Source organism: Laspinema palackyanum D2c (assembly GCF_025370875.1).
Lineage (GTDB): Bacteria > Cyanobacteriota > Cyanobacteriia > Cyanobacteriales > Laspinemataceae > Laspinema > Laspinema palackyanum.
The window spans coordinates 10,149-54,748 of sequence record NZ_JAMXFD010000035.1 but is presented as its reverse complement, the minus strand read 5'-3'; the positions used below and the strand labels follow the sequence as shown (position 1 = coordinate 54,748).

The 44,600-nt window shown below is 47.9% G+C and carries 40 protein-coding genes and 2 tRNA genes; 23 read left to right on the top strand and 19 right to left on the bottom strand.

What is annotated here, in order from left to right; all coding sequences use genetic code 11:
- The first annotated feature begins 346 nt into the window (after nucleotides 1-346).
- From NG795_RS25685 to lysS, 4 genes are all read left to right on the top strand, one after another.
- Nucleotides 347-1,387, top strand: a complete 1,041-nt coding sequence (locus NG795_RS25685) for a PstS family phosphate ABC transporter substrate-binding protein (RefSeq protein ID WP_367291444.1) — start codon at nucleotides 347-349, stop codon at nucleotides 1,385-1,387.
- Nucleotides 1,388-1,490: 103 nt separating this feature from the next.
- Complete coding sequence (gene pstA / locus NG795_RS25680; RefSeq protein WP_367291443.1) at nucleotides 1,491-3,419, top strand: phosphate ABC transporter permease PstA; 1,929 nt, start codon at nucleotides 1,491-1,493, stop codon at nucleotides 3,417-3,419.
- Between the two features lie 54 nt (nucleotides 3,420-3,473).
- Complete coding sequence (gene pstB / locus NG795_RS25675) at nucleotides 3,474-4,274, top strand: phosphate ABC transporter ATP-binding protein PstB (RefSeq protein ID WP_367291442.1); 801 nt, start codon at nucleotides 3,474-3,476, stop codon at nucleotides 4,272-4,274.
- A gap of 243 nt (nucleotides 4,275-4,517) precedes the next feature.
- The gene (lysS, locus tag NG795_RS25670; protein WP_367291441.1) at nucleotides 4,518-6,113 is read left to right on the top strand and encodes a lysine--tRNA ligase; all 1,596 of its coding nucleotides are present in this window, start codon (nucleotides 4,518-4,520) and stop codon (nucleotides 6,111-6,113) included.
- A gap of 271 nt (nucleotides 6,114-6,384) precedes the next feature.
- Here lysS and NG795_RS25665 read toward each other — a convergent pair whose 3' ends face one another.
- Both NG795_RS25665 and NG795_RS25660 read right to left on the bottom strand, forming a co-directional pair.
- Nucleotides 6,385-7,341 carry a 3'(2'),5'-bisphosphate nucleotidase gene (locus NG795_RS25665; protein ID WP_367291440.1) on the bottom strand — a complete coding sequence of 319 codons (957 nt, stop codon included), beginning with the start codon at nucleotides 7,339-7,341 and terminating at the stop codon, nucleotides 6,385-6,387.
- An 82-nt stretch (nucleotides 7,342-7,423) separates the two neighbouring features.
- Nucleotides 7,424-9,139, bottom strand: coding sequence for a zinc metalloprotease HtpX (locus NG795_RS25660; protein ID WP_367291439.1), 1,716 nt, complete (start codon nucleotides 9,137-9,139; stop codon nucleotides 7,424-7,426).
- Nucleotides 9,140-9,507: 368 nt separating this feature from the next.
- Between NG795_RS25660 and NG795_RS25655 the strand changes: the two genes are divergently transcribed.
- Complete coding sequence (locus tag NG795_RS25655) at nucleotides 9,508-10,839, top strand: glutamate-5-semialdehyde dehydrogenase (protein ID WP_367291438.1); 1,332 nt, start codon at nucleotides 9,508-9,510, stop codon at nucleotides 10,837-10,839.
- Nucleotides 10,840-10,970: 131 nt separating this feature from the next.
- Here NG795_RS25655 and NG795_RS25650 read toward each other — a convergent pair whose 3' ends face one another.
- Nucleotides 10,971-11,426, bottom strand: a complete 456-nt coding sequence (locus NG795_RS25650) for a DUF4864 domain-containing protein (protein WP_367291437.1) — start codon at nucleotides 11,424-11,426, stop codon at nucleotides 10,971-10,973.
- A gap of 382 nt (nucleotides 11,427-11,808) precedes the next feature.
- On the opposite strand from NG795_RS25650, the gene NG795_RS25645 reads away from it, so the two are divergent.
- Nucleotides 11,809-12,813 carry a CBASS cGAMP-activated phospholipase gene (locus NG795_RS25645; protein ID WP_367291436.1) on the top strand — a complete coding sequence of 335 codons (1,005 nt, stop codon included), beginning with the start codon at nucleotides 11,809-11,811 and terminating at the stop codon, nucleotides 12,811-12,813.
- 396 nt (nucleotides 12,814-13,209) lie between these two features.
- Here NG795_RS25645 and pstB (NG795_RS25640) read toward each other — a convergent pair whose 3' ends face one another.
- From pstB (NG795_RS25640) to NG795_RS25605, 8 genes are all read right to left on the bottom strand, one after another.
- Entirely contained in the window at nucleotides 13,210-14,037 is an 828-nt protein-coding gene (gene pstB / locus NG795_RS25640) for a phosphate ABC transporter ATP-binding protein PstB (protein WP_367291435.1), read from the bottom strand.
- Nucleotides 14,038-14,383: 346 nt separating this feature from the next.
- Entirely contained in the window at nucleotides 14,384-15,223 is an 840-nt protein-coding gene (gene pstA, locus NG795_RS25635; RefSeq protein ID WP_367291434.1) for a phosphate ABC transporter permease PstA, read from the bottom strand.
- Nucleotides 15,224-15,340: 117 nt separating this feature from the next.
- The gene (pstC, locus tag NG795_RS25630; RefSeq protein WP_367291433.1) at nucleotides 15,341-16,303 is read right to left on the bottom strand and encodes a phosphate ABC transporter permease subunit PstC; all 963 of its coding nucleotides are present in this window, start codon (nucleotides 16,301-16,303) and stop codon (nucleotides 15,341-15,343) included.
- A gap of 119 nt (nucleotides 16,304-16,422) precedes the next feature.
- Nucleotides 16,423-17,583: a phosphate ABC transporter substrate-binding protein PstS gene (gene pstS, locus NG795_RS25625; RefSeq protein ID WP_436836090.1), complete on the bottom strand. Its 1,161-nt coding sequence runs from the start codon at nucleotides 17,581-17,583 to the stop codon at nucleotides 16,423-16,425.
- A gap of 303 nt (nucleotides 17,584-17,886) precedes the next feature.
- Nucleotides 17,887-18,297: an arsenate reductase, glutathione/glutaredoxin type gene (gene arsC / locus NG795_RS25620; RefSeq protein ID WP_367291431.1), complete on the bottom strand. Its 411-nt coding sequence runs from the start codon at nucleotides 18,295-18,297 to the stop codon at nucleotides 17,887-17,889.
- 60 nt (nucleotides 18,298-18,357) lie between these two features.
- Nucleotides 18,358-19,509 carry an ACR3 family arsenite efflux transporter gene (gene arsB / locus NG795_RS25615; RefSeq protein WP_367291430.1) on the bottom strand — a complete coding sequence of 384 codons (1,152 nt, stop codon included), beginning with the start codon at nucleotides 19,507-19,509 and terminating at the stop codon, nucleotides 18,358-18,360.
- 122 nt (nucleotides 19,510-19,631) lie between these two features.
- Entirely contained in the window at nucleotides 19,632-20,660 is a 1,029-nt protein-coding gene (locus tag NG795_RS25610) for a PstS family phosphate ABC transporter substrate-binding protein (RefSeq protein WP_367291429.1), read from the bottom strand.
- A 90-nt stretch (nucleotides 20,661-20,750) separates the two neighbouring features.
- The gene (locus NG795_RS25605) at nucleotides 20,751-21,080 is read right to left on the bottom strand and encodes an ArsR/SmtB family transcription factor (RefSeq protein ID WP_367291428.1); all 330 of its coding nucleotides are present in this window, start codon (nucleotides 21,078-21,080) and stop codon (nucleotides 20,751-20,753) included.
- 36 nt (nucleotides 21,081-21,116) lie between these two features.
- Between NG795_RS25605 and NG795_RS25600 the strand changes: the two genes are divergently transcribed.
- Nucleotides 21,117-21,335, top strand: coding sequence for a hypothetical protein (locus tag NG795_RS25600; RefSeq protein ID WP_367291427.1), 219 nt, complete (start codon nucleotides 21,117-21,119; stop codon nucleotides 21,333-21,335).
- A 50-nt stretch (nucleotides 21,336-21,385) separates the two neighbouring features.
- Here NG795_RS25600 and mazG read toward each other — a convergent pair whose 3' ends face one another.
- A complete protein-coding gene (gene mazG / locus NG795_RS25595) occupies nucleotides 21,386-22,234 on the bottom strand; it encodes a nucleoside triphosphate pyrophosphohydrolase (RefSeq protein ID WP_367291426.1) in 849 nt (282 codons plus the stop codon).
- A gap of 167 nt (nucleotides 22,235-22,401) precedes the next feature.
- Entirely contained in the window at nucleotides 22,402-23,028 is a 627-nt protein-coding gene (locus tag NG795_RS25590; RefSeq protein ID WP_367291425.1) for a metal-binding protein, read from the bottom strand.
- A 45-nt stretch (nucleotides 23,029-23,073) separates the two neighbouring features.
- Here NG795_RS25590 and NG795_RS25585 point away from each other — a divergent pair.
- The 5 genes from NG795_RS25585 to NG795_RS25565 all read left to right on the top strand — a co-directional run bounded on the left by NG795_RS25585 (nucleotide 23,074) and on the right by NG795_RS25565 (nucleotide 25,908).
- Nucleotides 23,074-23,145 (top strand) — tRNA-Val (locus NG795_RS25585).
- A gap of 101 nt (nucleotides 23,146-23,246) precedes the next feature.
- Nucleotides 23,247-23,978: a RadC family protein gene (gene radC / locus NG795_RS25580; protein ID WP_367291424.1), complete on the top strand. Its 732-nt coding sequence runs from the start codon at nucleotides 23,247-23,249 to the stop codon at nucleotides 23,976-23,978.
- 77 nt (nucleotides 23,979-24,055) lie between these two features.
- A tRNA-Val gene (locus NG795_RS25575) sits at nucleotides 24,056-24,127 on the top strand.
- A 547-nt stretch (nucleotides 24,128-24,674) separates the two neighbouring features.
- Complete coding sequence (locus tag NG795_RS25570) at nucleotides 24,675-24,929, top strand: hypothetical protein (protein ID WP_367291423.1); 255 nt, start codon at nucleotides 24,675-24,677, stop codon at nucleotides 24,927-24,929.
- A 154-nt stretch (nucleotides 24,930-25,083) separates the two neighbouring features.
- The gene (locus tag NG795_RS25565) at nucleotides 25,084-25,908 is read left to right on the top strand and encodes a prepilin peptidase (RefSeq protein ID WP_367291447.1); all 825 of its coding nucleotides are present in this window, start codon (nucleotides 25,084-25,086) and stop codon (nucleotides 25,906-25,908) included.
- 60 nt (nucleotides 25,909-25,968) lie between these two features.
- Here the strand turns inward: NG795_RS25565 and NG795_RS25560 are convergent, their stop codons facing one another.
- The 3 genes from NG795_RS25560 to NG795_RS25550 all read right to left on the bottom strand — a co-directional run bounded on the left by NG795_RS25560 (nucleotide 25,969) and on the right by NG795_RS25550 (nucleotide 28,131).
- Nucleotides 25,969-27,096 (bottom strand): hypothetical protein, encoded by a 1,128-nt coding sequence (locus tag NG795_RS25560; protein WP_367291422.1) that lies wholly within the window; start codon nucleotides 27,094-27,096, stop codon nucleotides 25,969-25,971.
- Between the two features lie 115 nt (nucleotides 27,097-27,211).
- The gene (gene gatC / locus NG795_RS25555; RefSeq protein ID WP_367291421.1) at nucleotides 27,212-27,493 is read right to left on the bottom strand and encodes an Asp-tRNA(Asn)/Glu-tRNA(Gln) amidotransferase subunit GatC; all 282 of its coding nucleotides are present in this window, start codon (nucleotides 27,491-27,493) and stop codon (nucleotides 27,212-27,214) included.
- A 116-nt stretch (nucleotides 27,494-27,609) separates the two neighbouring features.
- Nucleotides 27,610-28,131, bottom strand: a complete 522-nt coding sequence (locus NG795_RS25550) for a photosystem I assembly protein Ycf3 (protein ID WP_367291420.1) — start codon at nucleotides 28,129-28,131, stop codon at nucleotides 27,610-27,612.
- A 262-nt stretch (nucleotides 28,132-28,393) separates the two neighbouring features.
- On the opposite strand from NG795_RS25550, the gene NG795_RS25545 reads away from it, so the two are divergent.
- The 7 genes from NG795_RS25545 (at nucleotide 28,394) to psbV2 (ending at nucleotide 31,911) form a co-directional block, all read left to right on the top strand.
- Nucleotides 28,394-28,618 carry a putative signal transducing protein gene (locus tag NG795_RS25545; RefSeq protein WP_367291419.1) on the top strand — a complete coding sequence of 75 codons (225 nt, stop codon included), beginning with the start codon at nucleotides 28,394-28,396 and terminating at the stop codon, nucleotides 28,616-28,618.
- 117 nt (nucleotides 28,619-28,735) lie between these two features.
- Complete coding sequence (accD, locus tag NG795_RS25540) at nucleotides 28,736-29,659, top strand: acetyl-CoA carboxylase, carboxyltransferase subunit beta (protein ID WP_367291418.1); 924 nt, start codon at nucleotides 28,736-28,738, stop codon at nucleotides 29,657-29,659.
- 339 nt (nucleotides 29,660-29,998) lie between these two features.
- Nucleotides 29,999-30,292 carry a hypothetical protein gene (locus NG795_RS25535; protein WP_367291417.1) on the top strand — a complete coding sequence of 98 codons (294 nt, stop codon included), beginning with the start codon at nucleotides 29,999-30,001 and terminating at the stop codon, nucleotides 30,290-30,292.
- Between the two features lie 13 nt (nucleotides 30,293-30,305).
- Nucleotides 30,306-30,431 carry a hypothetical protein gene (locus tag NG795_RS25530; RefSeq protein ID WP_367291416.1) on the top strand — a complete coding sequence of 42 codons (126 nt, stop codon included), beginning with the start codon at nucleotides 30,306-30,308 and terminating at the stop codon, nucleotides 30,429-30,431.
- Between the two features lie 151 nt (nucleotides 30,432-30,582).
- Nucleotides 30,583-31,074, top strand: coding sequence for a photosystem II cytochrome c-550 (gene psbV / locus NG795_RS25525; protein ID WP_254567898.1), 492 nt, complete (start codon nucleotides 30,583-30,585; stop codon nucleotides 31,072-31,074).
- A 71-nt stretch (nucleotides 31,075-31,145) separates the two neighbouring features.
- Nucleotides 31,146-31,310 (top strand): hypothetical protein, encoded by a 165-nt coding sequence (locus tag NG795_RS25520; protein ID WP_367291415.1) that lies wholly within the window; start codon nucleotides 31,146-31,148, stop codon nucleotides 31,308-31,310.
- A gap of 100 nt (nucleotides 31,311-31,410) precedes the next feature.
- Complete coding sequence (gene psbV2 / locus NG795_RS25515) at nucleotides 31,411-31,911, top strand: photosystem II cytochrome PsbV2 (protein ID WP_367291446.1); 501 nt, start codon at nucleotides 31,411-31,413, stop codon at nucleotides 31,909-31,911.
- A gap of 5 nt (nucleotides 31,912-31,916) precedes the next feature.
- Here the strand turns inward: psbV2 and NG795_RS25510 are convergent, their stop codons facing one another.
- Nucleotides 31,917-33,482, bottom strand: coding sequence for a diguanylate cyclase (locus tag NG795_RS25510; RefSeq protein ID WP_367291414.1), 1,566 nt, complete (start codon nucleotides 33,480-33,482; stop codon nucleotides 31,917-31,919).
- A gap of 348 nt (nucleotides 33,483-33,830) precedes the next feature.
- Between NG795_RS25510 and petJ the strand changes: the two genes are divergently transcribed.
- The 4 genes from petJ (at nucleotide 33,831) to NG795_RS25490 (ending at nucleotide 41,627) form a co-directional block, all read left to right on the top strand.
- Nucleotides 33,831-34,163, top strand: a complete 333-nt coding sequence (gene petJ, locus NG795_RS25505; RefSeq protein WP_367291413.1) for a cytochrome c6 PetJ — start codon at nucleotides 33,831-33,833, stop codon at nucleotides 34,161-34,163.
- 215 nt (nucleotides 34,164-34,378) lie between these two features.
- Complete coding sequence (locus tag NG795_RS25500) at nucleotides 34,379-35,086, top strand: rhomboid family intramembrane serine protease (protein WP_367291412.1); 708 nt, start codon at nucleotides 34,379-34,381, stop codon at nucleotides 35,084-35,086.
- Between the two features lie 279 nt (nucleotides 35,087-35,365).
- Nucleotides 35,366-36,316, top strand: a complete 951-nt coding sequence (locus NG795_RS25495; protein ID WP_367291411.1) for a class I SAM-dependent methyltransferase — start codon at nucleotides 35,366-35,368, stop codon at nucleotides 36,314-36,316.
- A gap of 643 nt (nucleotides 36,317-36,959) precedes the next feature.
- Nucleotides 36,960-41,627: an Hsp70 family protein gene (locus tag NG795_RS25490; protein WP_367291410.1), complete on the top strand. Its 4,668-nt coding sequence runs from the start codon at nucleotides 36,960-36,962 to the stop codon at nucleotides 41,625-41,627.
- Between the two features lie 87 nt (nucleotides 41,628-41,714).
- Here NG795_RS25490 and NG795_RS25485 read toward each other — a convergent pair whose 3' ends face one another.
- Complete coding sequence (locus tag NG795_RS25485; protein ID WP_367291409.1) at nucleotides 41,715-42,113, bottom strand: hypothetical protein; 399 nt, start codon at nucleotides 42,111-42,113, stop codon at nucleotides 41,715-41,717.
- A 212-nt stretch (nucleotides 42,114-42,325) separates the two neighbouring features.
- A partial coding sequence (locus tag NG795_RS25480) for a CHAT domain-containing protein (RefSeq protein ID WP_367291408.1) occupies nucleotides 42,326-44,600 on the bottom strand: 2,275 nt, incomplete at its 5' end.

The following is a 44,600-nucleotide window of genomic DNA, read 5'->3' as shown; positions in this document are numbered from 1 at the left end:
GTTTGAAAACTTTAGGTTGAGAAGCCTATTAAATTGGATGTTTACTTAAGTTTTAGCATACCCAGTACGGGAGAACCAAAACTCCTTTCCCATCGGTCTAACTTCTTTACCTCTTCTTTACCGAAGGTTTTCTCAATTTTAACTTAAAATATAAAAAAAATCAACAAATTTTATATTACCATTTTAAAAAGTATCAAATTCCTAAAATGACCCATAATTAAAGAAAATCTCTGTGGTCTTTAATTAAAAAAATGATAAATTCAATAGAGCCAATGGATGAAATTAAATAACCCAGAGCATAAACCGAGATTTTTATGGTAAAACCTACCCTTTAAACAAAAACCTTATGAGCCATCAATTCTCAGGTAAATTTCTGAGGAAATCGGCAGTCCTAACCCTCCTGATTGCCCTTGCCCTTAGCGCTTGTCGGGGGACAGGAACATCAGCCCATAACCGAGGGGGACGGGGTGATATCAATCATTTGAGCGTGGATGGTTCCAGCACGGTTTTTCCCATCTCAGAGGCAATGGCCGAAGAATTTATGAAAGCAAATCCGGGGGTGAGAGTTACGATTGGGATCTCCGGTTCGGGCGGCGGGTTTAAGAAATTTTGTCAGGGAGAGACCGATATTTCTAATGCCTCTCGGGCGATTGATGCAACCGAACGAGAATTATGCGAAAAAAATGCCATTGAGTACCTGGAAATTCCCATCGCCTTTGATGGGATTTCTGTGGTGGTGAATCCTGCCAATAGCTTTGTTCAATGTCTAACTGTAGAAGAACTTAAGCGGATTTGGGAACCCGCCGCTGAAGGAAAAATTGTCACATGGAACCAAATTCGTTCGACGTTTCCCGAGCGTCCGCTGCGGTTGTTTGGTCCGGGTACGGATTCAGGGACTCACGACTATTTTACCGCTGCTTTGGTGGGGCAAGAACAACAAAGTCGCGGGGATTATACTGCCAGTGAAGATGATAATATCCTGGTTCAAGGTGTAGCGGGGGATGCGGATGCTCTCGGCTTTTTTGGCTATGCTTACTATCAGGAAAATCAAAATAAGTTAAAAGTAGTGGAAATTGATTCCGGTGACGGTTGTATTGCCCCGAGTCCGGAAACGATTGCTGATAGTAGCTATAAACCTTTTTCTCGTCCGGAATTTATCTACATTAACAAATCCCAGGCGGACCGCCCGGATGTGAAAGCGTTTGTGGAATTTCATCTGAATCCCGACTATCAATATTTAATCGCAGATGTGGGGTATGTTCCCCTACCTGAATCGGTGATGAGGGTCGTTAGAACTCGTTATCAAAAGCGTCAAGTTGGGTCAGTTTTTAAGTCGGGTTCAACCTGGAATATCAGCCTGTATGATGCGCTGAACCTGGAAAATTGAAGAAAAGTTAGCTAGAATTAACCGCAATGGATAGGGGGTAAAACCCCAGGAATATCCTCAGCGATTGGGCGATCGCATCTTAATTCGATAAATCAGGTATGTTATGGAGTTTCATCCCTTCCCACCCCGACTCCCGGAGGGAGAGTCTTGGCAGCGAAACCTAGGACGACTCACCTGGGTAGAACGGTGTTTACAGCTAACTTTGGCCCTGATTGCGGGGATTCCGATTTCAATTTCTGTGGCGATCGCCGCTGTCTTTCTCTATGAAACGGTTTTATTTTTTCAAACCGTTCCCCTGTGGAATTTTCTCAGCGATACCCGGTGGACGCCACTATTTCCCAGTCAAAATTTCGGCATTTTAGTCCTAGCCAGTGCTACCCTGATGGTGACGGGAATTGCCAGTTTGTTTGCGATCCCGATTGGATTGTTAATTGCGATTTATTTAGCGGAATATGCCAGCGATCGCCTGCGGTTAACGGTTAAACCGCTGTTGGAAGCATTATCGGGAATTCCGACGGTGGTTTATGGCTATTTTGCTTTATTGGTGGTGACTCCCCTCTTGCAGGAGTTGATTCCTGGACTGGCGAGATTTAATGCTTTAAGTGCAGGGTTAGTCACCGGAGTGGCGATCGTACCGATTATTTCTTCTTTGAGTGAAGATGCCATTAAAAGTGTTCCCCACTCCCTGAGAGAGGCGGGTTATACCTTGGGGTTGACGAAGGAAGAAGTGCTGACTCAAATTGTTTTACCGATGGCTTTTCCGGGCATTATTGCCTCCTGTATGTTGGCGGCTTCTCGGGCGTTGGGAGAAACGATGATTTCGGCGATCGCAGCAGGACAAAATCCTCAACTCACCCTCAATCCTTTGGTTCCAGTGGCGACAATGACCGCTTTTATTATTCAGGTGAGTTTAGGAACCGTTGCTTTTAATTCCTTAGCCTTTCAAACGATTTTTACCGTGGGGATGGTGTTATTTTTAATTACCCTGGGATTGAATAGCTTGGGGTATTGGTTAGTGCGTCGCCATCAATCTGCCATGACGCAGGCGATCGTTCCGACTGTACCCGCCGAGGAAGGGTCTAAATTTTACCCCCTCTATGATGAAGAATTGCCCCGGAGTAATTCGAGATTTGGGGGCGGACAAACCCGTTCAACTGCTGAGTTTAAAACCCCCTTGATCCGTCGTCAAGTGTTGGACCGCTGTTTTAGTGTTTTGAGTGCGATCGCCATCCCCATCACCCTAGGCATCGTCGCCCTTTTACTCCTGGATGCCTCTCGGCGAGGTTTGCCCCTTTTAACTTGGCAATTTCTCACCAGTTTTCCCTCCCGCAACCCTCAAGAAGCGGGAATTTATCCCGCCCTCATGGGCAGTTTATGGCTATTAGGATTAACCGCCTTCTTTGCCTTACCCATTGGCCTAGGAACCGCCATTTATTTGGAAGAATATTGTGCCAATACAGTCTTGAATCAGTTTTTAGAAATTAATATTGCAAACCTAACCGCTGTCCCCTCAATTCTCTATGGGTTATTAGGGCTAGAATTATTTGTGCGCCTCCTCGCCCCGGTGACTGGTGGACCGAGTTTACTCTCTGCCGCCCTCACCCTCACGGTGATTATTTTACCCATGTTTATTGTTACCACGCGGTCTGCTTTACGGAGTATTCCGGACGGTTTACACCAAGCCGGTTATGCTATGGGTATGACTCGTGCTCAGGTGTTGTGGCATATCGTCTTACCGGCAGCCTTTCCCGCCACCTTAACCGGCGCACTTTTAGCCTTAACTCGGGCGATCGGTGAAACCGCCCCTTTAATTGCCGTGGGCGCATTATCCTTTGTTTCCTTTGCACCCCCCTTGTCCTGGGAGGGAATTTATAGCCGATTTACCGCCTTACCCTTTCAAATTTTTAACTGGATTTTGCGGCCTCAAACCGCTTTTCATAACAATGCGGCTGCCGCTATTTTGGTCTTAGTCAGCATTTTATTAATTCTCAACATTTGCGGGGTTTTGATTCGAGAAAAGTGCAAAATTTAACCCGCTTTACCCTCTCCTGTCTTTCCCCTCTGTGCCCCAACTCTAGTTAAGCCTATGAATTTTACATCTGACTATTTATATCCCAATCTCTCCTCGATTTTGACCATTCAAAATTTATCCGTATTTTTTGACAAAAGCCAAATCCTCGAAAATATCAACCTCCAAATTTATGCCCATAAAATAACGGCAATTATTGGCCCATCCGGTTGCGGTAAAACGACTCTGATCCGATGTTTTAATCGTCTCACTGAACTTTCCCCTAATTTTAGGAGAGTGGGAAATATTTACATGGGCGATCGCGACGTCTCCAAGTTGAACCCCGTAGAACTCCGCAGGCAAGTCGGAATGGTGTTTCAAAAACCCAATCCCTTTCCCAAATCAATCTATGACAACATCGCATTGGGATTGCGAATTAACGGCTATCAAGGTGATATCGATGAATGTGTCGAGTATTCCCTGCGGCAAGTCTTTTTATGGGATGAAGTCAAAAATAACCTGTATCGCAGTGCATTAACCTTATCTGGAGGGCAACAACAACGCTTGTGCATTGCCCGAACCTTAGCCCTCAAACCGGATATTATTTTGATGGATGAACCCTGTTCGGCCCTCGATCCAATTTCCACCGCCCGTATTGATGAACTGCTGTATGAACTGAAGCATTCTTATACCATTGTTGTGGTGACTCATAATATGCAGCAAGCCTCCCGCATCTCAGATTTAACCGCTTTTTTTAATATTAAAACCACGGCAACCGGGGAAAAAATCGGCTACTTATCGGAATACGATAAAACCGAAGTCATTTTTCACCATCCTAAACAGCAGGCGACTCAGGAATATGTCAGTCGCAGGTTTTAGTCCAGGTCCCCGCTAAGTCCGAATAAGAAACCGGGTTTCTTGACCAAATTTAGGGCAGTTGCCAGGGTTCGGTGGGAGAGAAAGCCGGTTTCTGGTCCTTGTACGAGGAATCCTGAAGGGGAAGGCATTTGACTCGGCGATCGCCTCTAAATTTCACCCCGACAACCACACCCCCAAAAAATTTTCTTTTCCTAGAGTGCATTCATGCTAGACTAGAAAGGTTTTCATATTGTAATTTGAGCTATGTTTTGGGCTGACAAAATTGCGGAAAGTGCACAAGGCGAACAAATCGTTAATGATTCAAAAACCCCTTCGGGTCGAGTTCATGTGGGTTCCTTGCGGGGTGTGATCATCCATGATGTCATTTATCGCGCCTTGAAACACGCCGGTAAGCCCGTAAAATTTATGTATGGCGTTGATGATTATGACGCCCTTGATACCGTTCCTAGCTATCTCGATCGCGAAAAATTTGCTCCCTATTTGGGTCAACCTCTGTGTAACGTCCCCTCGCCTGATGATAATGCGACAGATTACGCCAAATATTTCATGGGGGAATTCCTAGAAGTCTTTGATTACTTAGGGGTAAAACCGGAGATTTATTACCTGCGAGACTTGTATCGAACCGGACAACTCAACCCCTACATTGATACCTTCTTACAAAATTCCCATCTGGTTCGGGAAGCCTATAAAGAAGTCAGTAAAGCCGATCGCCCCAGTAACTGGTATCCCTTCCAAGTCATCTGCGAAAACTGCGGAAAAATTGCCACCACGGTTGTCACCGATTACAACGGCAAAGAAGTCTTTTACACCTGCGAACCTAACGCCACCAACTATGTCAACGGATGCGGACATTCCGGCTGGGTTTCCCCCTTTGACGGCAACGGTAAACTCCCCTGGAAAGTGGAATGGGTTGCCAAATGGCAACTCGTAGGAGTTACCATCGAACTCGCCGGAAAAGACCATTCTCAAAAAGGCGGTTCTCGCGATGTTGCTAACGCAATTTGTCGCAAAGTTCTCCAGAAACAACCCCCCTTCCATTCTCCCTACGAGTTTATTTTAGTCAATGGGACCAAAATGAGTTCCTCCAAAGGAGTCGGTTCCGCTGCCAAAGAAATCGCCGAATTGCTGCCACCGGAACTGCTGCGTTTCTTGATGCTGCGAACCCAACCCAAATCGGTGATTAATTTCGCCCCAAATTATGAAACCACCACCCGATTGTTCCGGGATTACGACACCTTAATCGAGAAATATCAAGGAGTTACCTCGGAAAGTGGAGAAGACCCCAAACAGGATAAAGAACTACAACCCCTGTTTTATTCCCAACTCACCGATGAAGTCAAAACCTATCAACCCTTTGATTTCAGTACCTTAATTTCCCTGCTGCAAGTGCCTCATTTGGATATTAAGGAAGAAATCCAAAAACGCTGCGAACAACCGTTAAGCGAGGCAGATTGGGAAGTTCTCCATCAGCGGATTGAGTCAGCACAAAAGTGGCTGGATGATTATGCCGATGAAGAAGAAAAGCTGGTGCTTTATTTTGACAGCATTCCCCAACAAGTTCAAGAGTTAACTGAGGAACAGGTGACTTATTTGGGTGAGTTAGCCAAGAATTTAGAAGCGGCAGAGAGTTGGGATGGGGAAACCTTACAAACGATTATCTTCTCGACGAGTAAAGGGTTGGAGATGAAGCCGGGGAATGCGTTTCCGGCGCTTTATTTATCCTTTATGGGTAAATCCCGTGGTCCGAAAGCGGGGAATTTACTCTCGTATTTAGATAAATCCTTTGTGTTGGAAAGAATTCGCGGGGCGGTTGCGCTGAAACAAGGGGCTACAGTGTAGCGACAACCGTCGGGGGTTCAAACCCCCGCCTAATAGCTAAAGTCGGATAAATCCGACTGCAAACTATAGATTGAACGGCCATCGTCGGGGGTTCAAACCCCCGCCTAATAGCTAAAGTCGGATAAATCCGACTGAAAACTATAGATTGAACGGCCATCGTCGGGAAGCTCAAACCATCACCCAGAAGGCTTTTAGTCGGTTTTTAACCGACTTTAGCTATTAGCAGGGGGTTTAAACCCCCTGCGGTTGTCGCAACTGAGGTTGCCGCTACTTATGAGTCTTGTAAGGCTTTTAGAACTGTGTCGTGGATGGTGCTATTGCTAACAACAATGCCTTGATTGTTGACCATTTTTTTACATAAGCCAAAGGGTAAAGAATTGCCATGCATATCGGTAACACGCCCTCCAGCTTCTTCGACAACGATCGCCCCGGCTGCGTGGTCCCAGATATTCTCTCGGTAGTCTGGGGTTTTAGGCGAGGGTAAACGCATATATAATGCGGCTTGTCCTGATGCGACAATTCCATATTTGGCTTGGGAATCCATTCGCAGGGATTCGGCGGTGAATCCGACGGCTTTGGCGACGGCATTTTGCCTGGATTGGTCGCCGTGACTGGCTTCTACGCTTTCTACAAACCGCAGATTTTCCACATCATCAGCGGCAACCACTCGCAGCGATCGCACGGTTCCTCCGGAGATTGCCTGCATTGTCGCCCCTTCTCCCCGGACGGCGACAAACAAGGCCCCTTCTTCTCCCGATTCTAACTTGAGGGCGGGACAAGCCATGACGCCGACTTTCACCTCGTTGTCTTCAATTAAGGCGATCGCCACGGCATATTGATCCTGTCTCAAAAATCCTTTAGTCCCATCAATCGGGTCTAGGGTCCAAAATCTTCCCCCGACTTCCCCATTCCCGCAATCAATCCAATCCGCAACCTGTTCCGGTGTGGCATCTGGGACCAGGGACTGAACATGATGGGTCACTTTTTGCAATTGTTCGGCATTGCTTCGCAGATCCGTCGCATCTTCTTCCCCCACGATCGCATCTGCGGGAAATGCTGCATTTAATGCTTTGCAAATCAATGCCTGAGACCCGTAATCTGCCACCGTGACGGGGCTTTTATCAATTTTTTCCATCGCCACCGGAATTTCCCGGCGGACTGCTTGGCAGAGTTTAGCAGCCGCGATCGCCGCATCAATGGCAACTTGTTTTTCCCGTTCGTATGACATCTTAAACCTCTTCAAACAAATAGAGACGCGACGTCGCGTCTCTACAAACTTTAGACTGTAGCTAATCCCAAGTCTAGTCAGATTAAATGATAAACAGTAAAACGATTCCGCCGATGATCATCCCGCCACTCATTAAAAAGGACCAGAAGCGATGATAACTATTCACCTGGGTCTCATTCTGAGTTTCTAACTGGATCAAATCCATCCAGGGGGCCACTCCCCGTCGGAACCAACCCAAGGAATGAACTTGCATTCCAATCAGGCTGTTCACCTTCTTCATGCCAAACAGGAAATTGCCAATCGGACCCAACCGGGAGGCATAGCGGAGAAATAGTAACCCACTGGGGTCTTGGAGTTTCAAATCCGACCCGAAGGCATATCCAGCATCTCCCCGCCCAATTAGTTCGCCTTTGAGTTTAGCCGGTTTACCCCGTAAGGGACTGGCGTAGGGGTCCGCCATTAAGGTGAGAATATCGGTTTCTGGGGCGCGATCGAAGTTGGGAAACATGACAAAGGTTTTCACCAAAAGGCCGATTCCTAAGCCCAGTAATGGATAGGCGAGAGGCGCAAAGTCTCCTCCAGGTAGGGGTAAGACTAACCAGGCGATCGCCCCTGCAAACAATCCAATTATGGGGGCAGTATAGAGGAATAAATCCCCCACAAAACTGCCGTATAATTTACTCTTACTCAGAGTCTTGCCTTCTCCCATAATCCGACCCATATCGAACTCGATATCTAGTCCCAACTGTTCGGCGTAGGTACTTAAGGCGCGAACCCGTTTGCCGGTTAAGGGGTGAGTGGAGTTCAACTCCATCCACCATCCCCAGGGATTAAACATATCCCAGAGAAACACTCGGCCAATTTGGTCCGGTTTGCTGGAAATCCGGTAGGTGGTGCCTGTTGAGGTGGCGGCTTTATGGTCGTAGATGCCTAATGCCCGAGTTCCTTCCACTAAGCGGCTGGGTTCTGTGGCTTTTTGCCCTTCCTCGACTAACCCGTAAGCAATTTTAACCAGTGCCCGCGAGAGGGCGTTGGGGTTGCCGGTGGATTCGGCAGCAAAGCGATCGGCAAAATATTCCCGAGTTCGCGAGAGGTACAGCAGCAAATAGGTTCCCACTATATAAAAGATATAGGCCACCATCGCCACTTGCGCCGCAATATCTTTGGCTTTTTCCCCCCCACGTCCCATCCGACGGGCAAACACATAAATTAAATAGGTAATTTGCACCAGGGTGGAGGCGATCGTCATCACCGCAAAGTCCCAATGGACGATATGGCCCAGTTCGTGGGCGTAGACGGTGGCCGCTTCATCATCATCGAGATAGGTAAAGAGTCCCTCGCTGACGACTAAACGGGCGCTATTGGGGAGAGATCCATAAGTAAAGGCGGTAGGGTTTTGGTCATCGATAATCCCCAAACGCGGTTGTTTTAGCTTGTTGTCAGCACAAATCTGGCGGATAATTGCGGCAGACTCGGGACTCTTGCGATCAAGTTCGGTGAGGTCGATCCAGCGAGTCCCATATAGCCACCGCTGGGTTAAGTCCATAATCCAAGGGGAGAGGAAAAAGGCGACGATATTAAAGACGAGGGTAGCGGCGATCGCGATTCCTAAGCCCATCCCTGGATTCTCACTGTTAAGAATCAACGAAACGCCTAAACACAAGACGAAGACCATGCCAAACATAAGGGTCATGGTCACCAGGGAAGCCCAGGCGAGATTGCCTCCGACTCCGGTCATGGTCAGCTTGACCCCTGTAGTACCGCTACGGCCCGCTTTCGGGAAAGAGGATTCAGCCATAAACACTCTCCATGTCACGATTACACAATGAACAGGTTCAAAACGCCCAAAGCTTGGTGATTTTGTCAAGGCCCTGGGGAAAGTTTTCCCTGCTTTCTGTCATAACCTACAAGTCCGGGTTTTTGGTCTAAAACTCCACAAAAGTTAAAGAATTGGCTATAGCATGAAAAAAGTTAAGACCGTTGGTTAAAGTCAAACTTTCATCACCCTTGGGTTCAATCGCGTCTATTCAAGGGGATGAGGCGTGAGGTGTCTGGGATTAATCCATCACCTCTTTTAGAAGTGCCGATCGCCCGTCCGATTCTGGGGCCTAGGATGGGTGTCAAAAACTACAGTCTTAACCGGAAAATCTACGGGATAAAATTACCATGACATCGATGCAAATTGGTTCGGACAATTTAGTTACAATTGCTCAATCTACAGCCATTGCCGCCCGGAAATTGGGGGTACTCTCTACGGAGGCGAAAAATCAGGCGATCGAGGCAGTCGCCCAAGCTTTACAATCTGCTGCCTCGTCCATTGTCAGGGCAAATGGGGAAGATTGTGAATTTGCCGAAGCGGAAGGCATTTCCAAACCCCTCTACAACCGCCTAAAAATGGACCGGACCAAACTAGAGGCAACCATTGCCGGAGTTCGAGATGTGGGCAAACTCCCGGATCCCGTTGGCGAGATTCAGCTTCATCGGGAACTGGATGATGGCTTAATTCTCAAGCGAGTTTCTGTACCATTGGGGGTAGTTGCGGTGATTTTTGAAGCCCGTCCCGAGGCGGCGATTCAAATTTCCGCCCTGGCAATTAAATCCGGCAATGGGGTGATTTTAAAAGGAGGGAAAGAGGCCAATAATTCTTGTGCAGCCATTGTCAAAGCGATTCGCCAAGGGTTAGCCCAGACGGAGGTTGATCCGGATGTGGTACAGTTGTTAACGACGAGGGAAGAAACGTTAGCGTTATTAAAATTAGATGATTTTGTAGATTTAATTGTCCCCCGAGGGTCGAATGATTTTGTGCGCTTTGTCCAGGACAATACGCGCATTCCGGTCCTGGGTCATGCGGAGGGAATTTGTCATCTCTATGTGGATGCCTCGGCAGAGATGGAAAAAGCGGTGACGATCGCCGTGGATTCTAAAACTCAGTATCCGGCAGCTTGCAATGCGATCGAAACCTTGCTGGTTCATGAGGCAGTCGCCCCAGAATTTTTACCCCAAGTTGCTGCTGCACTCCAAGGACGTCAGGTGCAATTACGCTTGGATGATAAAAGTCAAGATATCCTGAAAAATACCGCCAATTTGAAGGATTGGGAACCGGCAACAGAAGAGGATTGGAAAACTGAATATACGGATTTGATTTTATCGATTAAAGTAGTCCATTCTTTAGAAGAGGCAATTTCTCATATCAACAGTTATGGATCGGGTCATACCGATGCGATCGTCACCGAAGAACAATCCGCTGCAGATCTGTTTCTGTCTCAAGTTGCCTCTGCCGGAGTCTTCCATAATTGTTCCACCCGCTTTGCTGATGGATTCCGCTACGGTTTCGGGGCCGAAGTCGGAATTAGTACCCAAAAAATGCCGCCCCGAGGGCCCGTTGGACTGGAAGGATTAGTCACTTACAAATATCAATTAGTCGGAAATGGTCAAATAGTGGCAACCTATTCCGGTCCCGAGGCAAAACCATTCACCCATCGCAATTTATCTCAATAAGGGAGAGAAAATCGCCCGGTTAGACTAAGCAGAGGAAAGCTGGTTTTGAGGGAACCGTCCCTAAACCGGCTTTCCCCTTTTTCAGGGATTTTCGGCAGTTTCATCCCCTCAATCCCCGGGAGGGAATCCGATTATTTCTTGGTAGCGGCAGGGGCATTTTTTTTGCTAATATACTGATAAGTTAAATCATCAACTGTCCAAATTTTATCTTGTTTAACCAGTTTCATTTGCACGGGAACTTCCCGACCTGTTTTAGAAATCACGGTGACATCCAGACAGTGAACCTCCCCCTCAGTTGTGGGAATTGACATGGTAGTGCGCTGATACTGATTGAGTTTGTGGGTTTTGATGAATTTAGCAAATTGTTGTTTAGAGGTTTTGCTTTTAAAGCGATCGCTGGTGGACTGATAGGCCCCATTGACATCCCCTTGGGCAATTTGAGCAAAAAAGGCCCCGATCGCCTGGGGTAATCCTTTAGTTTTGGAAAAAATAATCAGGGAAACGGTAATCCAAATCAGGACGATTCCCCCAAGGATTACACCGACTCCAATTCCCACATAAGATAACCAAGGTTGAAAGGATTCCACAGTACACTCCTCAAATAACCAATGAAATGACAAAACAAATAATATTGGAAAGGGTTATCCCCAAAAACAGACCCCCAAAGGGGATAACCCCTGTCTGGTCTTACCATAAAAAAGCCGCTATAGCAAGGGTTTCAGTTTAGGGGTGGGGGGTCGGAGGCGATCGCTGGGAGGGTCTGTAACTGCAAAAATTCCCCCCCACTTCAGGGTATCGAATCCGGAAATCTTCCGGATTTCTTGTGCAGAGTTAGTACAGTGGCTATTAGGGCGAAGGAACAGAAGTATCAATAAAGGAACATGAGACGAGGGAACCCCACCGAGACGGGGTAAAATCTCTTAACCCTTTTACCCCTTATCCCCAATTCAAATATCAGGAGAAGTTACGATGACTTATCGGATACTGAGCATCGATGGTGGCGGAATTCGTGGTGTATTAGCGGCGCGAATGTTACAACGGATTGAAGAACGACTGCAGTTGCCGCTACGAGATCATTTTGATTTAATTGCGGGAACTTCTACGGGATCAATGGTGGGTGCTGCGATCGCGATGGGAATTCCCTGCAAGGATATTGTCCAACTTTACCGGAAAAAGTCTAAAAAAGTCTTTCCCTACAAGAGCCGGTGGACCCTCAAGCGACTGCCCTTACTCTTAAAGCATGGCCCTTCTGCGCCTAAGTTCTCCGAAGACGGACTGATCCGAATGCTCAAAGATTTATTGGGCAATAAGCGGTTGTCCGATATTAACCAGGTGAAACTCTTAATTACCAGCTACGATACCATCAGCCGATCGCCCATCATTTTTAAAAGCTGGAAAGAGAAATTTGCTAACGTTCCAGTCTGGGAAGCTTGCCTCTGTTCCGCTTCTGCTCCCACCTTCTTTCCCGCACACCGATTAGTCATTGATGGAGAGGTGATGTCGGCCATTGATGGCGGTTTAGCGGCGAATAATCCCACCGCTTGTGCTGTGGCAGAAGCCATCCGCCTAGGTCATCGCTTAGAAGATTTGGAAGTGATTTCCATTGGAACAGGTGCAGCAACGCGAGTAATTCCCTGGGAACAAGCTCGCTCTTGGGGGACTCTGCAATGGATTTGGGGTGGGCGCGTCGTTAAAGTGATGACCGATGCACCTTGTGAAGTTTATCATTATATCACGGATTATGTGATTGGAGATAAATCTCGCTATGCTCGTCTCCAATTTCCCCTCGATCGCCGGTTAATTCATAAACCCTTGAGTGATGATATGGACGATGCCAGCAAGGAGAATATCAACAATTTAGTTGAAGCGGCTGATGCCTACATGAACTTGGTGGAAGTGGTGGAATGCTTGGATATGTGTTTGAGGAAATCTGAACCTCCTCAAATTCATATTCAGGAACGCTATAAACGGTAATTTTGTAGGGGCAGTTCATGAACTGCCCCTCGTTGAGGACATTTCTCAAGGGGGATAGATCCTGATTGGGGAATGCAGGGTTAGACGGAATCTGGTTTTCAAAGGTCTATAAAAACCCGCACCCTGTTCTATGAGCGTTCCGTAAGGAAAGGGCGGGGACAACAGCGGACGAAGCCCGAGAAGCGCGGGCTAATCCAGAAATCGGACCTCCCTTTCCAGGGAAAAATAACCATAAAAAACTCCTGACCCTTTCAAGATTGGTCAAGGAGAGATGGAGCGGTACGAGCCTCAATACTCGAACCATTATAGGAGTTGGAACTCAGCGATCGCCTCGGTTGGGGGAATCTGGAATCATTCAGTCTAAAACCCCCATTCAACGATTCACAACTCGGTCCTTTACCCGAATCGTCCGCTCACATACTCAAGGGTCGCTTCTTGCTGGGGATTTTGGAAAATATTTTCCGTTTTATCATACTCAACGAGATAGCCAAAGCGCTTCCCATCTTCGGTGGCTTGGGCATTGAAAAACGCCGTATAATCGCAAGACCGGGAGGCTTGCTGCATATTGTGGGTAACAATCACAATGGTGTAGTTTTCTTTGAGTTCCTGCATTAATTCTTCGACTTTCATCGTTGAAATCGGGTCGAGGGAGGCGCAGGGTTCGTCCATGAGAACGATTTCTGGATTAATGGCGATCGCCCGGGCGATACATAACCGTTGCTGTTGACCCCCGGATAAAGATAAACCATTGGACTTTAATTTATCTTTTACTTCATCCCATAAAGCAGCGCGACGCAATGAAGTTTCAACCAATTCATCCAGATTACCTTTATACCGATTGACTCGCGCTCCATAGGCGATATTGTCATAGATAGATTTGGGGAAAGGATTCGGCTTTTGGAACACCATCCCAATCCGCCGACGAACCTCTACTGGGTCAATTTTTTTATCGTAGAGGTCTTGGTTGTAGTAGGAACATTTTCCCTGAATCCGGAATCCACTAATCAAATCATTCAGACGATTGAAGCAGCGGAGTAAGGTACTTTTCCCACATCCCGATGGTCCAATAAATCCGGTAATTTGTTTTTTCGGGATATTCAGGTTCACCCCTTTGAGGGCGAGAGTTTCTCCGTAATAAACGTTCAGATTTTCCGTTCGCAGAATGGCTTCTGTTTGGGGTTCAGTTTGGTACTGATGATTGGCTGTTTGCCGATCGAAAGGCATAAAAATCCACCTTGACTTTTACTAGATATTTCAACTTGAGAGCAGTTGTGTTTCCCACTTTTATGCGATCGAGCGCCAACAGCCTAGGGTTGACAAACTACCGAACCCCAACCGCTCACATCCTCTTAACCAGAGTTGCAGCCGACTGGAAGTAAAATTTTGAGAAGGCCGTGCGATCGCAACGGTCACAACTGCTTGGTTGATCGTTCTACACTGGAAAAAACTTAAACTTCAACAATCCTACTCTCAACCAGAGCGCTGTATCTTATCATACAGTTTTTAGAGGTTTTAGATCGTTAAGAACATTAAATTTCGCCCGGGGCATTTTGAACAGAAAGCATGATCTTTAATAAATGCTTTTCCGAGTGGCCCAGCGAGCCAAAATGCTTGTGAGTAGAACCAACAACACTAAAATCAATGAGGCTGCCCAAGCCAGTTCTTGTTGACTGGCATAGGGAACCGAGGCAAAGTTATAAACCAACACCGCCAGAGAGGGGGCTGGTTCAAACAAACCTTGCGGCCAGAAAAAGGTAAATAGAGCCGTGAAAATTAAGGGAGCCGTTTCTCCAGCAGCCCGGGCGATCGCCAGGGTTAATCCTGTGATAATAGCAGGTAAGGCCGCCGGTAACACCACCCTCAAGACGGTTTGATAGTTGGAGGCTCCCACTCCCACTGACGCCCATCGCACATCGGGAGGAACGATTTGCAGGGCTTCATCGGTGGTTCTGACAACAATCGGTAACATCAAAACCGAGAGTGCCACGCCACCGGCAAAAGCCGAGAACTGTTTGGTCGTTAATACAATGATACCGTAGGCAAAAATTCCGACAATAATCGAGGGAACCCCACTCAGGACGTTGGTGGCAAAGCGAATCCACCGCGCGACCTGAACGGAACTAAACTCAGACAAGTAAACCGCGCCAAACACCCCAATCGGCACGCTAATGGCAGCCGCGATCCCCACCATAATCAGAGTCCCGGCGATCGCATTGGCAATCCCGCCTCCTTGCATCCCTGCAGAAGGCGGCAGTTGAGTAAATAAGTCCAAATTCAGCCGGTTAAACCCTTTAATGGTGACATAAATCATCACCGCAAATAAGGGGATCAGGGTGATCACTAAACAAGCACCGGATAATAGGGTCATCACCCAGACAAACAGCGATCGCGGCGTTTTATAGTTCCGCATTAGCTGCTCCCCATGTGGGGTAGCGTTGTACAAATCGTCGTTGTGACTTGAAAAAGGCTGTGACATATCAGACTGGGTATTGCACCCCTAAACAACTGCAATGGTAATCGCGAATTTCTAAAACTTCTTGACTTTCCGAACAATTAACTCGGCACAAATATTCACCACTAAGGTCAGCAGGAATAAAACCAAACCCGCATACATCAAAGCCGAAATTTGCAAGCCCGAGGCTTCTGCAAACTGATTGGCCAACAGGGAGGCGATCGTATTTGCTGGAGCCAGCAGAGAGAATTTTAGGTCGTTAGAATTCCCAATAATCATGGTAACGGCCATCGTTTCTCCCATCGCACGGCCCAATCCCAACATAATCCCACCCACAATTCCAGAAAATGCGGCTGGAATTAAAATTCTAATAATCGTTTCCCAGCGTGTCGCCCCTAACCCTAGGGATGCCTGCCGCAACTCCGGTGGCAGGGATGCCAACGAGTCCCGAGAGATTGCCGTAATAATCGGCAAAATCATAATCGTTAAAATGATCCCGGCGGGTAACATCCCCGGTCCCACTGGACTTGTAGAAAAAATCGGCAAAAAGCCCAAGGTCTTATGCAAAAAAATCCCAATCGGTTGCAGGAAGGGAATCAGGACAAAAATTCCCCATAATCCATAAACCACGCTCGGAATGGCGGCTAACAATTCCACCATAAACACCAGAACGGTCTGGACTGATTTGGGTAGAAAATTTTCACTCAAAAAGATCGCAGTCCCCACTCCCAAGGGCACTGCAAACAGTAAACCCAGGGCTGACGAGACCAGGGTCCCATAAATCATCGGCCAGACTCCATACTGATCCCGAACCGGATTCCAGGAGCTTGAGGCGAAAAAATTCAAGCCAAAGGCTTGCACCGCAGGCATCGCGTCCCTCGCCATCTGGATGGCTATCCAAACCAAAATCCCCGCGATCGCAAATGCAAAAATGCGCGTGACCCAGAAAAACCCCGTATCCATCACGCGCTCTTGTTGTTGCCGAGGTTGAATCGCTCTTTCCTCGCCCATATCCATCCTTTCAGCTCGTTTACTCATTACTTAAAATAAATTAAGCGCTTTACTCTATCCGCTTAGATTATAGAAAAATAGCAGGCTAGAACGATAGCAAGCAGTCCAATCCGCTTGCTATCTCCTTGAATCCAAAAACCGGACGGCTATTCGGTTACTTCAATGTCATACTCAGCACTAATCGCATCCGCTTTCTCAGCCACTTTCTGTCTGACATTCGCCGGGAGGGGAATGTAACCTAACTCAGGGGCCAGCAGTTGTCCTTCATTCAATGCGTACTCAATCACTGCTTCTAGAGCTTGAGCTTTTTGGGGATCGGAATACTCTTGGTAAGCCAGCAGCCAAGTATAACTAACAATGGGATAAGATTCTGCTCCCTCGGGGTCGGCAATGAACGATCGCAGATTATCGGGGAGTTCTACCGCTGCGAGGGTTTTACTCGCCGCTTCGCCGCTGGGAGCAATAAAATTGCCGGATTGATTTTCTAAAGCCGCCATCGGGATATTATTGTTTTTGGCGTAGCCATACTCAACATATCCGATCGCGCCTACGGTTTGTTGAATCGAAGCGGTAACCCCTTCGTTCCCTTTTCCGCCAATTCCCGTGGGCCATTCTACGGTTTTCCCTTCACCGACGCGCTCTTTCCACTTTTCACTAATCGCGGAGAGATGTTGGGTAAACACTCCTGTGGTTCCACTTCCATCGGAACGATAAACCACGGCGATCGCTTGATCGGGTAAGGTCACCCCGGGATTCGCTTCGGCGATGCGCGGGTCATTCCATTGGGTAATCTCCCCCAATAAAATATCCACATAGACCTCCCGAGGAAGCTTCAGTCCGCTTTCCACTCCAGGCAAATTATAAGCCAAGACGATGCCCCCGGCGGTCATCGGTAGCATCAGAACCTCGCGGTTCATAGCTTGGATCTCTTCATCCGTCATAGCTACGTCGCTGGCCCCAAAATCTACAGTCCCTGACGAAAACTGCTGGACCCCAGCCCCACTCCCGACGGATTGATAATTGGTGCGAACCTGGGGATTATCTTGATTAAATTCCTGAAACCAACGTTGGTAAATCGGCGCGGGAAAAGTTGCTCCCGCACCTGTTAAGTTGACGGGTTGGGTTAAGGCGAGTTTGCCGGTCCCTCCAGAGGCGGCATTACCCCCTTCAGCGGCTGTATTGCCCCCGGGAGCTGTGGTGTTGGTGGCAGTGGGTCCCTGGCAAGCCCCGATCCCCAAGGTCAGTGCAATAACTGAGAGGGAAAAGGCCCTTTGAGCCGGTTTAATGGGATTCAGTAAACGCATGATGTGAATGGGTAGAGTTTGCTATTTTGGTGAGGATCACGATTGCAGAATACCGCTTCAGGGTAAAGATTGGGTTAATAGGTGTTAAAGTCTCTGCCTTAAACTTTGGCTCCGGTGCCTTGCAATTCTATCTCATTCCTCTGCCCACGGGGGTTTGGAAGTGGGAAAACGTAGCGAATTTGACAACAAATCTGGTTAATCAATGGGTTAGAGGGACCAGCCTAATCCGATTCGGCATAAAATCGCCGCCAGTCCCCTCGTCTTGTCCAGGGGAGGGCTATCAAAAAATCCGAACCCTCCCCAGTTTTATGCCGGAACTTCGGTGGCGATCGCCTCGATCAGTTTACCCACCCGCGCTTTAATCTCATCTCGCACCGCCCGAAATGTCTCTAAGGATTTCCCATCAGGGTCTTCCAATTCCCAATCCTCAAACACCTCGCGCAATACCCACGCTTCGGGTAAATTCACCCCACAACCACACAGGGAAATCACCGCATCATAATCCTCTGCCTGAAAATCACTCAACGGATCCGAGGTTTGATGGGTAATATCCACCCCGATTTCTTCCATCACCTCCACCGCTGTTGGATGGACTCGACTGGATTCTAAACCCGAACTGGTGACTTCAATTTTTCCCTCCCCCAAGGTTTTAGCAAATCCTTCCGCCATTTGCGATCGGCAGGAATTGCGCTTGCAAACAAACATGACTTTCTTCATGATGACTTTTCTCTCCTAAATTATTGTGGACAATTTGTGGAAAACTTTTCCCCACCGGGTTTACTTGAAACTCGGAAAACAACGGGGGTCGCGTAACGTCGCCTTCTCTGGTTCTCGGGGAAACCAGTTCGCCGTCTTCTTACAAACCTCTACGAGCATTAACATCACCGGCACTTCGATTAAAACCCCCACTACTGTTGCCAGTGCTGCGCCAGAATTTAAGCCAAACAGCATCACCGCTGTTGCGATCGCCACCTCAAAATGATTACTCGCCCCAATCAAAGCCGCCGGTGCCGCATCTTCGTAAGCAATATTCAGTTTTAAGGCCGCCACATAACTGATGAGGAAAATAAAATTGGTCTGGAGAAACAACGGCACCGCAATCAATAGAATATGCAGGGGGTTATTAACAATTAAATCCCCCTTGAACGAAAATAGCAACACCAACGTAATCAGCAATGCCGTAATCGAAATCGGCGTCAAATATTTCAAAAATTCCCGTTCAAACCACTGACGGCCTTTGTTTTTTAAAATCCAATATCGGCTGTACATCCCTGCCGCCAAAGGCAATCCCACATAAATCAGCACCGATAAAACAATGGTTTGCCAGGGAACGGTTAAATCATTGGCCGCCAGCAACCATCTCCCCAAAGGCGCATACAAAAATAGCATGGCTAAGGAGTTGATTGCCACCATCACCAAGGTATGTCCTTGATTGCTAAAAGAGAGATATCCCCACATCAACACCATCGCTGTACAGGGGGCAATTCCTAACAGAATGGTTCCCGCGATGTAAGAATTGGCAATGTCAATGGTCTCGTTGTTAATAATTTCCGTACCCACAATCAGGGGACGAAATAACCAACCCAAGAAAAATTGAGCAAAAGCCACCATTGTGAAGGGTTTAATCAACCAATTCACAACTAAGGTCAACAGCACAGGTTTCGGTGCTCTCACTGCATTGGCTGCCTGGGTGAAATCGATTTTCACCATGATCGGATACATCATGAAAAACAGGCAGATGGCGATCGGAATGGACACCTGATAGATGCTCATGGCATCGAGGGTAACTGCCACACCGGGAAACAGTTTTCCCAGAACAATTCCTGCAATGATGCACAGAAAGACCCACAGGGTCAGGTATCGCTCAAAAACACTCAGTTTGCCACCGGCTTTTACAGGCTGCCTCAACGGCTCGTTTGCCTCATTCACGACAATTTCCCTCCTCCTTACAAGCTCTATCGCTCTAAATCTTACATCAATAAAAGTTGATGAATCAATTTATTTCAACAAAACTTGATATGAGCAATGGGGGCGGTTTCAACCAGCGGATTCTAAAACTTGGCTTGTTTGGTCAGCAATTCGCCAATGGTTAAATCAAAGGCAGCTTTGCCATCAAAGACGGTGCCGACCTTATGTCGGTGAAAATGGATGTAGGCCAAACGGTATCCTTCTTCGGGCAAGGGGATATAGCCGACGGTGGGGATAATTTCGGGTGCTTTTTCTAGGTAAAATTCGACAAAAGCCTGAAGTGCAGGATTCTTCTGGGCGGCGTCGGCATTGACATAAATAAACAGGGGACGGGAAAGGGGCTGATATTGGGCGTTTTCCACAGTTTCCCGAGAGGGCATAATCGGCCCTGTGCCCTGATCCAGGGCGATCGCCTTGAGTCCTTCTCGCTGTGCTTCATAGTAGGCATAGCCGAAATAACCGAGGGCATTGGGGTCCCGACGCACGCCCTCCACCAGCACATCATCATCTTCACTGGCGGTATAGTCATTCCGACTGGCATCGGTTTCCCCCATAATCGCCTCGGTGAAATAGTCAAAAGTCCCGGAGTCCCTGCCTGGACCGAATAAGGTTAAGGGGCGATTGGGCCAAGAGGACCGCACCTGATTCCATTTAGAAATTTTACCTTGGGCCTGGGGTTCCCATATCTTTTTTAACTCCTCCACCGTGAGGTGATCGACCCAAGTATTCTCCGGGTGAACAACCAGGGTAATAGCATCAAAGGCGATCGGTAATTCGATATAGGGAACGCCCGCTTCTCGACAGGCAGCCATCTCTTCTAGGCTAATCGGTCGGGAAGCATTATTAATCGTGGTTTCCCCGGCACAGAATTTGCGAAACCCACCCCCGGTCCCGGAGAATTCTACCGTGACGGGAACCGGATTGGGATGCGTTTCTTGATAGGAGTCGGCGATCGCCTGGGTAATGGGATACACCGTAGAAGACCCATCCATGATGATGGGTTGTAAGACTTGAGAATTGCTGTTTTGGCAGGATGTCATTAGGGCCGCTACTCCCGCGATCGCCGCCCACCGTTTCACGCCGCTCAAAACCCGCTGTGCTGTTGCGTTCATAACCCTTTCCCCAAAAAACAATTACGGGGTATAGGATGAATATATCAATAAAAATTGATTCGTTAGGTTAAATTTTAGTAAAGGCGAAATTCAGGAAGCTTCATTACAAGACCTAGCCGGAAGAATTGGACTAAATCGACGGTACTCAGCGAGGTACTGTTCGAGGCAGGCAAACTGAGGGATATTGAGACTGTAGTAGATCCAGCGACCTTCTTGGCGAGCACGAACTAAAGCCGCTTCCTTGAGGGTTTTGAGGTGAAATGATAGCTTAGACTGGCTCACGTCGAGAATTTCGCAGAGTTCACAGACACACAACTCGCGATCGCGCAGCAACTCCAAAATTGAAATCCGCAACGGGTCAGAAAATGCATGAAAACCCGCCGCAATCTCTGCCGGTGCATTCTCAGTGGTATTAACCATCAACTTTTCCTGAAATATTTTAGACCTGATTTTAGCATGGGAGATAGGGTAGTTGAGGGAGTTGGGATTCATGTTTGTAGTAACGACTTCAGTCGTTGCCAAGAGTGTCATGGCGGACGCCATGACACGCACAATGACCAGATTAAGAGCCTGTTTGGGCCCTTACGCGATCGCCTCGCAGGAGGGCGTTACGAAAGCGATCGCTTTCGTAACGCGGTAACGACTTCAGTCGTTACTACGAACAGTCAGAAATGACTTCAGTGGGGGCATTTAACATCCACTTCTATCAACCCAGGACAAATGACCTATGCCTGCTTTTGTTTTGCCAAAAGCGCTTTAATCTGTTGCCAAATCGCTTCTAATTCTTCCACACTATATTCAGACAAAGGCCGATCGCAAGCCGCTTCCAGTTTAGAAAATCTTTGGACAAATCGATGATTAGTTTCTGATAACCCCTCTGATGGATCTAAATCATACCATCGAGCTAGATTAATCACCACAAATAATAAATCCCCTAATTCTGCCTGTTGACGCGCCTGATCTTCATGGGCGATCGCATAGCGAAATTCCCCTAACTCTTCCTCAAATTTCTCCCAAACCCCCTCAATATTATCCCATTCAAACCCCACAGCAGCCGCTTTTTGAGAAATCTTCATTCCTGCCATCAAAGGAGGCAAAGTCCGGGCATATCGACTCAGTTTATCACTCAGGGGTTTGACTTCCGTGCCAGTTTCCCCTTTTTCTTCCGCCTTTATTTGCTCCCAATTAGTCCGGACTTCTTCAACGCTACTCACCTCGACATCCCCAAAGACATGAGGATGTCGGCGAATCAGTTTTTCCGCAATGCCCTCTGCGACTTCAGCCAGACTAAACTGGTTGACTTCCCTAGCAATTTGCGATTGCAAGACGACTTGTAATAATAAATCCCCTAACTCTTCAGCAATGGCTTGTTTATCCCCACTTTTAATTGCATCAACCACTTCGTAGGCTTCTTCAATAATGTAGGGAATTAAACTTTCGGGGGTTTGGGCTAAATCCCAGGGACATCCCCCTTGAGGCGATCGCAATTGAGCCACCACCTGGATTAATTTTTCCAATGCGGGTAATGCCGAAGAATTAGAGAGGGCTAGTTTGGGAGTTTCAGGAGTTGACATTTAAGGGAATAGGTGGGTAACGACAAGGGAATGATTGAGCCGATCTTAAGATTGCAAACTGGGGACATCATTCCCCCTTGTGAACAAATGCAAGGGGTAATCTCTCCAGAATCAGCCAATAAATTTACTGATTATTGTAGAGGTTGAATTTAAAACAGCCATGAGAATTAAGATTTGCGCTTGGTGGATATGGGTTGGGGGCGAGTGTTGCCCGAGGAGGCGTGACGCTTGATGCGTTTTTTGGTGGGAGTTCGGGGTTTTTTGCTTGGATTAAAAATAGCAGACCATCCATATTTTTTGAATCGCTTGTAAGCGGATCCGATCCAATCACTGAGGGAATGACTCATGGCCCCCAATTCTAATCCGAGGAAGAGGGCGATTCCTTCCATTGGGTGCTGTTTGAGGGTGCGGGCGATCGCCGCGGATGCCATTGGCGGATTCCAAGTAAACAGTCCCAGGGAATCCCCCACGAGGACGACTCCAAAGGCGATCGCCCCGATCCAAATCCCCAAATAGAGGATCCGCAATGCCGTCCCCACCAATGGCCCATGAGACAAAAATGAGCGATGATGTAAACTCTGTTGATAAGGCAGCCAGATCCACCGCAACCACCCCCAGCGCTGAAACTGCTGAGAATAGATATCCAAATCCGGGCCAAACATCAGTCCACTAAACAAAAACCCACCGGCAACAATCAGCGTCAGACTGCTGCTGCGGGTCTGTGCATAAGTCCCTCCTGCCACCAAGGGTAAGCTCCACAAAGTAATTTCGTCATGAGTTCGACCAGATGGCATGAAATTTCCAAAAACTGTGTTATGATGTGATCCGTCGGGAAAAAAGGGCGTTTAGCTCAGTGGTAGAGCGCCTGCCTTACAAGCAGGATGTCACTGGTTCGAATCCAGTATCGCCCATTGTGAAATGTTATGAAACCAAAGGCAACCCTCGGGGCGATCGCTTGGTTCATGACTCAGGGTTATGATAAACTCGCGAGGAATGAGTTTTGGGTTGGTCCATGACCTATTGCCTCAGAATTGCAGATATCCCCCTCAATGAGCGTCCCCGAGAGCGATTGATCGCTTATGGTCCGAAAAGTCTGGCCACTGCCGAACTGATTGCCATGCTTTTAGGGACGGGACAAGGACCGGGAAAATTGTCCGCTGTGGGACTTGGCCAGTACATTTTACAGAAACTGGGCGAGAATCAGCGGGACCCCCTGGAAGTTTTGCGGGAGATGTCCCCCCAGGAACTGATGGAAATTCCCGGAGTGGGACCCGCAAAAGCCACCACAATTTTAGCGGCGATCGAACTCGGCAAGCGCACCTTTTATTCCAGGCCCCCCGAACGCAAAGAAATCGATAGTCCCGAGGCAGCAGCAGCGGCCCTGTCTCATGAATTGATGTGGCAATCCCAAGAACGATTTGCGTTATTGCTGCTGGATGTGAAAAATCGCCTGATTGGGACTAAACTGCTCACCATTGGCACCGCAACAGAAACCCTCGCCCATCCCCGAGAGATTTTTCGAGAAGTCTTGCGACATGGTGCCACCCGTGCAATTATTTCCCACAATCACCCCTCGGGGAGTTTAGAACCCAGTCCGGAAGACATTCAACTCACCCGCCAGTTATTGCAAGCGGCACAATTGTTGCAAATTCCTCTACTGGATCATCTGATTTTGGGGAATGGCGACTTCCAGAGTTTGCGGAAAATCTCTGGATTATGGCAGGAATATCCCCAAGGGGATTAGGGTTGGGGACCGGAAATTTTTTTTTAGCAAAGGGCTTGTGCATTTTGGGCAAGCCATGCTATTGTAGGAAATCGTGCGGGCGATTAGCACAGTGGTAGCGCACTTCCTTCACACGGAAGGGGTCACTGGTTCGAATCCAGTATCGCCCATTAATTTTTTAAACCTTTTTTTCTCGCGGGCCAAGACTCCCCGGGAAGTTTTACCGTTGAAGCGGGAATGGGTAGCGAGGAAGATCTGATGCAGGGGGGAACCCCTAAAGAACGCACTCCAAAGTTTATAATACTGGGATCTATTTTCAAATTTAGCTAGGGTTACTCTCTAACAACTCATTAAGTCTAAAAATCTCTAAAAAATCTAAGAAACCATCTGGTTTGATAAATCCACTCCTCGATGGGTCTGGCTTGTAATTGCTTGGTTTTGTGAGCGGTGCAACCTTTCTTTATTCTCTAATCCCGCAATTAATCAACTGGCAGATTAGCCCAGTTTTTTGGTGCAAGGTGGCGGTTTCACTGAGGGGTGAAACCCTGCATGAAGGGGGACAAAGGATTAAGGATTGATGATTTTCATTCTGTAGATAGATATTTTTGAGAGAGCGATCGCCACAGTTTAAGAGTGGGTAGACTACAATCAAACCATGACCAGCACCAAACTTGTTACAGTATCCACTTAAACTTTACGATTTAAGGTTGCTTGCTCATGTACGCTGCACCACAACTCCAAGACGATAGCCCGATCGCCTCCCCGCAGTTGCTTGACCCAACTTTGCTCAAAGCGGCAAGGTTGCTTTATCGAGCGTACAAAGACGTTCATCCCGATGGGATTCAGCGTCCTCTCGGGGTCGCTATTGATCGCTCTACTTATCGAGGTCAGCTCATTTTTACCCAAAAGCCTGCTTTATTGCTGACGGAATGTTTTGTGCCGTTCGATCAGCTAGAAGCCGGACTCTATTAGCGGGAATGAGCTATTATTATCACCGGACACCATAAGGTGCGGACTTTTTATTAAATTCTGATGATTACCTATTGTTAATCAGTAATAATTAACCCTGGAACTTGAATAAAAAAAAGCACAACTGACCAATGACCAATGACCAATGACAAACCACATGGATGTGATTGTTGCGATCGCGGCGGTGGCAATCGCCTTAACCTTGGGTGCTTCCATCGGCAGTTTTATCAACGTGGTAGCGTACCGGATTCCTGCGGGTTTATCCTTGCTGTGGCCCCCTTCACGCTGTCCCCATTGCCTGCATAAACTGGGTAAAACCGAGAACGTTCCCGTCTTTGGGTGGTTGCGATTGCGGGGTCGCTGCGCTCACTGCAAAAGTCCGATTTCCGTCAGGTATCCCATCATCGAAGCCTTAACCGCTGTCATCTTCATGATAGTGGCATTGTTCACCTGGGAAAACCCGCTGCAAATGATTGGGTATTGGGTCTTTTTTAGCTGGTTATTGGCCCTTTCAATTATTGATTTAGATACCATGACCCTGCCGAACAAACTTACCCAGTCGGGATTGGTGGTGGGATTAGGGTTTCAGATGGTCACCGGATGGGCGATCGCTGCCAATGTCCAAGGAATTCCCCATCAGTTGATGGTGGGGATATTCGGTGCAGTGCTCGGGATTTGGGTATTGGATAGCATTTCCTTTGTCGGTTCGATCGCCTTTGGAAAAACCGCAATGGGTGCTGGAGATGCCAAACTCGCGGCGATGATGGGGGCTTGGTTAGGCTGGAAATTGATGCTGCTAGGGGGTTTTATTGCTTGTGCTGCCGGTGCCTTTATCGGAGGGGGTGCAGTCGCCTTGGGGTGGCTGGAACGCAGTAAACCCATGCCATTTGGACCCTTTCTGGCTCTGGGTGCAGCGATCGCCGCCTTGTGGGGAGAAACGATTTTATCCGCTTATCTTGACCTATTTTTTCCGTTGCAGTAAGAGGAGAGGGGAAAAGTTCGTATTTAAAAACTCCCAACTCCCCTCAAACGGGGTTTTGATTTAATCTTGCCAAAGCTTAAACTCTCGCAATCGAGACATCAATCCACGCAGGTTGCTATAGTCTTGCTGAATCTTGCGAACTCGGGCTTGAAACTCCGGCAATTTGCCTTGATATTCGGCGATGTCCTGTAAATTGACCAGATGCACAATGGCGCGATCGTAACCTTTGACCTGCTTGGTTCCAATTTCATGAAAGACCTGTTCCCAAAGGTAAGATTCCCGAGGCGCTAGTTCCTTAATCTTTTTAATTTTTTCCTGTTTTACAGCCTGTTTTTCTTTCTGCTTCCGGAGTTGGTTTAATTGGACAGCGAGGGTGAGCAGTTCAGACAGCGTGCGACCTGGTGAGTCCGACAAAGGTTGAGAGGTGGGCTTTTTGGAAAAAGATTGTAAACGCTGGCTGAGTTTGCGGTTGAGATTCAGTTCTCCTTGTAGCAAGCGCGCTAAAAAGTCATTGCGTTCCTGTTCAGAAATCTGGGGAATTCTTTTCTGTAGTTCTTGAATAGAATCCGATTTTGTTTCAGATTTCGGACTCAGTTGAGCCGCTGCCTCAATTAAATCGGGATCGAGTTCAATAAACTCGACAAAGGCTTTTAACGGTTTGGAAAGCTGGTGTAAATTAGCCGGAATAGGGGGTTCTATGCAAGTGTCTGGGTCAAAGTCATAACAAAGTTTTGCCGCCTTTAGCCAACCTAAGTACAAAACTCGGTAATCCCCTTGTAATAAATCATCGCGCAAGGCTAACATCCGGGGGAGCAATCCTTCCCCATCGGTCCAGCCATTCAAATCTTCATCAGAAATGTTGATATCGATAAGAACTGACTGTTCAGTAGTAGAAATATTAATACCATCGGGGACTTGATAGGGTTCTAACTCCACAGGATTAATCAAAGATTTGGGCAAGCGAAACATCAGTTGGCGACTCCCCCAGTTCGCCGTATAAAGCATGATATCAAAACATTTTTCTAAAAGCTGTTCCGGTTGTCCGCGAAAGTCGCCATAATTGTAGAGAAATATGGCTTGTGTCCGATTCAGTTGAACCCGACTCGACAGGGTATGGATATAGTCCTGTTCTTTCTCGGTCAAGGGACGGTCTAAGGCTTGGAATTCATAATATTGGTAGCTGCTCATGGTCGTTAGATAAGGGTTAAAGCTTTTAATCTATCAAGAAGTTGCAAGAAAATAGCCTGCCAAAGCAGGCTATTTTGAAAGCGGGTTTTATAAAGGGGATAGCGGATGAATTTCCCTAGAGAATCTTAGGCACTTTAAAATATTCGCCTTCCACATCAGGAGCAGCGTTCATAATGGATTGAAGGTCAGTAAAGGGTTGGAGTTCATCGGGACGAGTGACATTGCTGACATCGATCGCCCGGGTGGTGGGTTTGATATTCTCCGTATCCAGTTCGCTCAACTGCTCGAAATACTCTAAAATACTGCCCACTTGGGTGGTGAATTGTTCCTCTTCTGCTTCGGTGAGTTCGAGACGAGCGAGGTGGGCGACTTTGCGAATTTGTTCTCGGTCAATCATGGGTAAATGGGGAGGGTGAGGGTGAGGGTGGATGGCGATCGCCCTTTGTTTGAAAGAAAAACTGCATCAAACCGGAGAGATCGCCGCAAAAAGTTTAGGTTGAAAGAACCCAGAGACTAGAAAAACACATCCATGGTGGAACGTCCAGTGGTTTTGAGCCAGTTTTGGGCCTCAATGTAGTTATTGGGAGCCTGACGGATGGCTTGTTTCCAGTAGTCTGCGGCGCGATCGTATAACTCCTCTGCTCCCTCGGTGTCTCCTGCTTCCTTGGCTTGATCCCCTTGGTAATGCAAAATCACCGCGATATTATTGAGAGCTTGGGGCATCCGGGGATTGAGTTCCAGTGCTTGATGGTAAAATTCCACAGCTTTGTCCCGATCGCCATTGCTGGTGTGAATCAAGCCGATATTGTAGAGAATATAACTGCGATCGTAGGGGTCATCTTCCAGGGTGAGGGCTTCGTTATAGTTGTCTAAAGCTTCAGCATATTCCCCATCGGCTTGAGCCGACATTCCGTCGCGGTAGTAGGCGAAAGCTTCCTTCGCTTGTTGATTCGTGGGTAGGATCTTTAAAATGATGTCCGCTACCACGGTAAAGGTTTTGTCGATGAAGTTATCGTTGCGTTGTGTTCTGGGCATGGGGGTTTCGGTCTAAGATTGCTAACAGAGTTTGACGATTGGCTGATTCTTTAATCCTATTGTAGGCATTGTGGTTCCATCCGCTTGCTCAGAATTGAGTTTGTTGAGCCCGATTCAATAAACAGAAAGCAAGGGAGAGGATTTTTTAGTGCCAGTTCGCCCAATCTGTAGGAAAATTGAACAAAAATAGCGGTAAAATAGGGTTTCTGGGGCCTGACCTCAGAATGAAACGGGAAACAATCTTAGGTAAGATCAGTTTATTGTGACCTGGATCACAGTGAAAACGACCAGCCATCGCTGGGAGGCTGAGTTCATGCAACAGGTGCTGGAGGCCCATGAGATTCCCACTCGGATTATTGATTTAGGCATTCTTTCATATTTGGGAACCGGGAGTCCAACCGCCTTGCAAGTGCGTCCAGAAGATCGGTGGACGGCGTTGTTGTTACTCAGTCCCCCAGAAGAAGAGGAACCTGGGTCCGAACTCTGAACAACAGAGGTTGTGGAGAAACGTCAGCAGAGGAAGCGATCGCACTCTTGTTTGGGCTTCTTTGATCAAAGGCCGTGAAGTTGAATCGGTAACAAACAGAAGGGATTAAGCGTTTTCATGTCTCTATTTGATTGGTTTGCAAATCGCCGCAAGTCAGGCCCCATGAGCCAAGAGCGGCAAGAGCGAGAGATAGCCGATGGGCTATGGACGAAATGTCCGGAATGTGGGGTTTTGACCTATACGAAGGACCTCCGAGGGAATCAGATGGTTTGTCTCGAATGCGGGCATCATCTGAGGGTAGATGGATCAGAACGGATTTACCAACTCATTGATGGCACGACTTGGATGCCTTTAGATGAGAATTTGCAAGCGGTGGATGCTCTGAAATTCCGCGATCGCAAATCCTACAGCGATCGCCTCCGGGAATATCAAGACAAAACCGGCTGTTTAGATGCGGTGAAAACCGGACTCGGCAAGCTGGATGGCTTACCCGTGGCCCTGGGGGTGATGGAATTCAAATTTATGGGGGGTAGCATGGGGTCCGTGGTGGGGGAAAAACTCACCCGCCTGATTGAACGGGCCACCCGAGAACGGTTACCCCTAATTATTATCTGTGCTTCTGGGGGGGCGCGGATGCAAGAAGGGATGCTGTCCCTGATGCAAATGGCGAAAATCTCCGGAGCTCTGGAACGGCATCGGGAGAACAAGTTGCTGTATATTCCAATTTTGACCCATCCCACCACTGGGGGGGTGACGGCATCGTTTGCGATGTTGGGGGATATTATTATTGCTGAACCCAAAGCGACTATTGGGTTTGCTGGACGCCGGGTGATTGAACAAACCCTGCGAGAGAAGTTGCCGGAGGATTTTCAGTCAGCAGAGGACCTGCTGCAACATGGGTTTGTGGATGCGATCGTTCCTCGGACTCAGATTAAGAAGACTTTGGCTCAGTTGATTTGTCTGCATCAACCCCAGTCTCCGTTGTCTCATCGGATTCCCTTCCCGGATGCGATGCACTTGAGTACCACGGCGATCGACTAGATCTCTGTTCCATCATGAGGCCATAGATCGGGTAGGGTTGATTCGCGAATCAACCCTTTATAGGAATTGTAGGGTGGGCATTGCCCACATAACTGTTCGGTGGGCAATGCCCACCCTACAATTCCTACTATGGTCCTTTTCGTGCAAGAGGCTCCCACGGACAAAACTATTTTAAACCGAGGATAAGCATAAAATTAAGCAAAAGTCAAAGGTAAGAAATACCTAATTTGTAGGGAATTTATCAGAGATTGTAGGGAGACTCAGGGATAGAATGAATTGAAAAATTCCCGAAGGATTCCCCGAGTGGTGGTGGGTGCTCCAGAGATTAGTGCATCATCCATGCTTGAAGCAAAAATGCAATTTTTAGAAAGTGCCACTTACTGGCATGATAATGATATTGAAAATGGCTTAATGTTGACCTGTCTGCCAAAAATTATGGGTTTCGCCGAATTGTCGATTTCGGAAATTGCTCAAGACTATAATCTCCCGATTGAGGAGATCCTGCGGTGGTGCGATGAGCTCTCGATTGCTTATAAAAGTCCTCAAACCCTTCTGGCGTTGGAGGATGCCAAGGCAATTTTGAGTAAAATTCACGATAATCCCCCGGAGAATTCCGAATTGGAATGTTCCTGAGCGAGCTGAAACCGTGCGATCGCAACTCGAACCCAGATTAGTGGCGAATGACGGGACCCCGGGCGAGTTCGGCTTTTTAACGGGCGATCGCGAACAAACATCCTTGACATCGAGCCGAAATCATGCACAACCGCGCTAACTTGTCAAGTCTTGACCCGAGCGCGGATGACGCATTTTGAAAGCAATCAATGGACATAGGAGCAGTTCCGAACCCGTGAGCAACCGAGCTAATCAAAGCCTGAGCTGTGTTTAGCGTTCAATACCATATCCGCTTTTTTTTGAGGAAAACCATGCTGAAAAGATGCATCTGGCTGGCTGTAGCCACTGTATTCTTCACCTTTCAAATATTTGTCGGGAATGCCACGGCAGTGGAACTCGATCGCGGGATCCGCACCGTACCCTTAAACGACAGTGGCGAGACGATCGTCTTGAGCTTGCAACAAGTTGAACGAGGCAAACGGGTATTTAACGATACCTGCTCCAAATGCCATGCCGGTGGGGTGACCAAAACCGACTTCAACGTGAGTTTGAGCCAAGAAGATTTGGCCTTTGCCACTCCTCGACGAGATACGATTGAAGGGTTAATCGATTACATGAAGAATCCGACAAGCTATGACGGGGAGACGGACATTTCCGAATTACACCCCAGCATTAAGAGTGCGGATATTTTCGCCGAAATGAGAAATCTGACCGAGGACGATCTGTTCGCGATCGCCGGACACATCCTCATTCAGCCTAAAATCCAAGGCATCCAATGGGGTGGTGGTAAAGCCTACCGCTAAATCGGACCATCGGTTACAGACTGCATTCAGACTCGACCGGGCCTCACGGATGTTGTAACGGAAGGACTCAAGTGCAAAAGGGCGTTTTGGGGATTGGGAAATCAGCGATCGGTACTCCCTCTCCCCTAGGAGAGGCGATCGACAAGAGCGGGATTCTCCAAACCCCAAAACGCTCTATGCTCACCCTTGAACCCAACTCTTGTCCGTGGCACCGGCGTCGGAGTGAGAGTTTCTAACCCTGAGTGTGCTTATCCCCCCTAAAGGATTCCCGACTCATCACCTGTGGAAATCCAGGGTCAGAATTCGCGATTAAACCGCACCCCAACTCAAGTGCTAATGTTGCAAAAATTTTTAATCCGCTCAGTGGTGGCGATCGTCGTTACCTGCCTGGGTTTTATGAATTTCACATTACCGGCACAGGCCGACTCGATTGACCTCTATTTGCGCCGCTATTTGCAGGTAACCGAGCCCGTGCCCATCGAAATCAATCAGCAAGGAGAAACCCGCTTATTTTCTCCGGAGGGTTTGCATGAAGGCAAAGAGTTATTTAAACAACATTGCCTGAACTGTCATGTGGGAGGGGCAACCTTGCCCTATCCGGCAGTCTCTCTGTCCCTAGAGGACCTCAGCGGCGCAACCCCCCCCCGGAATAATCTCGAAGGGTTGGTCGCTTATATGCGGACCCCGATGAATTATGACGGCAGCGAGGACATCTACTGGTGTCGAGAGGTCTCGGAGACTTGGCTGCCGACGGAACAGGTGGAAAACATGGCGGCCTTTATTATCCGGGCGGCTCAAAAAGCACCGGGTTGGGGGACCAAAGACTTTACAGGTTAATGCCATTACTGGGCATCGAGAGGGTTAGGGTCGAATTTGCAGAGAATTTCCGAATAAGGACAGAACTGCACTCGATTGCGGCCCTCTCGTTTGGCTTGATATAAGGCGCGATCGGCAAACTCTAGTAAAGACTGGGGGTCTTGTCCGATTTGGACCCCGGCGGCGGTTATCCCCGAAAGTGGGGCGATCGCCCCACCCATGCTAATGGTTATGGGAATTTCTACCTCCTCGGCAGTGATGAACGGTTCCTGGGCGATCGCCTCTCGCAACTCTTCCCCATATTCCCAAGCCGTTTCCGGTCCAATCCCCACCGTTAAACAAATAAATTCCTCCCCCCCATAGCGATAAAACCAACTATTCGCCCGGGCCCGTCTTTGCAACCGCGCCGCAATTTCTTTGAGCACTTCATCTCCGGTGGGATGACCATAAGTATCATTCACCCGTTTAAAAAAATCCACATCAATGGCAAACAGGCAAATATAGTCGCTATAGACAGACTTCTCCTGGGCCGCAGAATGGGGGAGCATTTGGGGCAGCGCCTGTTCCATTGCCCTGCGGTTGGGTAATCCGGTCAACTCATCGGTCAGGGCCAGAGATTCAAGTAATTTATTCCGAGCAATCAGTTGCTTGAGCAGGGCTTCGCGTTCCGATTCCGATTGTTGCAATAATTCCTGTAAGACCTCAATCTCTGCATACATTTCCATCGGGTCTAAGGCTTGCAATAAACTGGTTTGGGTGATAATTCCCCCAAGTTCCCCCTCATTTCCGACCACGACTAAGCGATGCACCCGTCGCCGTTGCATCTGCTGATGGGCTTCCCACAAGGAAGCAACCGGGGCGATCGGAAATAAGGGCGCACTCATCACCGTCGAGGCTCTGAGGCGCTCTAGGTCTAGTTCAAGATTCCGGAACTGTAACATATCCCGTTCGGTGATGATGCCCACGGGACGAACGGGTTTGATTTGACAGCTATCTGCGGACCACACCCCCCAGCTTGAATCCAGGGGAGTTAATCCCTGATGATCCGCTTGAGCGATCACGACGCAACTGACGTTATAAATTGCCATGAGTTTGGCAATATTAATCACCGTGGTCGAGACTGGGGCATGAATCACCCGAGTGATCATCACTTCCGCCACTCGCCGCAGACGCATGAAATCAATCGGTTTGAGGACGGTACGGATCCCCTGTTGGGTGAGGATACCCATGAGGGTTCCATTCACATCAAATACGGGCAGATGGCGAATTCGATGTTGACGAAATAGGGTCAGTACGGTGACGATATCTTGATCCTCGGTTAAGGATTCGGTCAGGGTGAGGACATTTTTTGTCATCACCTCCGCGATCGCAACTCCCTTAAATTTTTGAGAGGCTGCAATCATTCGGACCACATCCCGTTCTGTAAAAATCCCGATTAATTGCTCCCGTTGAGTCCCGTTTCCTCGCTGAGAGTCTAGGATGAGGACACCACTGGTTCTGGCCCGACTCATCAGCGCGATCACGGCTTCTACACTGGTATCTGCCGTGGTGGTGATGGGTTGGGGATTGATCGCCTGTCTAAGAGAAGACACAAACATTACAGCTACATCTTTTTGTTAAATCTCCCCATCACCCTTTAGTGTAAAGGACGAATGCACAATACCGAGGGGTTGAGTTCCTCCCGGGGGAACCCCTTCCCGAGGCTGTCGGAGGGGAGCTAAATTGCCGACTTTGCCTCTACTGTAAAGGTTTTTACCCGAGACGCTCAACGGGGTTGTCACGGAAATGGGGGCTAGGGTTAGGGGGTCTAGCGATCGCTTCGGTTGGGGAATTTACGAAAAACATCACCGAATCGATTGGGCATATCGCGTTGGATGTTAACGAACCGGGATAAAATACTTTTTGACTGACAATTCTGAGTTAAATAGAGGAGAACTACTTTGAAGCGACTATTATCCATCGTTTTGTTGGCGATCGCCGTCCTGACTGTTGCCTTCGTGCCTCCCGCCTTCGCTGGAGATGCCGCCAATGGTGCCAAAATTTTTAGCGCCAACTGTGCCGCTTGTCATGCCGGTGGCAATAACGTGATCATGGCTAACAAAACCCTGAAAAAAGATGCTCTCGATCAGTACGCCATGAATTCTATTGACGCCATCACGACTCAGGTCAAGAATGGTAAGAATGCCATGCCTGCTTTTGGGGGCCGTCTGAGTGACGATCAAATCGAAGATGTCGCTACCTACGTTCTCCAACAAGCTGAAAAAGGCTGGTAGATTGTTTGACTCATCCTTGGGGATGAGGCGATCGCTCTGAAAGTCGATTGACACCTTGGCTTTCGGATTTCGGCAATTTCTGCCCTGTTTAAGACGAAACCCCTCTGGCTGCCGGAGGGGTTTTTTGCGGCGATCTCTGCCTCGGGTTATTTGGCGATCGCCCTGAGATTTGTTATCTTGGTCCCAAACCGTTTGAAAAAAGCAAGATAAAATCTGTGGTTCCTTTACATGATGAAACGCCAACGGAAATTACCCCTTATGTAACTTATGGGTTAATCGCCGTTAATATTTTGGTCTTTTTTTACGAACTTTCTTTACAACAGCAGGGACAGTTAGATGCATTCTTGCAAGATTGGGCCGTTGTTCCCCAACAACTGAGTGCCAGCTTTGCCGGACAACCCAGCCCTAGTACGGTTCCCGAGTGGATTACCTTATTTAGTTCTCAGTTTCTACATGGGGGCTGGTTGCACCTCGGTGGGAATATGTTATTCCTGTGGATTTTTGGCAATAACGTCGAGGACTGCTTAGGGCATATAAAATATATCATCTTTTATTTAGCCTGTGGAGCGATAGCGGTATTAGCCCAGTGGTTTTTCTCGATGGATTCAACTATTCCCTCATTGGGTGCATCCGGGGCGATCGCTGGGGTCATGGGGGCTTACATCTTACGCTATCCCAAATCCAAAATTCTCACCCTCGTTCCCTTGGGATTTTTCCTGACTACTTTCCGCATTCCGGCCGTGTTCTTTCTCGGGTTTTGGTTTGTCCAGCAAGCCTTGTATGGTATAGCGGGTCTATCTCAACAAACCAACATCGGCATGGAAAGTGGCGGAATTGCTTATTGGGCACACGCTGGGGGATTCGTAGTGGGTACAGTGCTAGGTCCATTGCTCGGCTTATTTGATAACCGGCGATCGGTCTAACCCTTGCCCGGTTAGTTTCTTTTCAGAGCTTTTCATCCTCATGACTTGCTGTTGTTTCTGAACTGTAGTTCGTGGTTTAATGTTCGTAATTTAATATTTATAAAAGGAGGGCGATCGCGATCGCCCTCCTTTTTAAACTGATCTCTTCTCTGTTATATAAAAAGAGAAATCAGTTTGCATAATATATATATTATTTTCTATTCCCCAAGTAAAATAAAAGAGCAGAAGTGTCCTCCCCAACTTAGAATAAAAAATGTCCTAATTTTTGCTATTGGTATAATGACCGGAAAACTTAAACCAGACTGGGCAGGCAGTGACCTCCTCTCCCAATTTGTCAACCTTTTGATTCAGACCAAGCCTATTTATTGGCTAATGAAACAACAAGCCCGACAGGTTATTATCAAAACCGCCGAAAAAAATGGCATTCCCTGGCGAAAAAACTATTCGGATTTAGCAGAGTCTGAAGCTAAAAATTTACTCGCAAAACTCACGAACCCAACTATTACCTATCCTGACTATTACTTAGTCCCTTTTCACGCCTATGAGCGCGGTAATCTATGTTGGGACGCGGCATTTGAAGCCCAGTCTGCTACTTACGCAATGGCCCTCAGAGTATGGCCAAAAGAACAAATAAGCTGGGAAGTGGCACAACATCGGCTACGCGGTAGCTTTCACCAAGTTTTAGGAGAATATGGCCCGAAAAAAGTGGCAGATATTCTCGATATCGGCTGTTCAATTGGTCTGTCAACGTTAACGCTACATCGTTATTACAAAAACAAGCAAGACATACCTCCTCGCACTGTCGGCTTAGACTTATCTCCCTATATGTTAGCCGTCGCCCAAACCCTTGATGTCAATCAGGAAATTTCTCAATGGCTACATGAACAAGCCGAAAACACCAATTTACCGTCAGAAAGTTTTGACTTGATAACCCTCCAATTTGTTACCCATGAATTACCCCATCAAGCGACTAAATCTATTTTCCAAGAAGCTTTTCGTCTGTTACGAAAAGGGGGATATTTAGCGTTGGTAGATAACAATCCTCAATCCCCCGTCATTCAAAATTTGCCCCCGGTGCTTTTCACTTTAATGAAAAGTACAGAACCTTGGTCCGATGAATACTATACCTTAAATTTAGAAACAGAAATAGAAGCCGTAGGGTTGACCCATAAAATAACAGTGCCTACGGATCCGCGTCATCGCACTATTATTGCTTGGAAATCCAATTAAAATTGGGATTCTAACCTCCAAGGGCGAAAATCCCTCTTTGCCTATGCCGTGAAGAGGGATAAACGGGATATAAAGCATTTATCAGGGTTTCTTATTATTTCTTAATATTATTTTGTGGCGACAGTTTATCTTGACTTTCGGTAAATAGATGACTCAAGGGGATGACATCAAGGGAATCCTGGATTAGAATCGAAAAATGAGTTTGTCCGGTCAGACTCTCGCGAATTGTTAACCAATTTTAATGGGCAAGGGTGACATGAAAGGTGATTACTGGATTCCGGGGATGGGTGTAGGTTGGATTCGCAGGGCCATGATTCCATCGCCCGGTTTCTCTAGGGTTCGAGCTAAATTCATGACCCGAGGGATATCGTCACAGAGAATACAAATATTATCCAGCAGCAGAAATGCTAACTAGATGGACGGGAAAACTCGGGGCTTTTTAGAACAGTCATCCCGGGTTTACTGAAGTCTTGAAGCGGAAGATGGCAGAATTCTCTAGGTGAAATAGTCAGAGGGTGTTTTACGAGTCCCGATGGAGTTTACCTTAGCGATATTTAAACTCAACTTATACCTCATGTCTAAATCTAAGATGAAATTAAAATCACCAAACCCTGTGGGTAATCTTTTCAAAAACCTGCTCAGATTGGTTTCCAATCTTTTTGAGAAACTCCGACTCAAAGGAGTTGGCAATCGGTTCCAACAATTACGCCGGAGTTGCCAAAGTTTAGAGCAGTTATTAGCCTTGGAAACTCCCAGTTATCCAGACCGGGAAAAGATTTGGAAAACCTACGCAAAAGTTTTGGACCGGGCGGCAAAATATGATGCTTTGGGTCGTTATTCCACGGGTGATTCCTCTCAATTGATTCAAGTGATTAATCAATTTGAGCCACGCCTGGGAAAATTACCGCCAACGGGGACATTTTCCGCCCAACGATCGCTGAGGATTCTGCTGAAACGAGACCCGGTAACGGTTCAGGCATTAGATGCCGCTTGGCGGCTGTCTGGGCGAGTGCAAGATGACGCATCTCGACGGGAAATCCAGCAGATTATCTGTATGGAAACCGCTCGACTAGGTGACCATAATGGACTGCTGAAAAAGTTGGTGCAGCAACGGCAAGCAGGGTATTTGAATCCGGTAAATTTGCAAGAGATTATTGCCAAATTGTTAGTCTCTCATTCCTTTGATGAAACTATACCCTGGAAAGCCTTTTTCTTAGAATTAACATCCCAGGAACTGCCTCGCCTGCATCCGGTTTATGCTTTGATTGAGCGCTGGGAAGAGGCGGCGAATTTAGCGGAAGAGTTGCGAGAGTATTCGGATGCGATCGCCTACCGAATGCGGATGGGGGGAAAAGAGAATGCACTTCAGATGTTGAGCTTATCTGAGCGCATCCAATCCTCGGAGGCGATCGCCCAAGCGCATCAAAAAGTGGGTTGCTGTTTCTGGGATGAAGCCGATTATATAACGGCGTTAGAGCATTTTCAAAAAGCGGGTGACTGGGAACGGGCGAGTGATTGTCATTACCAACTGGGGAACTTACCGACAGCAGTCCAACTCCGTCCCAGCATTAGTCCGGAGTGGATTGATCAGATCCGAGAGAGTATGGAAACCACCGTGCGATCGCACTTAGAGCGCCAGGATTTTTTGTCCTCGGTACGTCTGCTGAAAGCCCTGGAAATAGCATGGCGCAACCATTCCCCCTCATCCCGCGTCCAATCTGAAGCCAGTCGCACCCAGCATCTACTTGGGGAAGTCCTCAAAACGGCTCGCGCTGGGTTGGAACTCCAGTTAACCGACGCGCAAGGAGTGAGAGAGATTGAACTTTTCAAAGCCTGGAGTGGGTTGGAAGAAGCGGCAGGAAACTATCAAGAAGCGGCAGTGAAGGCGCAGCAAGCCCAAGATTACTTTACCGCATCCTTGTTATTTGAAAAAGCTGGTGCGTTCGGGCAAGCGTTATCAGCCCTGGATGAGGCAGATAGTGAGACAAATGAGCTTGTTCCTCAGAAAAAGGCACAACTGCTGGAACAAGGGGGAGATTTCTTTATGGCGGGACTGTTGTATGAACAGTTAGGGGAAACCGATCGCGCCATTGCGATGTATGAACAGGCGAAGGAATTTGAACGGGCGGCGGAACTGCGACGGCAACAGGTGGGCGATCGCCAGGTGGTGTTTGATGAGCGCTTCATTGAATTACTCACAAAAGCTGGACGAATGGAGGAATTGGCGGAACTGTATGCGGCAAAAGCCTACGAACCCGAGCGATCACCAGCAGAAAAAGCGCAGTTATTGCGACGGATCAAGGAACTGGGCGATCGCGGCTTAGTGAGCGATCGCTTGCTGAATTTGGTAGCAAGGGAACTGCCGCAGATTGAAGCGTTGGATCGGCGCAAGTTTGAACAACAAGCGCCTCGATGGGTGCAAGCCGCCACGGAAGCGGTGTTACGGGACTACATTGATGCGATCGGCTTGGATCTCGGCACCAGTAACAGTGTGGTTTGTTTGTATAACCAACGGACAGCAGAAGTGGAAGTGGTGGAATGGCAGGGAAAACGACAAATTCCTTCAGTATTTGCGATCGACCCGATCGGGCGAGAACTGGTGGGGGTTCCCATCTCGGAGTTACTGGGGAAATCCCCCCGCGCCATTGTCACCCAGGCGAAACGGAAGATGGGAACCGATACTAAGTTTAAAGCGGGGGGAGTGGTGTATCGTCCCGAAGAAATTTCGGCGCGAATTATTAATTGTGCGCGGCAATTAGCCCGCGATCGCCTCCGGCAAAAGATTGTCCAACAGATTTCTAAACTGGCGGCGCAAGCAATGGGAACGGTGCCCCCCGAAGAGTGGGTGACAGCCTATCTGGATCGTTATCCCCTGGCGATTCCTTTAAGCAATGCGGTGATTACGGTTCCCGCTTACTTTAATGATGCTCAAAAACAAGCCACCAAAACCGCAGGAATGCTGGCGGATATCAATGTTTTGCGACTGATTCACGAACCCACTGCCGCTTGTTTGGCGCAGAATCATCGGGTGGCTAAAAATGAAACAGTTTTAATTGCTGATTTGGGGGCGGGAACCTTTGATATTTCTATTATTGAGGTGGAGGACAAGGTTTTTGAAGTCTTAGAAATTGAAGGGGATAATTCTCTAGGCAGTGCGGATTTAGATGAGATTTTGTACCGCCATTTTGTGACGAAAATAGAACGGGAAACGGGGTATGAAATTGCCAGCGATCGGTTCGCCGCTACCCGGCTGCGTCAGGCTTGCGAAGAGTTGAAAATTGAACTTTCGACCCGTAAGGCTTGGACAATTCAGCTTCCCCAATTCATGAATGGCACAACCATTGATTTAGAACTAACCCGCCAGGAACTGGAAGAACTTGCCGCCCCCTGGTTGAATCAAATTCGCCAAACTTGTCAGAAAATCACCCATAAACCCCACCGAATTCTGCTGATTGGTGGGGGGGCGATTATGCCTGCGGTTCGGCAGTGTATTCGGGATGTATTTGGACGAGAAGCGAGTGCGGATTTAGATCCGTTAACGGCTGTGGCGAGGGGTGCGGCGTTGCAAGCGGCGATTCTGTTGGGTGCCCTTCAGGAAACGATTTTACTGGATGTGGTTCCCTTTAGTCTCGGGATTAAGTCTTATGTATCCCCCACGGAGTTTAAGTTTGATGCGCTGATTCCTAAACATACCACAATTCCAACTAAGAAAAGTCATAATTATACAACGGTTGAAGACAATCAAACCCGGGTTAAAATTCAGGTGTTTCAAGGAGAATCTCCGATTCCCGAGGAAAATTTCAAAATCGGACAATTTATCTTAGAAGGTATTTTTCCAGCCAAAGCAAGGGTTCCCCAAATTGAGGTGACTTTTGATATTGATACGAATTGCCTTTTAAAAGTGTCGGCGGTGGATCTAGGGACGGGGAATCAATGTAGCATTACCATTGCTGATTCTCATTTATTAACTCCGGCTCAACAGGCATCTCTGAAAACTCGATTTTATGAGGCTCAAACCTATCAGGAACAGTTGGGACATTTACAAAAAATTGCGGCAGACATCATGGCGCAATTTGGGACCATTGAGAAGATGGAAATGGGAGGGTTGACGGTGCGCTTGCGAGAACGGTTGCACTTTTATGAAAGCCATCGGGACCGATATTTGTTAACGGAAACCGATAATCAGATGTTGTTGGAACTGTATCGCGATCGCAATGATTTGGAGATGAAAGCGCGGTTAGCACAGGATCGCTGGGATACGTTGAAACGGAGTGGTGAGAGTTGGATTCAGGGGTATCAGTCGTTAGATGGGAAGGGGACCGAAATTAGCGATCGGGTTAAACTGATGTATCAAGAAGGGTCGAGTTTACTTCAACGAACTCGTGAGGCGGTAACGGAATTAACGGAAGTGGTTGGAATTTATCTCAAATGGTTGAGTGCGATCGAGAATTTAGCCGTCAATCCCGATGGCAATGCGGAAGAGTTGGCGCAGCATTTTCTCAGTCTTCAGCGCTACTCCGAGGCGATGGGATATTTTCAGAAAATTGAGCCTCCTTTCTCTCTCAATCAGGTGGAATTGGGACTAGAAATTTATGCGCGATCGCGACAACGGCAAGATTACCATGCCTTACTCCAAGCACAAGCTCAACCTCTAGGAATTCACAGTCCAGACTTTACGAATCTCAACCATTCCGTACAGATTTATGCCGCTTCTGTGGCATGGATTCAGGTGAATTCCCCGGGACATACGGGCAATGGTAGTGGCTTTTTCATCGGAGGCAGTCGCATCGCCACAAACCGTCATGTTGTCTTCAATGAAACAACGGGAGAATGTGTTTTACCCCACACCATTCAGGTGATTACCCAACAGGGAATGATTCAAGTTGCCTCTATTCAATTACCCACTTGGGGACCCGATGATGTAGCGATTTTGCACTTAAAACCCACCTCAGTTTCCCTGACACCTTTACGATTGGGTTTTTCTGAATTGGTGGAAGTAGGGGAACGAGTGTTAACCCTAGGATTTCCTGCGGTTTACGAGGGCAGATTTGAAGAAAATCTTTACTGTAACGTAGGATTAATCAACCGAATTCGCCCCCAGTCCTTATGCAGCGATCTCGTCTTAGAAGTGAGCATTCCCCTCCAAGGTGGAATTAGTGGTTCACCCCTGTTAAATCAATGGGGAGAAGTCATCGGGTTGCTCAGTTTTACCTTAGAACAAAAACGGCAAGGGCCTAACGGATATGCCTACAGTGAGCGATCGTTTTATGCCATTCCCGTCTCAGTCTTGCGCCGCCTTTGCCTCACCTAAATCCCGCCTAAAAATCCCCCTAAAAGTTCAGATTGAGGCTCAACCCATCCCTGTTAAAAAAATCCCCCTTTTTAACAGGGATTTAATTCATCTTCTTCTTCTGAACCTTCGCCTCCTTCCGGTTGGAGTTCGCTGCCGATCCAGCTTTGCCTTGGTCCCCCGCACTAAAATCACAATCATCAGACTAGAAACTAAAAAAACAGGCAGCAGCGAATATTCGCCCAAACTAATCATGGCGATTAAAAGTACCAGGGGAACTGTCCCAAAAATTATCCAGCCAAAAATTAGCATGATTCCCGGAACATTTCCTCCGGATAACCCTCGAAAAATCATTCCCCTCGCCTGAATTTCTCCCATCGGGTCCAAAGCATTGGGAATCCTTTCAATATAAGGGGAAGGACTATTACTGGGGACCTCAATAAATAACTCTCCTTTGCTGGGATTGTCATCAGGAAAAAACTTTTCGTTGTCTTCGGCTTCACTCATGTTTCTAAACCTCCTAAATTAGTCCAATAACAAAACCTTAAATTTTTATGGGTATTCCATCTCTTGGCTGCCAATCTTAAACGATGACAATTGACCATCAAGTTGATATTCAAAGATTTGGGGGTTTTATTCGAGGCTAAAAGCCTAATTCTTCCCAAGAGCGATCGGCCCCAAAAACCCCACCCCCAAAATCAAGACGAGTCAACCTCCCCTCATCGCCATTCCCCCTGCAAAGTAAACGCCGCCCAAAAATAAGGAGACTTCCAATCCTCACTTGCCAACATCTCCAACTGTGCCTCCCGCAACGCTTCGGCTGGAGTCACCCCTTGGGAGAGTAACTTTCCATAAAACTTCGACATCAATACCGCCGTAGCATTGTCATCCACACTCCATAACGAAACTACCAATCGAGGCGTCCCCGCATACATAAACCCCCGAGTCAACCCCACCAAACCCTCACCGCGAATTGAGTCTCCCAGTCCGGTTTGACAAGCCGAAAGCACTACCACCTGAGCATTCAACTGGAGATTAAAAATATCATGCAAGCGCAAAAACCCATCCACTCCATTCCCTTGCTCATCCACCAGAGATAACACCACCCCAGACAACTCCGGATTACTGCTACTCACAAACCCATGAGTGGCAAAATGAACCATTTGATATTGCGTTAAATCTGTATTCGTCACCGTAGCGCGAGAAGCATCAAAATCAAACGCCGACATCGCCCCACCCCCAGGCACTAACGCCAAAATCGCCTCCGCTTCCTGACGAGTCCCCGGCAATGCAGGAATCGGACGCCCAATAATCGTCTCCGCAGAACGATTTACCACAATCCGACCCAAATCCGATGTCTTCACCGCAGTTTGTCCCGTAACCCGTCTATCATCCAGTTCAAACACTGGGTCCGCAATCAACGCCACCGTTTGAGGTGCAATGGTTCGTCCTGCATCTTGTTGTCGCAAAATCGCTAAAGTCGAGGAGGAAGGTAGATTAATAATCTCCTGATTCACCAACAACGGCGTCAACTCATCCCCTTGTTCCGGAGTGGGTAATGCAGCAAAGGGGATAAAATTCAACACGCCATCGGCCACCACTAACAATCGCTTCCCAGCTAATTTATCCGCCACAGGAGAGAGGAGTAGCTGACTCAGTTGGGTAGCCGAGGCATTGATTTGAGGAATGTTAGGAGACACGGTAATATTGCGGCTCTCACCTCGATAGTCGGGATTTTGCATTAACCGATAAAATTGCTCTCCCAGTTCCTCAATTTCTGCCCGAGACGGGAGTTCGTACACCTCCACACTATCTGGAGTCACCGCCCAAAGGAAGCTACGGTCTTCACCCAGGGAATATTGTAAGAGTAAAGTATCCTGGTCAAGCACCTGCTGCTGAACTTGTTGGACAGTCAGGGGTTGGGGTTGAGTCAGGGCAGCATATCGGGGGCTAGTACGGCGAATTTCTGCTCTTAATTCATCCAGTTGCCGTAACAAAGTATCCAGTTCTTGTTTAAGCGCATTGGCTTGTTCTGGAGTATGTTCTCCAGAAAGTAACTCCATGCGCCGAGATTCCGTGGCATTGATGCGCTGCTGTAGGTTGAGTTCCTTCTCCCCCAGTTCAGGGTCAATCCCACTGCGGATATCAGCATTGGCTTCAGCGAGTATTTCTAACAACGTGCGAGCGCGAGCGCGTTCACTGGCATTAAAGGCTTGTTTGTCATATCCTTGATCGGGGTTTTGCTGGTGCAGTTCCATCAACAGGTCGATGTAGAATTCGTAGGCATTTTGATTTTGAGCAAAGTAAGACTGGCGTAGTTTTTCGCTATCGATTTTGGTGCGAAGGTCTTCGATAAGGGCAATGGCAGCTTCCATGTCCGTCAGCGCTTCCGGGAGGTTGCCTTGACTGCGCTTTGTCCACGCAAGATTGTTGAGGGTAGTCGCTTCCAGTGCCTTATCCCCCACTTGCCGGAATAGGGGCAAAGATTGGTTGAAGTAGTCTAGGGCCGTTTGCTTGTCTCCTAAGTCTGAGTAAACCGCGCCAATATTGTTGAGGGTAGTTGCTTCCACACGGATATCCCCAACTTGCCGGAATACAGGCAAGGATTGGTTGTAGTAGTCCAGGGCCGTTTGCTTGTCTCCTAAGTCTGAGTAAACCGCGCCAATATTGTTGAGGGTTGCTGCTTCCCCACGGATATCCCCAACTTGCCGGAATACAGGCAAGGATTGGTTGTAGTAATCCAGGGCCGTTTGCTTGTCTCCTAAGTCCGAGTAAACTAGGCCAATAGAGGTGAGGGTTGCTGCTTCCCCACGGATATCCCCAACTTGCCGGAATACAGGCAAGGATTGGTTGTAGTAGTCCAGGGCGATTTGCTGGTCTCCTAAGTCCGAGTAAACTAGGCCAATAGAGGTGAGGGTAGTTGCTTCCCCACGGATATCCCCAACTTGCCGGAATACAGGCAAGGATTGGTTGAAGTAGTCCAGGGCCGTTTGC

Excerpts from the sequence above, each read along its gene's own strand:
- NG795_RS25685 (WP_367291444.1), top strand. The coding sequence starts at position 347 with ATGAGCCATCAATTCTCAGGTAAATTTCTGAGGAAATCGGCAGTCCTA.
- pstA (WP_367291443.1), top strand. The coding sequence starts at position 1,491 with ATGGAGTTTCATCCCTTCCCACCCCGACTCCCGGAGGGAGAGTCTTGG.
- pstB (WP_367291442.1), top strand. The coding sequence starts at position 3,474 with ATGAATTTTACATCTGACTATTTATATCCCAATCTCTCCTCGATTTTG.
- lysS (WP_367291441.1), top strand. The coding sequence starts at position 4,518 with ATGTTTTGGGCTGACAAAATTGCGGAAAGTGCACAAGGCGAACAAATC.
- NG795_RS25665 (WP_367291440.1), bottom strand. The coding sequence starts at position 7,341 with ATGTCATACGAACGGGAAAAACAAGTTGCCATTGATGCGGCGATCGCG.
- NG795_RS25660 (WP_367291439.1), bottom strand. The coding sequence starts at position 9,139 with ATGGCTGAATCCTCTTTCCCGAAAGCGGGCCGTAGCGGTACTACAGGG.
- NG795_RS25655 (WP_367291438.1), top strand. The coding sequence starts at position 9,508 with ATGACATCGATGCAAATTGGTTCGGACAATTTAGTTACAATTGCTCAA.
- NG795_RS25645 (WP_367291436.1), top strand. The coding sequence starts at position 11,809 with ATGACTTATCGGATACTGAGCATCGATGGTGGCGGAATTCGTGGTGTA.
- pstB (WP_367291435.1), bottom strand. The coding sequence starts at position 14,037 with ATGCCTTTCGATCGGCAAACAGCCAATCATCAGTACCAAACTGAACCC.
- pstA (WP_367291434.1), bottom strand. The coding sequence starts at position 15,223 with ATGCGGAACTATAAAACGCCGCGATCGCTGTTTGTCTGGGTGATGACC.
- pstC (WP_367291433.1), bottom strand. The coding sequence starts at position 16,303 with ATGAGTAAACGAGCTGAAAGGATGGATATGGGCGAGGAAAGAGCGATT.
- arsC (WP_367291431.1), bottom strand. The coding sequence starts at position 18,297 with ATGAAGAAAGTCATGTTTGTTTGCAAGCGCAATTCCTGCCGATCGCAA.
- NG795_RS25610 (WP_367291429.1), bottom strand. The coding sequence starts at position 20,660 with ATGAACGCAACAGCACAGCGGGTTTTGAGCGGCGTGAAACGGTGGGCG.
- NG795_RS25605 (WP_367291428.1), bottom strand. The coding sequence starts at position 21,080 with ATGGTTAATACCACTGAGAATGCACCGGCAGAGATTGCGGCGGGTTTT.
- NG795_RS25600 (WP_367291427.1), top strand. The coding sequence starts at position 21,117 with ATGGGAGATAGGGTAGTTGAGGGAGTTGGGATTCATGTTTGTAGTAAC.
- mazG (WP_367291426.1), bottom strand. The coding sequence starts at position 22,234 with ATGTCAACTCCTGAAACTCCCAAACTAGCCCTCTCTAATTCTTCGGCA.
- NG795_RS25590 (WP_367291425.1), bottom strand. The coding sequence starts at position 23,028 with ATGCCATCTGGTCGAACTCATGACGAAATTACTTTGTGGAGCTTACCC.
- radC (WP_367291424.1), top strand. The coding sequence starts at position 23,247 with ATGACCTATTGCCTCAGAATTGCAGATATCCCCCTCAATGAGCGTCCC.
- NG795_RS25570 (WP_367291423.1), top strand. The coding sequence starts at position 24,675 with ATGTACGCTGCACCACAACTCCAAGACGATAGCCCGATCGCCTCCCCG.
- NG795_RS25565 (WP_367291447.1), top strand. The coding sequence starts at position 25,084 with ATGGATGTGATTGTTGCGATCGCGGCGGTGGCAATCGCCTTAACCTTG.
- NG795_RS25560 (WP_367291422.1), bottom strand. The coding sequence starts at position 27,096 with ATGAGCAGCTACCAATATTATGAATTCCAAGCCTTAGACCGTCCCTTG.
- gatC (WP_367291421.1), bottom strand. The coding sequence starts at position 27,493 with ATGATTGACCGAGAACAAATTCGCAAAGTCGCCCACCTCGCTCGTCTC.
- NG795_RS25550 (WP_367291420.1), bottom strand. The coding sequence starts at position 28,131 with ATGCCCAGAACACAACGCAACGATAACTTCATCGACAAAACCTTTACC.
- accD (WP_367291418.1), top strand. The coding sequence starts at position 28,736 with ATGTCTCTATTTGATTGGTTTGCAAATCGCCGCAAGTCAGGCCCCATG.
- NG795_RS25535 (WP_367291417.1), top strand. The coding sequence starts at position 29,999 with ATGCTTGAAGCAAAAATGCAATTTTTAGAAAGTGCCACTTACTGGCAT.
- psbV (WP_254567898.1), top strand. The coding sequence starts at position 30,583 with ATGCTGAAAAGATGCATCTGGCTGGCTGTAGCCACTGTATTCTTCACC.
- psbV2 (WP_367291446.1), top strand. The coding sequence starts at position 31,411 with ATGTTGCAAAAATTTTTAATCCGCTCAGTGGTGGCGATCGTCGTTACC.
- NG795_RS25495 (WP_367291411.1), top strand. The coding sequence starts at position 35,366 with ATGACCGGAAAACTTAAACCAGACTGGGCAGGCAGTGACCTCCTCTCC.
- NG795_RS25485 (WP_367291409.1), bottom strand. The coding sequence starts at position 42,113 with ATGAGTGAAGCCGAAGACAACGAAAAGTTTTTTCCTGATGACAATCCC.